Origin of the sequence: Pseudomonas sp. RtIB026, from assembly GCF_016861355.2 — a bacterium.
GTDB lineage: Bacteria > Pseudomonadota > Gammaproteobacteria > Pseudomonadales > Pseudomonadaceae > Aquipseudomonas > Aquipseudomonas peradeniyensis.
Genome location: NZ_AP023348.2, coordinates 4752567 through 4808542, shown reverse-complemented (window position 1 = coordinate 4808542; position 55976 = coordinate 4752567). Strand labels below are relative to the sequence as shown.

The following is a 55976-nucleotide window of genomic DNA, read 5'->3' as shown; positions in this document are numbered from 1 at the left end:
CTCACCGGCCAACAGATCTTCGAACAGTTCGCCCCGTCCTGAGCCGACCCGCCTTGCCAAACTCAAGCATTCCTGAGAAAAGGGCGCCCACCAAAACCGTCTCGAGGAACCTGCCATGAGCAGTGAGCTGCAAGTCATCGATCTACACGAAGGCGACGGCAAGTCCGTGGTCAAGGGCGCGCTGATCACCACCCAGTACCGCGGCACCCTGGCCGACGGCAGCGAGTTCGATTCGTCCTGGTCGCGCGGCAAGCCGTTCCAGTGCGTGATCGGCACCGGCCGGGTGATCAAGGGCTGGGACCAGGGCCTGATGGGCATGCGCGTGGGCGGCAAACGCAAGTTGCTGGTGCCGGCGCACCTGGGCTATGGCGAGCGCTCGGTCGGTTCTATTCCACCGAATTCGGACCTCACCTTCGAGATCGAGTTGCTGGAAGTACTGACCCGCGACGATTGAGGCGCGCGATGGCAGGGAACCGGGTGATGGAGACCTTGCGCTGTAGTATTAGCTGCTTGATCTGGGAAATTTCCTACCTGTTTGTCAGGTGTTGGCTGGCATATGGAGCGGTATTTCCACAGGTATCGTCCCAGGTTCTCCTGGCTCTTTGTCCAGAGCCTTACTGCCCGAGAGCCACTGATGTACGAGGATCCTGTTCAGATCGCCCTGTCGCTGTTCATAGGCTTTGCCATTGATCGCTGGTTGAGGTCACCCCGGCTGCGTACCTGGCTTGGCGTGAGTCTTCTCACTATTGGGGGGCTCGGTATGCTGTTCTTGCACCGTGAAACGCTCAATGGTGCTGATGTGGTGCTGTGGAAGTCTTTCGCTATCGTGCTGGGTGTATGCCTGATTGTATTCAGAGATCGCTACGAGGATGCGACGTGACGTTGCTCTCTCAACGCTTTGACTCAAGCCTTTGGGGCTCACCGGTCTTGCGATAGACCGGAACTGTGCTGACCCGCGACGATTGAGCCGCGAGCAATAATTCAGCAACACACATGCGTTAACGTGGCCTTTGTCCATGGAACGGCATGTGCGCCCAGGGAGGAACCAAACGGGTCGAAGGCACTCTGAGCCTCACTCGCTGCCACGGATGGCATTCACGACAGGGACGACCAGCAGCCAAGGCTGCCGGACCATGTGGCGGGGCAACCCAGTACCCCTTGCCACAAGAGTCCGTCCCAGATGAAGCTGCCCACCTTCCTTCGCCGTCGTCGTCACCTGTTGTTGAGCCTGACGCTCGCCGCTGCGGCTGTGCCGCTGGCCCTGGATGTGGTCGAAAGCCGCGCGCAACCCGTGGATGGCACCCAGACCCTGGTCTTCCTGCGCCACGCCGAGAAGCCCGGCGAGGGGCTGGGGCAGTTGAACTGCCAGGGGCTCAACCGCGCCCTGGACCTGGCCACCTTGCTGCCCGAGCGTTTCGGCAAGGCTGACTACGTATTCGCCGCCAACCCTTCGCGGGGTGTCGAGGAAGGTAGCCAGGATGAGCGCTACAGCTATATCCGCCCGCTGATGACCATCAGCCCCAGCGCCATCCGCCTCGGCTTGCCGGTGAACATCGACTATGGCGCCAACGACACCGAGGATCTGGCGGACGAGCTGCTTAGTAGCAAATACCGCAATGCGACGGTCTACACCGCCTGGTCCCGCGGTTATCTCCCGGAACTGATCAACACCGTGGCCGGCAAGGCCCTGGGCGAAGAGCGGGTGCTCACCGAAGACTGGCATCGCGACGACTTCGATACCTTGTACGTGCTCACGCTGACCTGGCGCGATGGCAAGGCGACCCTGCTCAGCCGTAACCTGCGCCAGGGGCTCGATCACGGCGAGTCTGGCTGTCCGACCTGACCTGCTGTTACTGTCTGGCCATCAGGCCTGGACGGGAACGGATGCATGAACCAGCGGGTGACAGTGATCGGCGGCGGGGTGGTCGGCCTGGCGACGGCTTATGCGCTGGTGCGCGACGGCTGGCAGGTCGACCTGGTCGAGGCCCGCGACAGCCTGGCCAGCGCCACAAGTTTTGCCAACGGCGGGCAGCTTTCGTACCGCTACGTGGCGCCACTGGCCGATGCCGGTGTGCCGTGGCAGGCGCTTGGCTGGTTGTTGCAGGGGGACTCGCCGTTGCGCCTTCGGTTGCGTCTGGACCCAGCGCAGTGGCGTTGGCTGGCGGCTTTCGTCATGGCCTGCCGTACCTCCGTCAATCGCCGTAATGCCGCTCGGCTGCTGAGTCTGGCGCTCGAAAGCCAGGCGGCTTTGCAGCGCTGGCGCGAGCAGGACGGCCTCGATGATTTCGCCTGGCGGCGCAATGGCAAGCTGGTCGCATTCCGTACCCAGCGTGCATTCGACCACGGGCGCCAAAACTTGCTTGATCCCCACAGCCAGCGAACACTGGATGCCGCCGAACTGCGCGAACTCGACCCGGCGCTTTTCGATGCACCGTTCGTTGGCGGCGTGTTCACCCCGGACGAAGAGGTCGCCGATTGCCACCGTTTTTGCCTGCGTCTGGCCGAGCGCCTGGAGGCGTCGGGACAATGCAGGTTGCTGTTGGGGCGACCGGTGACACGGCTGATAGCGCACGATGATCAGGTGCTGGCCCTTGAGCTGGGCAACGAACGGCTGGAAGTGCAGCACCTGGTGCTCTGCGCCGGGCACCGTAGCGCCGGCCTGGCATTGCCGGGCTTGAATTTGCCGGTCTATCCCTTGAAAGGCTACAGCCTGACCGCGCCGATTGGCGCCGCGCATCGGGCGCCCGATGTGAGTATCACCGACTACGAGCGCAAGATCGTCTATGCCCGGCTGGAGGATCAGCTGCGTGTGGCGGCGATGGTGGACATCGTCGGTTACGACGAGTCGGTGGATGCCGGCAGGCTCGCGAGCATGCGACGGCTGGCGCGCGAGACCCTGCCGGAGGCCGCTGATTACAAGCAGGCGGTGGAGTGGGCTGGGATGCGGCCGGCGACGCCGACCGGAGTGCCGATCATCGAGGCCACACGGTATCGCAACCTGTGGCTGAACCTGGGGCATGGTGCGCTGGGGTTCACCTTGGCGTGTGGCAGTGGCGAGCGGCTGGCGAGGCTGTTGCGCTGACCTTGTTGGCCTCATCGCAGGGCAAGTCGGGTCGCCGCATCGCCGCTCCCACGGGTTGCTTTTGACGCCAGGGGAGTGGGCTTGCCCTGCTACGGGCGCGCTGCTGGTAGATCAGTGCCCGAAGCGCATCGGCCAGCCCACCACCTTCTTCGCCCGCGGCGTGGCGTAGGTGCGCACCTTGGAGGTGCTCAACCCCAGCCTCACCAGTGATTCGGCAATGGTCACCGCCGCGCTCACACCGTCCACCACCGGCACCCCGGTGCGCTGGCGGATCTGCTCGTCGAGTCCGGCCATGCCGCCGCAACCCAGGCAGATCACTTCGGCCTTGTCCTCGCGCACGGCGCGCTCGGCCTGCTCGACGATGGCTTCCACCGCGCGCCGTGGGTCGCTTTCCAGCTCGAGCACCGCCAGGCCGCTGGCGCGCACCGAGGCGCAGCGCTCATACAGTCCGGAGAGCTTGAGGCGGTCCTCGATCAGCGGTACGGTGCGGTCCAGCGTGGTCACCACCGAGTAGGCGTGGCCCAGGTACATGGCAGTGCTGGCGGCGGCATCGGTGATGTCCACCACCGGCACGTCCAACAGCTCCTGCAGGCCTTCGCGGCCATGCTCGCCGTAGCCGGCCTGGATCACGGCATCGAAGGGTTGATCGTAGGCCAGCACCCGGTCCATCACCGCGATGGCGGCCAGGTAGCTCTCGAAGTTGCCCTCCACCGACTCGGCGCCGAACCACGGGGTCAGGCCGACGATCTCGGTACCGGGCGCGGCCACGCTGCGCGCTTGCTCGGCAATGGCTTCGGTGATGGCTTCGGTGGTGTTGACGTTGGCGATCAGAATACGCATGACGGATCTCCCTGAAATCAGTGGCTGCTGTGGTCGACGGCGATGCATTCGCCGCTGACATCGAGGTATTGGCGGTTGCGTGGCGCGATCAGCAGGTAGACGGCGGCGGCGATACCGGCACCGATCAGCCAGGAGAACGGCGCGATGCCGTGGAAGTTGGGCACCAGGGCCAGGACGATGGCCAGCAGCGCGGCCGGGATGAACGCGGCCAGGGCGCGCAGGTTGATGCCGCGGGTGTAGTGGTAGGCGCCGGCGGGGTTCTCGCTGTACAGCTCGGGCACGTTGATGCGGCCCTTACGCAGCAGCCAGTAGTCGGCCATGATCACGCCGTATAGCGGGCCGAGCAGGGCACCCAGGCCCGAGAGGAAGTACACGATCACCAGCGGGCTGTTGTACAGGTTCCAGGGCAGGATCAGCACCGCCAGGGTGGCGCTGATCAGCCCGGCGCGGCGGAAGTTCAGGTGGCGCGGCGCCAGGTTGCTGAGCACGAAGGCCGGGGCGACGAAGTTGGCCATGATGTTCACCGCCACGGTGACGATCAGGAAGGCCAGGCAGCCCAGTACCAGGAATGCGGTGCTGGGGATGCTGGCGACGATCTGCGTCGGGCTGTCGATGACCTGGCCGTTGATCTGGAACTGCGCGCCGCACAGCACCACGGTGATCGCCGCGAACACCAGGATGTTCACCGGCAGGCCCCAGAAGTTGCCGACGCGTATGGTCCTGCGGCACGGCGAGGAACGGGCGAAGTCGCAGAAGTTGAGCACCAGGGTGCCGTAGATCGCCAGCCACAGCGCGCCGCCAGCGAAGATGTTGCGCCACATCTCGTAGCCGCTCAGGGGCTCGGCGACCGACCAGGCGATGCGCGCATCGGCCTTGAAGTACATGAACACCGCCAGGCTGGCCACGGTCAGCAGGATTACCGGCCCGGCGAAGGCCTCGTAGCGGCGCACCATCTCCATGCCGTAGGCGAGGATCACCAGCTGCACTAGCCAGATCGCCACGAAGCACACCCAGCCCAGGCTCGACAGACCGAGGATGCTGTCGTGGTCATAGGCGGCCACCTGCGGCCACACGGCGGTCAACAGCACCCGCAGCACCACCGAGGCCAGGTAGGTCTGGATACCGAACCAGGCGATGGCGATCACCGCGCGGATCAGCGCCGGGATCTGCGCGCCATGGATGCCGAAGGCGATGCGGCTGATCACTGGGAACGGCACGCCGGTCTTCTGCCCCATGTAGCCGGACAGGTTCATGAAGAAGTACACCAGCGCCGCGCCGATCGCCAGCGACAGCAGGATTTGCCAGCCGCCCAGGCCGAGGGCGAACAGCCCCATGGCGAAGGAGTAGTTGGCGATGTTGTGCACGTCGTTGGTCCACAACGCGAAGATGCTGTAGCCGCCCCAGCGGCGGCCTGCCAGTTTGGTCGGGGCGAGGTCGCGGTTATGCAGGCGCGGGCTCAGTTCGAGATCGGCCGGAAGGCCTTCGAGGGCGGTGGTCGAGGGATGGGTGCTGGCAACGGAAAGTTCAGGGGCAAGGGGGAGGCTGCTACTCATTCCGGCGGCTCCTGATGCGTGTGACTGCGATGAGCGGGCGCTGGCGCACGGGCTCGCCATCTCGTCGGTGCAGGCGTTGGCATCACTGGGTTCTGGGCGCAACGGTCACCGGAGGGGTGACGCTGCGGGTTCTTGTGTATTTATGTTTCGTCAAACTTGTATACAAAACGCAAACACATAAAAGCCAGTTCCATGCCAGCGATCAACTCGCTTTCAGGTTGCTACTATTTTGAATCTATCTATTTGAAAGATAAGTGGATGAAATAAAGGAAATATAAGCTGACCAAATGAACAGGTAATATTTTTGCTCGACATTTTAGTTGATCGAATGGTCAGATTTAGTTGATTGGAGTATGTAACTTAATGGGGCGTTACCGGTCAAAAGTGCACACAAAAATGGCACTTATGGTGACATTCATGTGTACAAGTTTTGGCCGGGCCGACTGCGTGGGAGCGGGCTTGCCCCGCGATAAGGCCTGCAACTGCAAAACCTCCCTCACGCCATCGGCGGCAACCGCCGCTTCACCGGCGTCTTCTTGATGATCGCCGTATTGGTCTCGGCCAGCACGTTGAGGCGGTCGAGCAGCGTGTCCAGCTGCTCCATCGAGCGCACATGCAGGCGGGCGATGAAACAATCCTCGCCGGTGACCTTGTCGCACTCGGTGAACTCGGGAATGGCGATGATCTGCCGCTCCACCTCCTGCAACTGCCCCGGCAGCGGGCGAATGCGCACGATCGCCTGCAACTGGTAGCCGAAACAGCGCGGGTCCACCTCCACCGTATAGCCGCGCAGTACGCCGCGCTCTTCCAGGCGGCGCAGGCGCTCGCTGACGCTGGGCGCCGACAATCCGCTGATCTGCGCCAGGGCCTTGAGCGAGCGGCGCGAGTCTTCCATCAGGGCGTTGATCAGCAACTGGTCGATGGCATCAGTCATGGCAGCCTCGTTAGGTGATTTTCAAGATATGCCTTGATAGTAAAGGCGCAAGCACAGATATGCCTTGGTTATCCGCTGGAAGGTCGCCCTCGACCCTCCGCATACTGTGCCCATCGTCGACAGGAGGTGTGAGATGGACAATTCGCTGCGCCGTGGCTCGCTGGAAATGATCGCCGCCATGCTGATCTCCGGGACCATCGGCTGGTTCGTGCTGGTATCCGGGCAGCCGGTGCTGGAAGTGGTGTTCTGGCGCTGCGTGTTCGGCGCCGGCACCTTGCTGCTGATCTGCGCGGCCATGGGCTTTCTCAAACCGGGTGTGCTGACCCGCGCCACCTTCCTGCTGGCGGTGGCCAGCGGCGTGGCGATCGTCGGCAACTGGGTGCTGCTGTTCGCCTCCTACTCGCGGGCTTCGATCGCCATCGGCACCGCGGTGTACAACGTCCAGCCGTTCATGCTGGTGGGGCTGGCCGCGCTGTTCCTCGGCGAGAAGATCACCCCGGCCAAGCTGACCTGGTTGAGCGTGGCGTTCCTCGGCATGCTGGCCATCGTCAGCGCCCATGGCGCGGGGCAGGCCAGTGGCGACGAGTACCTGCTGGGCATTGTCCTGGCATTGGGCGCGGCGTTCCTGTACGCCGTGGCGGCGTTGATCATCAAGCGCCTGACCGGCACGCCACCGCACTTGATCGCGCTGATCCAGGTGAGCACCGGCGTATTACTGCTGGCGCCCTGGGTGAAGCTCGGTGGACTGCCGGGTGAACTGCCGGCGCTCGGCAGCCTGGTGACGCTGGGGATCGTGCATACCGGTTTGATGTACGTGCTGCTGTACAGCGCCATCCAGCGCCTGCCCACGGCGTTGACCGGGGCGCTGTCGTTCATCTACCCGATCGCGGCGATCCTGGTCGACTGGGTGGCCTTCGACCATCGCCTGGCGGCGGTGCAGTGGCTGGGGGTGGGGCTGATCCTGCTGGCGGCGGCGGGCATGCAGCAGGGCTGGTGGTTCCGGCCGGCCAGCGGCCGCGGCGTGGCAAGGCCTGAATGAGGTTCAGTTTGTAAGATCGGCGTGGTCTTGGCGTGTAACAGCCTCAAGGTGTTGAAGTCGTCCGGAGTCGGTATTCGGCTTCAACCGCCGGGGCTGCGAGGCAGCCCTTTCGCGGCACAAGGCCGCTCCTACAGGGGGATGCGCTTCCTGTAGGAGCGGCCTTGTGCCGCGAAAAGACCGCAAACGCCGACTGCTCAGTTCAACCAGCTCAACGCCGGCCCCTGGGGCACGATCCGGGTCGGGTTGATGTGGTTGTGCGAGTAGTAGTAGTGCAGCTTGATATGCGCCATGTCGATGGTGCGGTAGATCGCCGGGATCTGCGTCAGGCGTACCAGGTACTGGTACAGCGCCGGGTACTCGGCCAGGGTCTTGTGGTTGGTCTTGAAGTGCACGTAGTACACCGCCTCGTAGCGGATCAGCGTGGGCAGCAGGAACAGGTCCGACAGGCTCAGCTTGCCGCCCACCAGGTACGGCTGCTTGCGCAGCCGGTGCTCAAGGGTGTCCATGGCCGCGAAGAATTGCTGGAAGGCCTGGTCGTAGCTCTCCTGGTCCGGGGCGAAGCCCATGTGGTAGACCATGCGGTTGATGTTGGTGTGCAGCCACTGGTTGAGCTCGACGATGTCGCAGCTGGAGCGGTCGGGCACCAGGTCGATCGGGGTCTTGGCCAGGGGCAGCAGGCGGGTCGCCATCTGCAGCGCCAGCTCCGCCGAATCGTTGTGCACGATACGGTTCTGCTGACGATCCCAGAGCACCGGCACCGACTGGTTGCCGGTGAAGCCCGGGCGCGAACGCTCGTACAGGCTCGACAGCAGGGTGACGTCCTTGTGCAGCGGGTCCTGGTCGTGCTCGTCGAACTCCCAGCCCTGGTCGTGGCGGCGGGCCGCCACCGAGGTGACGTCCAGCGCGTCTTCCAGGCCCAGCAGGCTCTGCACCAGGTGCACCCGGTGCGAGAACGGGCAGGCGTGGGAGATGTACAGGTGGTAGCGATTGGGCTCGGCCACCAGTTCGCTGAGGAACAGTTCCTGGACCGACGGGTTGTCTTGGCTGCGGGTCATCTTACCTCCCTACGGCGGTGGCCAGGCTTGGGCATGGGCGCTCGCCGAGGGCGGCGATGCTGTGCTGGATCTTCAGGTTGGCGGCGGCCAGGCCCGCGGCCAGGCTCTCTTCGCCCATGCCCAGGCCTTCGGCGTAGATGAACTCGACGCTGTTCAGGCCGACGAAGCCCAGGGTCTGCGACAGCCAGCCGGCCAGGGTGTCGGTGCCCTGGCTGTAGACGCCGCCGCTGGCGTTGAGCACGTGCACTGGCTTGTCATCCAGCAGGCCGACCGGGGCGCCGTCGACGTAGGTGAAGGTAACGCCGCCGCGCACGATGTAGTCGACCCAGGTGTGCAGGATCGACGGTGCGCCGAAGTTGTAGCGTGGCAGGCCGATCACCACGCGGTCGGCTTCCTGGATCTCTTCGATCAGCTCGTTGGACAGCTTCAGCGCCGCGGCCGCCTCGATGCTGCTGGCGTCACCGCCGAACAGGGCGTCCATGGTCACCGCATTGAGGTGCGGGATGGGCTGGGCGTGCAGGTCGCGTACCGCCACCGAAGCTTCGGGGTTGACCTCTTTGAGCTGCTTGAGGAAGTTGTCCACCAGTTGGCCGGAGAAGCCGCCATCGGACTTGATCGAGGAGCGGATGACCAGGACCTTGTGATTCATTGCGAGAATCCTTTCAGTGATGTGTGTGACAGCCAGTCTTGAGCAATCGGGCGGGAGTGAAAAGCGCAGATAATCAGGGTATTACCCTTAAGGTTGTCATGTATCGCCAGGGGCTCTGTGCTGAAACGATCGCAGGGCAAGTCCGCCCCCACATATCACGTGGGAGCGGGCTTGCCCCGCGAAGAAGGTGATGGGTGATTACGCCGTCACCACTCCCGCTTGAGCCTGAACTTGCTCAGCTGCGCGCTGGCGATGCGCGTCTGGCTGCCGTCGGCGTTGACCCGCCAGGCCTCGGCCTGGGTGAACATCAGGTTGCGTCCATCACGGATCACCTTGGCGTGGAACAGCACCTCGGTGTCCCGCGGTGTGGCCGACAGCAGCAGGGTGTTGAAACTGTTGGTCAGGGCGTACTCGTCCGGCCCCAGCAAGGGCAGGGTGGCGAGCATGCTGGTGACGTCGAGCATCGAGTAGATCACCCCGCCGTGCAGGGTCTGGCTGAGGTTGTCGATGGCATCGGTGACGGTCAGCCGGCAGGTGCATTGGCCGGGGGACTGTTCCAGCATCTCCAGCCCGCAGTAGCGCTGGTAGGCGTGTTCGAGCAGCGCGCGCGAGTGCGCGGCGGCGTGGTCGCTGATGGTGCTCATGGTGTGATCCTTCACAGGTGCCGGGCAATGATTTCCAGCATGATTTCGTGGGTGCCGCCGCCGATGGCCAGCAGGCGGGCGTCGCGGTGGATGCGTTCGACCAGCGAGGGCTCGACGCAGCCGTGGGCGCCATGCAGCTGCACGGCGTCGCGGGCCAGGGTTTCCAGGGTCTGTACGGCGCTGTTCTTGGCGATGGCCACCTGGTGTGGGTCCAGGGTGCCTTCGGCCTGGCGGGCCACGCAGGTGTCGACGAACTGGCGGCTGACCGTCAGCTGCGCGTAGTGCTCGGCCAGGCGCTGGCGGATCACCGACTTGTCGAACAGCGCCTTGCCGCCGACCTGGCGGCTCTTGCACCAGTCGATGGCGGCCTGCAGGGCCATGTCGGCGCTGGTGATGGCCATCACCGCCAGGTTCAGCCGCTCCTGCTGCAGGCTGGCCTGCAGCAGACGGCCGACACCGCCCTTGCCGGTCAGGCGCAGCGCTGGCACGTCCACAAGCTCCAGGTCGGCCAGCGGCAGGCAGCGCCAGCCCAGGGCCTGGCGCGGGGTGTGGCGGATGCCGGCGGCGGAACCCTCGACCAGGAACAGCGCCAGGCCGTCCTCGCAGTGGCCGACCATCAGCAGCCAGTCGGCACGGGTGGCGTTGCAGATGAACGCCTTGTGCCCGTTCAGCCGGTAGCCGTCGGCCTGACGCGTGGCCCGGCACTCCAGGGCGCGCAGGTCGGAACCGGCCTGGCGCTCGGTGATCGCCAGGGCGATGCTCTGGCGGCCATCGAGCACTGCCGGCACCAGATCATGGACGATCGGGTGGCCGGTGGCTTGCACCGCCTTGAGGCTGACGAAGTGCGAGCCCAGGCCCATGGTGATGCCCTGGGCGCCGCTGCGGGTCAGTTCCTCGATCATCACCGCCACGGCTCGCGGGTCGTCCGGCAACTGGCGGTGGTCGTGGCCCAGGCCGAGCAGGCCGGCGGCGCCGGCCTCGCGGTTGAGCGTGGCCGGGTAGGCGCCGAGCTGCTCCCAGGCCGCCACGTTCGGCGTGATGCGCTCGCTGACGAAGGCCTGCAGGCGCTGGCGGTATGCGTCACTCATGGCGATCTCCTCAGAACACCGTGGTCAGGGCCAGGTCGTGGAAGCGCTCGACGATCGGCCGGATCCGCGAGGAGGTCATGGCGCTGTCCTCCTCGAAGTAGTACAGGTCGGTCATGTCGCGCATCACTTCCAGCATCACCCGCGAACGCTCGGCGGCGCGGATCTCGTAGCGCTGCAGGGCGCTGTCGAGGCGCTCGTCGCAGCAGCCGACCAGGGCCTGGGCGAGCATGAAGGCGTTCTCCAGGCCCAGGGTCAGGCCGTAGCCGAGGGTCGGCAGCATGGCGTGGATGCTGTCGCCGAGCATCACCACGCAGCCGTTCTGCCAGCAACCGGCGCCGGTCAGCGCCATCATCTTGTGGGTGAGGATCTGCTCGTGCTCGGTGGCTTGCATCATCCGCACCACGTCCGGCGGCAGGTCGGCAAACAGCTGTACCAGGCCGTCACGGTCGAGCAGCGGCTGGTTGCGGTGCTGGTAGGCGGCGAACCAGTAGCGGTACGGGCGGTCGGCGGCCAGCGGGTAGGTGACCACCCGCGAGAACTCCGAGGCGAAGATCTGGCAACGGTCGGGCAGCAGCAGCGGCGAGTCGAACTCGACCATGCCGCGGCTGGCCACCAGGCCCGTGTCGTAGGGCGTCAGGCCCGGCTCCAGGCACTGGCGCACGGTGGAGCCGACGCCGTCGCTGCCGATCACCAGGTCGAAGTCTTCCTGTTCGCCGTTGCTGAAGGTGACCCGCGCCTGTTCGCCGACCTTCTCCACCTTCTCGCAACCCATCTGGTAGCGGATCTGCCCGGGGGCCAGGCGTTCGCGCAGCAGGCCGAACAGCTCGGGACGCGGGAACATCACCGCCGGCGCCGGGATCCCCAGGCCGTCCGGGCGCACCGGCTGGCTGTGGATCAGGCGACCGTCGCGGCCATGGGTGTCGAGGAACTCGATGGCCTTGCCGCGGCCGATGAAGCCGGTGTCGTTGAACAGGAAGCGCAGCACCTGCACGCCTTGGGGCCAGACGTAGATGCCGGTGCCCGAGTCGCGCGGGCCATGGGCCCGCTCGTACACCGTGGCCTCGAGGCCGAAGCGCTTGAGAATCAGGGCGCAGGCCAGGCCATTGAGGCCGGCGCCGATGATCGCGATCTTCATGCGGCCACCTCGCTCAAGGTGTTCCAGCTCTGGCCGCTCATGCGGTAGCGGCGCTGCAGCAGGCACAGGCTGGTCAGCTCCATCAGCATCGGGTCGAGCAGGCCCTGTTCCTGGGCGCTGAGGGTCGGCAGCTGCTTGAGCAGGGTGCGTACCTTGGCCGCGTCGAAGAACGGCAGGGCGTCCAGGTCACGGCTGTGCAGGGTGTCCTGCACCAGCTGCCACAGGCGGCCTTGCTGCTGCAGGGTGGCCGGCGGGGCGCGGAAGTAGTGCTTCTTGCGCTCGTACAGGGCCTTGGGCAGGTAAGGGCGCATGGCTTCGCGGAACACGTACTTCTCGGTGGCGCCGCGCACCTTCATCCACACCGGCAGCTGGCAGGCCAGTTCGACCACGTGGTGGTCGAGCAGCGGCACGCGGCCTTCGATGCTGTTGGCCATCTCCATGCGGTCGCCCAGGGTGGTGAGGACGAAGTTCGGCAGGTACGACTTGGCCCACAGGTACATGGAGTTGTGCACCGGGTCGCGGTCGGCGAGCTTGCCATGGTCGAGGCGGTCGAAGAACTGGCGGTACGGGTCGACACCGGCGAAGTGATCGCGGAAGTCGCCGCGGTACAGGCTCTCCAGGGCCTTGAACCAGCCGGCCTGGTTGTCCAGCCACGACACGCCGTGCTTGAGTTGATCGACCATCCAGTGGATGTCGTGGGGCATGTGCGCGTTGGTGTAGCCCTGTTCGTTGGCCTGGATGCGCTGGCGCAGCAGGTCGATGACTTTCGGGTCCTGCTGCTCGTTGTTGTACAGCAGCATGTCGCGGCGGAAGTGCGGGTAGCCGGCGAACACTTCGTCGGCGCCTTCGCCGGTCAGCACCACTTTCAGGCCGGCCTTGCGCACTTCCTTGCTGAGGATGTACTTGGCCACGCCGTGGGCGTTGAAGAATGGCGTCTCGTTGTGCCACACCGCCTGCTCGAAGTTGTCCGCCAGGTCGTCCTGGGTGATCTCGATGGTGTGGAAGCGCGCGCCATTGTGCTCGGCGGCCATGCGCGCGAAACGGTTCTCGTCGTAGTCGTCCATGTCGGTGAACGACAGGTTGAAGGCGTCCAGCGGCTCGCCCTTGAGGGCGGTGGCCATGCCCAGCATCGCCGAGGAGTCGATGCCGCCGCTCAGGTAAACGCCCATCGGCACGTCGGCGCGCAGGCGCAGGCGCACCGCTTCCTCGATGGCGGCGCGCACGGATTCGATCATGCCGGCCTCGTCGCTCGGCGCCGGGGTGTCGCGGCGGGCGAATTCCATGTCCCAGTAGCGGCCGCTGTGCAGGCCGCCGTGGTCGACCATCACCCAGCAGCCCGGCTGCACGCTGCGCACGCCTTCGAACAGGGTGTGGTCGCGCAGGTAGAAGGCGCGGCTGGCGTAGGCGTTCTCGTCCCAGGTCGGGTTGACGCCGGCGGCCAGCAGGGCCTTGATCTCGGAGGCGAAGTACCAGTTGCCTTCATGCTGGGTGTAGAACAGCGGCTTGATGCCCAGGCGGTCGCGTACCGCCAGCATCAGGCGACGACGGCGGTCGAACAGGACCATGGCGAACTCGCCGCGCAGCTCCTTGAGCCCGGCCATGCCGGAGCGGCGGTACAGGTGCAGGGCGATCTCGCTGTCCGAGGCGGTCTTGAAGATCGCGCCTTCGGCCTGCAGTTCGGTACGGATGCGTTCGTGGTCGTAGAACTCGCCGTTGACGATCACCGCCAGGTCGCCTTCATCGGCGACGATCGGCTGCATGCCGTTGTCCAGGCCGATGATGCTCAGGCGGGTGTGGCCGAGCACGGCGCGCTCGCCCGGGTCACGCCACAGGCTGTGCTCGTCGGGGCCGCGGTGATTGATGGCGGCCAGGGCGTCGAGGATCGACTGGTCGCTGATGCTGTTGCGTTTGGACTGGTAGACACCGATGAAACCACACATGGCAAAATCCTTTTCTCATAGGTCGGGCGTCGTCGGCGACGCCGGAACGGCGCGGGCTTCGTGGTCCGCGCACCCAGGGTTCATTGCGCCCAGTCGGGGCGGCTGCGTTCGAAGAAGGCGGCAAGACCGTGCTGGCCCTCGCTGGAGGTGCGCAGGCGGGCGATCAGCTGCAGGTTGCAACCCTGCTCGTCGAGCAGGTGGTCGCGGCCTGCCAGGCGCGCCAGCATCTGCTTGATCTCGCGACTGGCCTGGGGGCCGGTCTGCAGCAGGGTGGCCAGCCAGCGGTCGCGGGCCTGCTCCAGCTCGGCGGCGGGCACCAGGCGGTGGACCAGCTGCAGGCGCAGCGCATCCTCGGTGCCGAACACCTCGGCCGAGAGCATGTAGCGCCGTGCCTGGCGCACGCCCATGGCGCGCACCACGTAGGGGCTGATCAAGGCCGGGGCCAGGCCCAGGCGCGCCTCGCTGAAGCAGAAGCGCGCATCCTCGGCGGCCAGCACGTGGTCGGCGCAGCACAGCAGGCCCAGGGCCCCGCCGAACACCGCGCCGCGGGCCAGCATCAACACCGGCACCGGGAAGTCGTCCAGGCGCTGCAGGACGTTGGCCAGCAGGCTGGCGTCCTCCAGGTTGCGCGCATGGTCGAAGTCGCGGCTGCGGCGCATCCACTCCAGGTCCGCCCCGGTGCACAGGTGCTCGCCGGCGCCGTCGAGCACCAGGGCGCGCAGCCCCGGGTGCTCGGCGAGGGCCTGCAGCTGCTCGTGCAAGGCCCCGAGCAGGGCCTCGTCGAGGGCGTTGCCGGCATGCGGACGGTTCAGGGTCAGGCAGGCGACCGCGGGTTGCGGCCAGCTCAGCAGCACGTCGCTCATGGTCGTCAGCTCGCCATCTTCAGGGACAGGGCGGTGCTCTCGTACTGACGGCGATAGCCCTCGCAACCGCCGTAGCGGAACGCGCCGCCGGTGACGTACGGCGTGCTGTAGTCGGCCACGGCCGGGTGGTTGTCGCCATAGAACCAGCTGCTGTACTGCTCATGGCCCAGGCGGGTGCGGCTGGCCAGCATGCGCGCATGCGCCTTGCGCCGCGAATGGGCCTGGTAGCCCGGCACCACGGTGGCGCTGAAGAACTCGCCGACGCTGCCCGAACCGTAGCTGAACAGGCCGATGTTGCGGCCGGTCAGGTCCTCGTCGCTGTTGTCCAGCAGCGACAGCAGGGCGATGTACAGCGAGGCGGTGTAGCAGTTGCCGATGGCCTTGCCGTACAGCTGGCTGGTGGAATAGGCCTTCTCGCCCAGGGCCTTGGCTGCTTCAGGCTCGATCGCCTCGAACACCGAGAAGGCTTTCTTCGCCATCTTGGTGAACGGCTGGTGGAAGCACAGGAAGCTCATGTCTTCCAGGCCCAGGCCGCCGTCGGCGCGGTAGCTCTGCCAGGCGTTGCGCAGCGACTCCAGGTAGACCTCGATCGACAGCTTGCCGTCGACCAGCGCGGTGCTGCGCAGGTTCGGCCGCCAGAAGTCCGAGACGTCCAGACTGTAGCGGCCCTGGTGCGGGTGCAGCTCCAGCAGGCGCGGGTTCTCGGCCACGATCATGGCCACGGCGCCGGCGCCCTGGGTGCATTCGCCCTCGGAGTTCTGCTCGTAGCGGGCGATGTCGGTGGCGATCACCAGCACCTTCTCGTGAGGGCGCTGGGCGACCAGTGCGCGGGCCATCTGCAAGCCGGCGGTGGCGCCGTAGCAGGCCTGCTTGAACTCCACCACGCGGCAGTCGGCGCGCAGGCCGAGCAGGCTGTGGACGAACAGGCCGGCGGCCTTGGACTGGTCGATGCCGCTCTCGGTGGCGAGGATCACCGTGGCGATCGAGGCGCGGGTGGCGTCATCGAGCAGTGGCAGGGCAGCGTTGGCCGCCAGGGTCACGATGTCTTCGTCCGGTGCCGGCACGGCCATGAACTCCTGGCCGATGCCGACCAGGTATTTCTGCGGATCGATACCATGCCGTTCGGCAAGCTCTTCCAGTGCGAAAAAGTGTTGCGGTACAGACAGCCCAATATCATCAATGCCGATTTTCATGTGTATGCCCAATTATTTTTCACTGTTGAAAAAATCCCAAAATACACAACCGGTCTTGTTGTTCCGGTGCCAGGCCCTGCTGGCCATTTAATTATTGCGGCTGAAGCTTTTGGCAAAAAAAGCGAATAATTCCGATGGGATTGATGACGCCAGTTCATGGTTTTTTGAGGGTGGAAAGTTCGGCGTTTATTTATCGCGCACAGGCGTGCGCCCCGTGATTCCACGCGGCTTGTGCAAAGGGGGGATGAGCGGATTGTCGAACAATTGGGCAATTAAAATTTTCAATTGTTTTAATATGAAAATTTTATGGCGGTGTTATCGCCTGATTGACCTGTTGTTTTGGCTATATATTTATGCCGTATCGCTTGTGCATATCTGCATGGTCGGGACTTCCTTGTCCATTATTCATCCATTAGTGCCGGGCACCGTGAGGGAGGTTGTTGTCGCACGAACCGCGCCGGGCGAATAGTGACAAAAAGTGCGTGCATCGCGGCATGGTCTTCATGTGTCGTACGCAGCTGTGGTACAACGCCGCAGGACAAAGGATTCGTCGCCCGGCTTTCGGGTACACAAGGAGGTAGTGGTGTTTTCCAAGATCAGTCTCGATCAGTGGCGCGCGTTCGTCTGCACGGTCGAGTGCGGCGGTTTCCAGCAGGCCGGCGAGCACATGTACAAGTCGCAGTCGGCCATCAGCCACTCGGTCAACCGCATGGAAATGCTCCTGGGCCAGGAGCTGTTCATCATCGAAGGCCGCAAGGCCGTGCTCACCTCCCTGGGCAAGGCCCTGCTGCCCCAGGCCAAGCACCTGCTGGGGGCGGCGCAGAAGCTCGAGCACCTGGCCAACCAGTACCAGCCCGGGCTGTTCACCGAGCAGGCGCTGGCGGTGGATGTGCTGTTCCCCATCGAATTGCTGCAGCAGGCGTTGCAGGAGTTTGCCCTGGAGTACAAGGATCACCGTATCCGCCTGTACGAAACGGCGTTGTCCGGGGCCCGCGAGCTGCTCGAAGACGGCAAGGTCGAGCTGGGTATCGCCAGCAGCCTGCCTTCCGGTTACCTGCAGGAGTTCCTGCTCAATGTCTCGCTGGTCTGCGTGGTGGGGGCCAGCCACCCGCTGAGCGAGGCGCAGGGGGAGTTGAGCCTGGACGACATGAAGAACCACCGGCAGGTGGTGATCCGCGATTCCGGCACGCGCAATTCGCAGAACAGTGGCTGGCTGGGGACCTCGCAGCGCTGGACGGTGAGCAGCCTGGCGGCGGCCGAGAGCTTCGTCGAACGGGGGATGGGCTTTGCCTGGTTGCCGGAGCATCGGGTGCAGCAGGGGTTGGCGCAAGGGCGGCTGGTGCGGGTCAACCTGCAGCATCAGCGGGAGCGGGAGGTGCCGATGTACATGGGGTATCCCGAGGAGTACCGGCACAGTCCCGAGGTGCGGTTGCTGGCGCAGATATTGCGGGAGCGGTGTCGGGAGTATCGGCCGGGGTGATTGTTGGGGCGTTAGCCGGGGCTGCTGCGCAGCCCTTTCGCGGCACAAGGCCGCTCCTACAGGATATGCGCCAGTTTTGCCATTCCCTGTAGGAGCGGCCTTGTGCCGCGAAAGGGCCGCGCAGCGGCCCCAGCTATTTCAAAGACTGTCAGATCTTTCCGAACCTGAAACCAAATGCTTCAGCCAGCAAGGCTTGGGAACTATCCTACGCGCTTGCCGGAAGCCGCCGTGTTGTCGGGGAAATACCCCACGGATAACTTCACTGGGTCGCCACACCAGGTGACCGGGCGTGAGAACCCGAGGCGTAAAGTATCGGCAATCCAGTTATGGCAGCCGTGCCCGGGCAGACTTCGGTCTGGCCGAGTTTCTCTTGCGCCTCGGTTTCTCACCCCGTGCACGGCTGCCACCCTTTGTCCCGTGAGAAAGGCGCCGGAGGGCAGCATTCTTGAACTGCGCAGGAGTGTTGACCATGAAAAAGATCGTCCCAGACCCACCCCGTCTAGCCCCCTTCATCGCTATCCGCCCGACCCTCACCCACGAAGAAGCCATGACCGCCGCCGTCGAAGTGGCCACGGCCATTTCCGATGTCCTCGATATCTACTTCAAGACCGGCCCCGGCGAAGCCCAGGACCGCCTGTTCACCGCCAGTGACTACCTCGGCCAGCTGGCCTGTGCCTTGCTCGAACACAAGCCAGGGGTGCAGCCATGACCAACGCACGTACCGCAGGCCGGACCCGTTGCATGGACCTGTTCAAGGTCGAGCCGGGCATTCCCTTCGCGGATGCCTTCAGCGAATTGTCGGTGCTGCTTGGCTGCATTCGCCACCTCACCTGTGAGGCCGAGATGGAAGGCGACCTGATGGCGGGCAGCGCAGCGCGCATGTTGAGCGCCATGGCCAAGGCGTTGATCGATGACATGGAGCTGGGATTGAACCGGTGCGGTTGATCCGATGGCCCTTTCGCGGCACAAGGCCGCTCCTACAGGTGACCGCGCGCCCCTGTAGGAGCGGCCTTGTGCCGCGAAAGGGCTGCAAAGCAGCCCCGGCAGGCCCAAGCCGGATGCCAATTCTCAATACCTTGAAAGGGATGGCGCTGAACACGCTGTCGTGTGAGCGGCCCCCGCGATTGCCAATACCTTACCCCCGCAGATCACTCGGCAAGAAATCCCGCTCCGGCTCGTAATCCAGCTTCAGATACCCCGCCAGCTCGCGCAGGTCATCCGGGCTCAGGCTGCCGGCCTGCTGCTTGAGCCGCAGGCTGTCGACGATGTACGCATAGCGCGAGACGTTGTAGTCGCGCACCGCGTTGTACAGGTCGCGCTGCGCATCGAGGATATCGACGATGTTGCGGCTGCCCACCTCATACCCCGCCTCGGTCGCCCGCAAGGAGCCCTGGCTGGAGATGATGCTCTGGCGCCGCGCGCGCACCTGCTCGACATCACTGACCACCGCGCGGAAGGCGTTGCGCGAACCTTCCAGCACCTCGCGCTCGAGGCTGGTGCGACCGTACTCGGTGCGCGCCAGCTCATGGGTGGCCTGGCGCACCCGCGCGCTGGTGCCGCCGCCGCTGAACAGCGGCAGCTTCATCTGCACCATCACCGAGCTGTCGCGCTGGTTGCCGGGGCGCTGGCCGAAGTGCGCGCTGGAGTCCATCAGGTCGCTGTCGCCCTCGGCGTAGCCCATGGCCAGGTTGAAGGTCGGCAGGTGATCGGCCTTGCTGCTGCGCAGGGTCTGGCCGGCCTGGCTGACGGCGGCCTGGCTGGCGCGCAGGCGCAGGTTCTGCGCCATGGCCTGCTCGACCCAGGCGTCGGCGCGCTCGGGCACCGGCGCCTGCACCGGCAGGCTGTGGCGGATCCCGGCCAATGCCGGTTGCGCCTGGCCGGTCAGGCGCATCAGCGCCTGGTAGGCGTCTTCGCTGCGGCGCTGGCTGTCGATCAGGTTGGCGCTGGCGCGGTCGAAGCTGGCCTGGGCCGAGAGCATGTCGTTCTGATCCGACAGGCCGGCGTCGTAGCTCAGCCGGGTCTGCTGCAACTGGCGGTCGAAGGCGCGCAGCTCGGCCTTGGCGGTGGCCAGGTTGTCCTCGGCCAGCAGGGTGTCGAAGTAGCTGCTGGCGGTGTCGAGGATCAGCTGTTGCTGGAACGCCGAGAAGTCCAGTTCGGCCTGTTCGTTCTCGGACTGCGCGGCCTTGAAGTCGAACCAGCGGCTGAGGTCGAACAACGGCTGGTCGAGGCTCAGGCGGTACAGGCTGCCGCTGCGCTGCTCGACCTGGCGGCGGTCGCTGCGCACGTCGCCGGCCTCGGCATCCAGGGCCACCTGCGGCAGCAGGCGGGCGCGGGCCAGGGGCACAGCCTCACGGCGGGCCAGGTAGTTCTCGCGGGCGGCGGCCATGTCGCTGTTGTGCTCGACCACCTGGGCGTACACCGACATCAGCGTCGCACGCTCGGCGGCAACGGCCTGGGCCAGGGGCGCCAGGAGCAGCAGGGGCAGAAGGGTCTTACGTAGCATGTCGTTTCTCTTAATTCGGGCCGGCCGCTCCCAGGGGCAGCCGATCACGGCTGCCACAGAGGAGGGCGGGCGAAGGGGTCAGGCCGGCTGGGTGTAGGCGGCCAGTTCCTGCAGGCGTGGGTCTTCGCTGGCGCGGTGGTCCTTGGCCAGCAGCGAGTACACGGTGGGCAGGATGAACAGGGTGAACAGCGTGCCGACCAGCATGCCGATGACGATCACCAGGCCCAGGCTGAAGCGGCTGTGGGCACCGGCGCCGCTGGCCAGCAGCAGCGGGACCAGGCCCACCACCATGGCCGCGGTGGTCATCAGGATCGGCCGCAGGCGAATCTGCGCGGCGCGTTCGATGGCCGTGCGGCGGTCGAGCTGGTCGGCCTGCTGCAGTTCGTTGGCGAACTCGACCATGAGGATGCCGTGCTTGCTGATCAGGCCGACCAGGGTCACCAGGCCGATCTGCGTGTAGATGTTCACCGTGGCGTAGCCCAGGTACAGCGGGATCAGCGCGCCGCACACCGACATCGGCACGCTGACCAGGATCACCAGCGGGTCGCGCAGGCTTTCGAACTGCGCCGCCAGCACCAGGTAGATGACCAGGATGGCGAAGATGAACGTCACCACCAGGGCGCTGCCTTCCTGGACGAACTGGCGGGCATCGGACAGCCAGTCATGGCTGAAGCCGGTGGGCAGGGCATTGGCCTGGGCGGCGAGGAACTGCACCGCGTCGCCGATGCTCACGCCCGGTGCCGGCACCGCCTGCAGGGTGGCGGAGTTGAGCTGGTTGAACTGGGTCAGCTTGTTGGGCTCGATCGACATGTCGAAGCTAACCAGGGTCGACAGCGGCACCTGGGCGCCGTTGGCGGCCTTGACGTACTGGCCGACCAACATTTCCGCCGACAGGCGCTGGGCCCGTGCCACCTGCGGGATCACATCGTAGGAACGGCCGTCGAGGGCGAAGCGGTTGACGTAGTTCTCGCCCACCAGCACCGCCAGGGCGTCGCCGATGGCCTGCATGCTGATGCCCAGGTCGTTGGCCTTGCTGCGGTCGATGTTGATGTTGACCAGCGGGCTGTTGAAGTCCAGGTCGGAGTCGACCACGGCGAACAGGCCGCTGGCCATGGCCGCTTGCTTGATCTTGTCCATGGCGTCGAACACCACGCGGTGGTCCTGGGAGCTCTGGATCACCATCTGCACCGGCAGGCCGCCGGTGGAGCCGGGCAGCGGCGGCAGCTGGAAGGCGAAGATGGCCACGCCCTCGATCTCGCCGACGGCTTTCTGGATCTCGGCCTGCAGTTGGTCGGCGCTGCGCTGGCGCTTTTCCCAGGTGCTCAGGTTGGCGCCGCCGAACGCGGTGCGCGGGCCGTCGTTGCCGTTGACCACCCAGGTGATGTCGGTTTCCGGGAAGGTGGCGAACAGGCGGTCCATGCGGTGCGCGTACATCTCGGTGTAGTCGATGTTGGCGTACTGCGGTGCCTTGGCCACTGCCAGCACCTGGGCCTGGTCCTCGACCGGCGCCAGTTCGCGCTGGGCGCCGAGGTAGAGGATCGGCAGGCTGACGAACACCGCCGCGGCAATCGCCAGGGTCAACCAGCGGTGGTGCAGGGACACGTCCAGCACACGCCCGTAACCCTTGCCCAGCCACTGGAAGAAGCGCTCGGCGCCACGGGCCATCGGCCCTTCGCTGGCCTGGCGGTTGAGCAGGAAGGCGCTCATCACCGGCGACAGGGTCAGCGCCACCACGCCGGACACCACCACGGCGCCGGCGAGGGTGAAGGCGAACTCCTTGAACAGCGCGCCGGTGAGCCCGCCCATCAGGCCGATGGGTGCGTACACCGCGGCCAGGGTCAGGGTCATGGCGATCACTGGGCCGGCGATCTCGCGGGCGCCGACCAGCGCCGCCTGCAAGGGCGACTTGCCTTCCTCGATATGGCGGTGGACGTTCTCCACCACGACGATGGCGTCGTCCACCACCAGGCCGATGGCCAGGACCATCGACAGCAAGGTCAGCAGGTTGATACTGAAACCGAACAGACTCATGATCGCCGCCGCGCCGATCAGCGACAGCGGGATGGTCACCAGCGGGATCAGCACGCTGCGCAGCGAGCCGAGGAACAGGAAGATCACCACGGCGACGATCACCACGGCCTCGACCAGGGTCTTGACCACCTCGTCGATGGACGCCTGGATGAAGCGCGCCACTTCGAACACGATGTTGGCGGTCATGCCCGGCGGCATGGTCTCGCGGATCTGCGGCATCATCTCCTGCACCGCGCCGACGATGGTCAGCGGGTTGCCGGCGGGGGTGGCGTGCAGGCCGATGAACACCGCCGGCTCGCCGTCCATGATGCCGCTGGTGTCGTAGGAGGTGGCGCCGAGCTCGGCGGTGCCGATGTCGCTCAGGCGGATCAGCGTGTCGCCGTCGCGGCGCACCACCATCTGGCGGAACTGGTCGACGCTGGTCAGGTCGGTGTTGATGTTGATGTTGGCCGAGACGTACTGGCCCTTGGTCTGCCCGGGGGCGGCCTGGAAGTTGTTCTGGCGTATGGCCTCGGCCACGTCGCTGGCCGACAGGTTGCGCGCGGCCATGCGCGCCGGGTCCAGCCACAGGCGCATGGCCAGTTTCTGGCCGCCGAGGATCTGCGCCTCGGCGACGCCGTCGATGGCCGCCACGCGTGGCTGCACCACCCGCGAGATGTAGTCGGTGATCGCCGGCAGGCCGATGTCCTTGCTCGAGAAGCCGATGTAGATCACCGCCGTGCCTTCACCGGAGGACTTGGCCACCACCGAGTCGTAGGCGCCTTCGGGCAGGCGGTACTTGACCTGGTTGACGGCGGCCATGATCTCGGTGAGGGCCTTGTTGGAGTCGGCGTTGAGCTTCAGGCGCACGCTGATGACGCTCTTGCCCTGGGTCGAGGTCGAGCTCAGGTAGTCGACACCGTCGACCGAGGCCACGGCTTGCGAGATGGGCTGGGTGACGAAGCCCTGCATCAGCTGCGAGCGGGCGCCGGGGTATTCGGTGGTGATGGTGATGGTCGCGCTTTCCAGCTGCGGGTACTGGCGGATCGGCAGGTTCAGCAGCGCCAGCAGGCCAAGCATGACGATCATCGCGCAGACCACCAGGGTCAGTACCGGGCGGCGGATGAACAGGTCGGTGAATTTCATGGTGCTACAGGTCCTTTTCAGTGGCACGCAAACCCATTACTGCTGGGCCAGGTCCGGCTTGCGCGTGGTGCTGGCGGCCAGGGTGTCGTCGGTGACCCGCACCGGCATGCCATTGCTCAGGCGGATCTGCCCGGACACCACCACGCGGTCGCCCGGTGTCAGCGCATCGAGCACCACCACGCGGTCGTCGCGGCGGGCGCCGAGCTTGACGAACACCTGCTCCACGCGCAGCGCGCCGTCCTTCTCGCGCAGCACGTACAGCGAGTTGCCGTAGGCGCTGTAGCTGATCGCCGTTTCCGGCACGCTGAGCACGTCGGCGTGGCTCGGCAGCTCGATGCTGACGTTGGCGAACATGCCCGGCTTGAGTTGCTGGCCGGGGTTGTCGAGGGTCGCCTGCACCAGCATGGAGCGGGCGCCCGGGTCGATCTGCGGCTCCAGGGTGGTGACCGCGGCGACAAAGCGCTGCTGCGGCCAGGCATCGACCTTGAGGGTGATGGCCTGGCCGGCCTGCAGGGCGGCGGCGGACTGCTCGGGCAGCGGGAAGTTGACGTGCAGGCGCGACAGCTCGGTGAGGGTCACCAGACTGTCGCCGGGGCTGACGTACTGGCCGAGGTTGACCTTGCGGATGCCCAGCACGCCGGCGAACGGGGCGCGGATGGTCTTCTGCGCGATCTGCGCCTGGACCTGGGCGATCTCGCCAAGCAGTTGGTCGTAGTTGGCCTGGGCCTGATCCAGCTGGGCCTGGGTGGAGGCCAGCGGCAGCACCTTGCGCGTGCGCTCCAGGGCCAGCTTGGCGTTCTTGGCCTGGGCCTGCAGCTTGGCCAGCTCGCCGCGCTCGGGCGCGTCGTTGAGCTTGACCAGCACTTGGCCGGCGGCCACGGCCTTGCCGGCGGTGAACTCCAGCGCGGTGATGCGCCCGCCGACTTCCGGCGAGACATTGACCTGGTGCACCGCCTCCAGGGTGCCGACGGCGCTAAGCACCTGCGGCATGGGGCCGGACTGCACCCGGGCGACCGCCACCGGGGTGGCGTTGGCCTGGGCGGCGGGGGCGTCGTTGGCCATCACCGCCGGGGCGGGCAGCAGGGCCATGGCCAGTAGCGACAGCGAGGTGCCGGCGGCGATCCAGTAGCGATTGTTCATTGTGCGGCTCCTTGTGCCTGGTTCTGGTTGGCACGGACCTGGATGAAGGTCTGGCGCAGTTGCTCGAGGCTCAGGGCGCCGGGGACCAGGTAGCGGCCATCGATCACCAGGCTGGGTACCGAGCTGATGCCCAGGCGGCGGCCCAGGGCCAGTTCTTCATCGAGCATCTGCGGGGCCTGTTGGTCGAATGCCGTGGCGAAGGCCTGCGGGTCGAAGCCGGCCTCGGTGGCGACCGCCAGCACGGTGGCGCGGTCGCCAATGTTGCGGGCCTGCACCAGGTGGGCTTCCTGCAGGCGGTCGAACATGCGCTCGTGGCCTTCGTTGCCGCCCAGCGCCTTGGCGGTCTGGCAGGCGAGGCCGGCGAGCAGGCCGGTGGGGTATTCGAAGTCCTGCTGGCGCATGGCTTCGATGTTGATGCGCTTGACGTCCTCGGCGCGCGAGCACGACAGCCAGTGGCTGAGGATGGTTTCCTTGGCCTTGGGCATCGAGCCGAAGCGCTCGACCATCGCCTCGCGGCTGGTCTGCAGGATGAAGCTGCGGTGCTGGATGTCCAGGTTGAGTTCGTCCTGCAGCTGCTTGAGGCGCGGGGCGAGGACGAAGCACCAGCCGCAGACGACATCGTGGAAGAATTCGACTTTCAGGGGTGACATGGCAGTGATCCGGTTTCAGGGAGGGATGGCCGCACTATCCACAGCGCCCCGGCAAGAAAAAAGCGACAAAAGTGCCGCAAACCCTCTCATCCCCTTCATCGATGGCCGCCCGGCCCGGCCGCGAGCAGGTAGAATGGCGCTTTTGCCTGACCGTAGCCGACATGAGCCCAGCCATCGCCACCCTTGAGCAGCACCTGCTCGCCGCCCTCGATCCCGCCCCCCTGGAGACCCGCCGCCTGTTCCATGGCCGTGGCCGTTGCTGGCCGGGGCTCGAGCAGATCACCGTCGACTGGCTCGATGGCGTGCTGCTGGTGGCGCTGTTCCGCGAGCCGCCCGAGGGCCAGCTGGCAGAGCTTGAAGCCATGCTGATGGCGCTGGCCGAACGCCCGCAGTGGACCGGCCAGGCCATCCTGCTGCAGCACCGCTACCTGCCGGACAGCCCCGGCCAGTGGCTGTGGGGCGAGCCGTGCCAGCAGCGCGAGGTGGTCGAGGATGGCTTGAAGTACCTGCTCGACCTGGGCGTGCGCCAGAACAACGGCCTGTTCCTCGACATGCGCTATGGCCGACGCTGGGTGCGCGAGCAGGCGGCCGGCAAGCGCGTGCTCAACCTGTTCGCCTACACCTGCGGTTTTTCGGTGGCGGCGATCGCTGGCGGCGCCGAGCAGGTGGTCAACCTGGACATGGCCAAGTCGGCGCTGTCCCGGGGCCGCGACAATCACCGGCTCAACGGTCATGACGCCTCGCGGGTGGCGTACCTGGGGCATGAGCTGTTCAAGTCGTGGGGCAAGGTGCGCAAGTACGGGCCGTACGACCTGATCATCATCGACCCGCCGACCTTCCAGCGCGGCAGCTTCGTGCTGACCCAGGACTACGCCAAGATCCTCCGGCGTTTGCCGGAGTTGTTGAATGAAGGCGGCACGGTGCTGGCCTGTGTCAATGACCCGGGGATCGGGCCGCAGTTTCTCATCGAGGGGATGGCCGAGCAGGCGCCGGGGCTGGCGTTCGTCGAGCGGCTGGAGAATCCGCCGGAGTTTCCGGATGCGGATCCGGAGGGTGGCCTGAAGGCGCTGGTGTTCCGCCAGCAGGCCTGACCCTTATTGATACTGGAAGGTGCGTGGGAGCGGGCTTGCCCCGCGATGGGGCCAGCCCAGACAACACTTTCGTTGCCACTATCGATATCGCGGGGCAAGCCCGCTCCCACGAGCCGCTCCCACAGAACCGCTCTCTTAGGGCTGCCCCTGCTGAGAGCGGTTACTTGTTGGTATAGATCTGGTCGAACACGCCACCATCATTGAAGTGGGTCTTCTGCACGGTGCGCCAGTCGCCGAAGGTCTTCTCCACCGACAGGAAGTCGACTTTCGGGAAGCGGTCGGTGTACTTGGCCAGCACCGCCGGGTCACGCGGGCGCAGGTAGTTGTTCGCGGCGATCTCCTGGGCCTCGGGCGACCACAGGTACTTCAGGTATTCCTCAGCCACAGCACGGGTCTTTTTCTTCTCCACCACCTTGTCCACCACGCTCACCGGCGGCTCGGCCTCGGCGGACACGCTCGGGTAGATCACCTCGAACTGGTCGCGACCGAACTCGCGGGCGATCATCTCGGCCTCGTTCTCGAAGGTCACCAGCACGTCGCCGATCTGGTTGGTCATGAAGGTGGTGGTGGCGGCGCGGCCTCCGGTGTCCAGTACCGGTGCCTGCTTGAACAGCTTGCCGACGAAGTCGCGGGCCTTGGTTTCGTCACCGCCCTGCTTGAGCACGTAGCCCCAGGCCGAAAGGTAGGTGTAGCGGCCGTTACCCGAGGTCTTGGGGTTGGGCACGATCACTTGCACGCCGTCCTTGAGCAGGTCCGGCCAGTCCTTCAGCGCCTTGGGGTTGCCCTTGCGCACGATGAACACGGTGGCCGAGGTGAACGGCGCGCTGTTGTTCGGCAGGCGGCTCACCCAGTTGTCCGGCACCAGCTTGCCGTTGTCGGCCAGGGCGTTGATGTCGGTGGCCATGTTCATGGTGATCACGTCGGCCGGCAGGCCATCGATCACCGCGCGCGCCTGCTTGCTCGAGCCGCCGAAGGACATCTGCAGGTTGACCTTCTCGTTGTGCTCTTTCTCCCAGTGCTTCTGGAACGCCGGGTTGTAGTCCTTGTAGAAGTCGCGCATCACGTCGTAGGAGACGTTGAGCAGGGTCGGGGCGGCCTGGGCGAGGTTACCCAGGGCCAGGCCCGCGGCGAGCAGCGAGGCGCTGAAGAGTTTTTTCACTGGGGGCATTCCTTGTTCTGGTTCAAAGGGTTGGCGCTTTGCCAGCGACTATAGCGGGTGGCTTTGCGTGGGTTAAAGAACAAAACGGTCTTTGGTTATGTCGTTGTCAGTGCCGGCCTCTTCGCGGGTAAACCCGCGAAAGGGCCAGCACAGTCAGCCTCACTGCTTGGGAAACAACGCATTGCCACACCGCGAACAAAACGCCGCGCCATGCTCGTGGTGATGCTTGGCGCAGGTCGGGCAGTCATGCTGCAACTGCTCGCCGCGCAGGGCATTGGCCAGTTCGGCGGTGAAGATGCCGGTGGGCACGGCGATGATCGAGTAACCGGTGATCATCACCAGCGACGACAGCACCTGCCCCAGCGGCGTCTTCGGCACGATATCGCCGAAGCCTACCGTGGTCAGGGTGACGATGGCCCAGTAGATGCCCTTGGGAATGCTGGTAAAGCCGTGCTCCGGCCCTTCGATCACATACATCAGCGTGCCGAACACCGTGACCAGGGTCGACACGCTGACCAGGAACACGATGATCTTCTGCTTGCTGCCCTGCAGCGCCGCCAGCAGGTAGTGGGCCTGCTTCAGGTAGGGGCTGAGCTTGAGCACGCGGAAGATCCGCAGCATGCGGATCACCCGGATCATCAGCAGGTACTGGGCGTCGCTGTAGTACAGGGCGATGATCCCGGGCACGATCGCCAGCAGGTCGACCAGCCCGTAGAAGCTGAAGGCATAGCGCAGCGGCTTGGGCGAGCAGTACAGGCGGGTGATGTATTCGGCGAGGAAGATCGCCGTGAAGCCCCACTCGATACCGGCCAGCAGCCCGGCGTAGTTCTGGTGAACATCGTCGATGCTGTCGAGGATCACCGTGACCAGGCTGGCGAGGATGATCAGCAGGAGGATCTTGTCGAAGCGTCTTCCAGCGACCGTGTCGGTCTGGAAGACGATGACGTAGAGCCGCTCGCGCAGGCTCGAAGGGTTGTCCATGGGCGCGTTCCATTGTGCGAATGGGCAGAGCCTAGGGGCTGTGTTTCAGCTGTGCAAGCGAGGCGCGTTACGGCGCTGGTTGACCTGGGCCAGGTGGTTGCCCAGGTGCATCAGCCAGCAGGCGGTGACGAACGGCGCGGTCAGCCCGGCGATCGGCAGCAGGTTGAACAGAGGTTGCAGCACCAGGGCGCAGGCGATGGCGAGCAAGGTCACCCAAGGCTTCTCACCCTGGCGGCTGAAGGCCAGCGCGGCCAGTGCCGCATTGAAACCGTACAGCCCCAGCCAGGCCCCTTGTGCCTCGCCCGCCAGCAGCGCGACACCGCCACCGATGGCCGAGCCGATCAGCGCCCAGGTGGCGGCATAGGGGTTGGCGAAGTACATGCCGATGACGATCAGCAGGCCGGCCATGGGCTTGTCGAGCAGGAAAATCTGCCCCACGCCGCGCAGCAGGGCATATACAGGGTCTGCCTCGACAAAGCTGCTGATCGAGGGCTCGGCCAGCAGCAGGGTGGCCCAACCCAGCAGCACGAAGGGCGCGGTATAGGCGACCAGCAGCTTGCCGCCACGCTTGCGCCACTGGTGGGTGAGCATGCTCGACAGGCCGCCGGCGGCAATGATCAGTGGCGGCAGGATCGCCGACCAGGGCAGCACGGCGCTGATCAGGATGCCGATCAGCACGCCGTTGTAGCAGTACAGCCCGGCCTGGCGATCGGCGCGGTCGTAGCCGCGGCGCTGGGCGGTGAGCAGGCCGGCGAGGGCGCCGAGCAGGGCGCCGCCGACCAGGTCCGGCGCGGTCAGCAGGATGGCCAGCAGGCAACACAGGCCGCACAGGGGATTGCGCAGCAGCAGCACCTGGCTGAAGCCGTTGAGCAAGGCCGTGGCCCAGTCGGGGCACGGGTTGACGAAGTTCTTGGTGTACATGGGCAGTCGGCAAGGTGAGTGGGGGAGCGGTGGGCCTCTTTGGGCCTCGGTTTTCCGCGGGTTCGGTGCATCGGGAGGGCTTTGCCCTCCTTTCGCGGCACAAGGCCGCTCCTACAAGGGATCGCGGTCTCCTGTAGGAGCGGCCTTGTGCCGCGAAAGGGGCGCAGGGCGCCCCAGGCGATCTCAAACCAAGGTCTCGATCCGCAAGGTGTTAGTCGAACCCGGCTTGCCGAAAGGCACACCGGCGGTGATCAGCAGCGTGTCGCCACGGCTGGCCATGCCTTGCGCCTGGGCGATTTCCAGCGCCGTGGAGATCACCTCGTCGACCTGGCGCAGGCGGTCGTTGACCACCGAATGCACGCCCCAGGCCACGCTCAGGCGGCGTGCGGTGTTGAGGTTCGGCGTCAGGTTGAGGATCGGCGCCCGTGGCCGCTCGCGGGCGGCGCGCAGGGTCGAGGCCCCCGACTCGCTGTAGTTGACCAGCACCGCCACCGGCAGGATGCCGCTGATGCGACGGATCGCGCAGCTGATGGCGTCCGACACCGTGGCCTCGGCCTTGGGCCGGCCGACGTCGAGCTGGGCCTGGTAGTCCGGGCCGTTTTCCACCTGGCGGATGATCTTGCTCATCATCTGCACCGCTTCCAGCGGGTAGTCGCCCGAGGCGGTCTCGGCCGACAGCATCACAGCATCCGCGCCTTCGGCCACGGCGTTGGCCACGTCGGTGACTTCGGCGCGGGTCGGGGCCGGGGAGAAGCGCATCGATTCGAGCATCTGGGTTGCCACCACCACTGGCTTGCCCAGCTGGCGGCAGGTGCCGATGATGCCTTTCTGGATCTGCGGCACGCTTTCGGCCGGCACTTCCACGCCCAGGTCGCCACGGGCGACCATGATCGCGTCGGACAGCTCGGCGATGGCCTGCAACTGCTCGACCGCCGAGGGCTTCTCGATCTTGGCCATCAGGTAGGCGCGGTCACCGATCAGCTGGCGCGCCTCGACGATGTCTTCGGGGCGCTGGACGAACGACAGCGCCACCCAGTCCACGCCAAGCTCCAGGCCGAAGGCCAGGTCGCGGCGGTCCTTCTCGGTCAGCGGGGAGAGGTCAAGCACCGCCTGGGGCACGTTGACGCCCTTGCGGTCGGACAGCTCGCCACCGGCCAGCACTTCGGTGTCGATGGCGTCGCCGTGCTTGGCGGTGACGCGCAGGCGCAGCTTGCCGTCGTCCAGCAGCAGGTCCATGCCCGGCTCCAGCGCGGCGATGATTTCCGGGTGCGGCAGGTTGACCCGGCGGCTGTCGCCCGGGGTTTTGTCCAGGTCCAGGCGCAGGGCCTGGCCGCGTTGCAGTTGGACCTTGCCGTCGGCGAAACGGCCGACGCGCAGCTTCGGCCCCTGCAGGTCCATGAGGATGCCCAGCGGATAGTTGAGCTGCTGCTCGACTTCGCGGATCCACTGGTAGCGCAGGGCGTGGTCGGCGTGTTCGCCGTGGCTGAAGTTGAGGCGGAAGATATTTACCCCGGCCTCGACCAGCTGGCGTATGTCATCGATGCCTTTGATCGCAGGCCCGAGGGTGGCGAGGATTTTGACTTTTTTATCAGGCGTCATGATTGCGGAGTCTCGAGGATCAGGATGGCACGGAAGTCGTTGACGTTGGTGCGGGTCGGCTCGGTGACGATCAGCGCGTCGAGGGTGGCGAAGTAGCCATAGCCGTTGTTGTTGTCCAGCTCATCGCTGGCCGACAGGCCCAGGGCCTCGGCGCGAGCGAAGCTGTCCGGGGTCATGAAGGCGCCGGCGTTGTCCTCGGAGCCATCGATGCCGTCGGTGTCGCCGGCCAGGGCGTACACGCCGGGCAGGCCCTTGAGGCTTTCGGTGAGGCTGAGCAGGAACTCGGCGTTGCGCCCGCCACGGCCGTTGCCGCGCACGGTGACGGTGGTCTCGCCGCCGGAGAGGATCACGCAGGGTGCCTTGAGCGGCTGGCCGTGCAGGACGATCTGCCGGGCGATGCCGGCATGCACCTTGGCCACTTCGCGCGACTCGCCCTCCAGGTCGCCGAGGATCAACGGGCTGAATCCGGCCTGGCGGGCTTTCACCGCGGCGGCCTCCAGCGACTGCTGGGGCCTGGCGATCAGCTGGAAGTGGCTGCGGGCCAGGGCCGGGTCATCGGCCTTGACGGTCTCGGAGGCCGGGTTGTTGAGCCAGTCGATGACGGCCTTGGGCGCGTCGATGTTGTAGCGCTTGATGATCGCCAGGGCGTCGGCCGAGGTGCTCGGATCGGCCACGGTGGGGCCGGAGGCGATGACCGTGGCGAGGTCGCCGGGCACATCGGAAATCGCGTAGGTGTAGACGGTGGCCGGCCAGCAGGCCTTGGCCAGGCGGCCGCCCTTGATCGCCGAGAGGTGCTTGCGCACGCAGTTCATCTCGCCGATGGTGGCGCCGGATTTCAGCAGGGCCTTGTTGATCTGCTGTTTGTCGGCCAGGGTCAGGCCTTCGGCGGGCAGGGCCAGCAGGGCCGAGCCGCCGCCGGACAGCAGGAAGATGACGCGGTCGTCTTCGCTCAGGTTGCTGACCAGGTCGAGCACCCGCTTGGCCACGGCCAGGCCGGCGGCATCGGGGACCGGGTGGGCGGCTTCGACCACCTCGATTTTCTGGCAGCTGGCGCCATGGCCATAGCGGGTGACCACCAGGCCGGAGACTTCGCCGTGCCAGCTTTTCTCGACCACTTCGGCCATGGCCGCGGCGGCCTTGCCGGCGCCGATGACGATGACCCGGCCGCTGCGGTCGGCGGGCAGGTGAGGTTCGAGGACCTGGCGGGGGTGGGCGGCGGCGATGGCTGTGTCGAACAGTTCGCGCAGGAGTTTTTGTGGATCGACCGACATGGCAGGCTCCCAGATTCTTGTTGTTCTGCAAAATCGAAAACGCCCCTGGAACTGCCTCCGTGCAGGCCGAACCAGGGGCGGGTGTTGCTCGGTTTCACCTGATGGGCCTGGGGTTGCAGGTTCATCGGTGTTGGCTTCTTCGCGGGGCAAGCCCGCTCCTACACGGACCACGCATTTCTGTAGGAGCGGGCTTGCCCCGCGAAGAGGCCGGTACAGGCTTACTTGTCGTCGCGGATCGAGAAGTTGGCCATGTGCTCCAGGCCCTTGATCAGCGCCGAGTGGTCCCAGTTGCCGCCGCCCAGCGCCACGCAGGTGCTGAACACTTGCTGGGCGTTGGAGGTGTTGGGCAGGTTGATGCCCAGCTCCTTGGCGCCTTGCAGGGCCAGGTTCAGGTCCTTCTGGTGCAGGTTGATGCGGAAGCCCGGATCGAAGGTGCCCTTGATCATGCGCTCGGCGTGCACTTCAAGGATCTTCGACGAGGCGAAGCCGCCCATCAGCGCTTCACGCACCTTGGCCGGGTCGGCGCCGTTCTTGGCGGCGAACAGCAGCGCTTCGCCAACGGCCTGGATGTTCAGGGCGACGATGATCTGGTTGGCCACCTTGGCGGTCTGGCCGTCGCCGTTGCCGCCGACGCGGGTGATGTTCTTGCCCATGGCTTCGAACAGCGGCAGGGCGCGCTCGAAGGCTTTCGGGCAGCCGCCGACCATGATGCTCAGGGTCGCGGCCTTGGCGCCGACTTCGCCGCCGGACACCGGGGCGTCCAGGTAGGCGGCGCCGGTGGCCTTGATCTTCTCGGCGAAGGCCTTGGTGGCGGTGGGGGAGATCGAGCTCATGTCGATCACCACCTTGTTCGGACCGACGCCTTCGACGACGCCGTTCTCACCGAACAGCACGCTCTCGACCTGCGGGGTGTCCGGGACCATGACGATGATGAACTCGGCTTCCTGGGCCACTTCCTTCGGGTTGGCCAGGGCCACGGCGCCGGCGGCGATCAGGTCGGCCGGTGCGGCGTCGTGGTGGGTGGAAACGAAGATGCTGTGACCTGCCTTTTGCAGGTTCTGGGCCATGGGCTTGCCCATGATGCCGGTGCCGAGGAAACCGATTTTAGCCATGAGAGTTCTGCCTCTTTGTATTTGTATGAACAGGCGACCAGGCCCCTGTAGGAGCGGCCTTGTGTCGCGAAAGGGGCGCGTAGCGGCCCCACGATCTCAATCACGCCGGTAGATTGCCGGGGCTGCTGCGCAGCCCTTTCGCGGCACAAGGCCGCTCCTACAAGGGGCCGGCGTGTGTCTCAAATTGCGTTGTGGGTCTTCAGCCAGCCCAGACCGGCTTCAGTGGTGGTCTTGGGCTTGTACTCCGCGCCCACCCAGCCCTGGTAGCCGATGCGGTCCAGGTGCTCGAACAGGAAGCGGTAGTTGATCTCGCCGGTGCCCGGCTCGTGGCGGCCCGGGTTGTCGGCCAGCTGCACGTGGTTGATCAGCTTCAGGTTGGTTTCCAGGGTGCGGGCCAGGTCACCTTCCATGATCTGCATGTGATAGATGTCGTACTGCAGGAACAGGTTGTCGCTGCCCACCTCGGCCTGGATTTCCAGGGCCTGCTTCGTGGTGTTCAGGTAGAAGCCCGGGATATCGCGGGTGTTGATCATTTCCATGACCAGGCGGATCCCGGCGCCCTTGAGCTTGTCGGCGGCGTAGCGCAGGTTGTCGACGAAGGTCTTGCGCACGGTGGCGCAGTCCAGGCCTTCGGGGCGAATGCCGGCCAAGGCATTGACCTGGGTGTTGCCCAGCACCTTGGCGTACTCGATGGCCTTGTCGACGCCAGCGCGGAATTCTTCGACGCGGTCGGGGTGGCAGGTGATGCCGCGCTCACCCTTGGCCCAATCGCCGGCCGGCAGGTTGAACAGCACCTGGGTCAGGCCGTGGGCGTCAAGCTGCTGCTTGATCTCGGCGGCGCTGAAATCGTACGGGAAGAGGTATTCGACACCGCTGAAACCAGCGTCGGCGGCGGCCTTGAAGCGGGCCAGGAAGTCCTGTTCGGTGAACAGCATGGACAGGTTGGCGGCGAAGCGAGGCATAAGTCGTCTCCTTGCGTTGAAGACCCCCGCGCAATGCGCGGGGGCGTCAGGCGATCAGTCCAGCAGCGAGATGGCGGTTGGCGCGTCGTTGCCGACCAGGGCGAGGTCTTCAAATTCGTTGACCGCGTTGATCTCGGTGCCCATGGAAATGTTGGTCACGCGCTCGAGAATCACTTCGACCACCACCGGCACGCGGAACTCTTCGGCCATCTTCTGCGCCTTGAGCAGGGCAGGGGCGATGTCGGCCGGTTCGAACACGCGAAGGGCCTTGCAGCCCAGGCCTTCGACCACGGCGACGTGATCGACACCATAGGTGGCGGCGTCGGTGGAATTGATGTTCTCGAAGGCCAGTTGTACACAGTAATCCATGTCGAAGCCACGCTGGGCCTGGCGGATCAGGCCGAGGTAGGCGTTGTTCACCAGCACGTGGACGTACGGCAGGTTGAACTGCGCGCCTACCGCCAGCTCTTCGATCATGAACTGGAAGTCGTAGTCACCGGACAGCGCGACGACCTTGCGTTTCGGGTCGGCCTTGACCACGCCGAGGGCGGCAGGGATGGTCCAGCCCAGCGGGCCGGCCTGGCCGCAGTTGATCCAGTGGCGTGGCTTGTACACGTGCAGGAACTGTGCGCCGGCGATCTGCGAAAGACCAATGGTGCTGACGTAGCAGGTGTCCTTGCCGAATACCTGGTTCATCTCTTCGTACACGCGCTGCGGCTTGACCGGCACATTGTCGAAGTGGGTCTTGCGCTGCAGGGTGGCCTTGCGCTGCTGGCAGTCTTCCAGCCAGGCTTTGCGGCACTTGAGTTTGCCGGCGGCTTTCCACTCGCGGGCCACTTCCAGGAACACATCCAGCGCCTTGCCGGCATCGGAAACGATACCCAGGTCAGGGGTGAATACGCGGCCGATCTGGGTTGGCTCGATGTCCACGTGGACGAACTTGCGGCCTTCGGTGTAGACGTCGACGGAGCCGGTGTGGCGGTTGGCCCAGCGGTTGCCGATACCGAACACCAGGTCGGACTTGAGCATGGTCGCGTTGCCGTAGCGGTGCGAGGTCTGCAGACCGACCATGCCGACCATCAATTCGTGATCGTCCGGAATGGTGCCCCAGCCCATCAGGGTTGGCACTACCGGCACGCCGGTCAGTTCGGCGAACTCGACCAGTTTGTCGCTGGCGTCGGCGTTGATGATGCCACCGCCGGCTACCAGCAGCGGGCGCTCGGCGTCATTGAGCAGGGCGAGGGCTTTCTCGGCCTGGACGCGGGTGGCGGCTGGCTTGTTGATCGCCAGTGGCTCGTAGGCGGCGATGTCGAACTCGATCTCGGCCATCTGCACGTCGAACGGCAGGTCGATCAGCACCGGGCCTGGGCGGCCGGTACGCATTTCGTAGAAGGCCTTCTGGAAGGCGTAGGGCACCTGGCCCGGCTCCAGGACGGTGGTCGCCCACTTGGTCACCGGCTTGACGATACTGGTGATGTCGACGGCCTGGAAGTCTTCCTTGTGCAGGCGCGCGCGCGGGGCTTGGCCGGTGATGCAGAGGATCGGGATGGAGTCGGCCGAGGCGCTGTACAGGCCGGTGACCATGTCGGTGCCGGCAGGGCCGGAGGTGCCGATGCATACACCGATGTTGCCCGGGTTGGCGCGGGTGTAGCCCTCGGCCATGTGCGAGGCACCTTCGACGTGGCGAGCGAGGACGTGATCGATGCCACCGACTTTCTTCAGGGCCGAATACAGCGGGTTGATGGCAGCCCCCGGAATGCCGAACGCGGTATCTACACCTTCACGGCGCATGACCAGAACGGCTGCATCGATTGCTCTCATTTTGCTCATGGTTTGTGCCTCATCGATTTTGTAATTGTATACAACTTGTGTTGCGGCAGAGTGTATTCATGCTCGGCGCAAAAGGTCAATCCATTTTCGTCGGCGGCGTTGACTGAGCGGTCATTGGGCGATGAGGCGGCATTTCGTCGCACTTGGCAAGATTGATTCAAATAATTGTATACAAAGCGTGTCTTCGTTGTGTTCTATTCTGTCTACTGGTTTTCAACTGCCCTCAGGGCTTCTCACAACAAGAAGAGGACCTTTTCATGAACGCATTGACCCTCAAAGATGCTGTCGGCGTGGTGAACGCCGCGCTGGCCGCGGGCCGCAAGATCAACGCCGCGCCGCTGACCGTGGCGGTGCTGGATGCCGGCGGGCACCTGCTGGCGCTGCAGCGCGAGGATGGCGCCACCCTGCTGCGTCCGCAGGTGGCCATCGGCAAGGCCTGGGGTGCGGTGGCCCTGGGCAAGGGCTCGCGCCTGCTGGCGCTGGATTCGCAGCAGCGGCCGGCGTTCTATGCCGCGCTGAACGGGCTGGGCGAGCGGCCGGTGGTGCCGGTACCGGGCGGGGTGCTGATCCGTGATCGGGACGGCAAGGTGCTGGGGGCTGTCGGGATCAGCGGGGATACGTCGGATATCGACGAGCAGTGCGCGATCAGTGCGATCGAAGAGGTGGGGCTGACGGCGGATGCTGGAGTGGCAGCTTAAGGCTCAAGGTGTCGGGGCCGCCTTGCGGCCCATTCGCGGCACAAGGCCGCTCCTACAAGGGATAGCGGTCTCCTGTAGGAGCGGCCTTGTGCCGCGATGGGCTGCGTAGCAGCCCCGTTGGCTCGGTCAGGCCGCCTCGGGCTCGCAGCCCTTCAATACCAGGCGGATGATGGTCTCCGCCGCCGCGTCGTAATCGCTGTCGGCCAGCTTGGCCTTGCCGGTGACCACGGCGATCTGCCAGTCGAAATCCGCGTAGGTCTGCGTCGCCGCCCAGATGCTGAACATCAGGTGGTGCGGATCGACGTGGGCGATCTGGCCGCGCTCGATCCAGCGCTGGATGCACTCGATATTGTGCCGGGCCTGCTCGTTGAGCTGCTCGACCTGGCGCGGCGACAGGTGCGGCGCGCCATGCATGATCTCGCTGGCGAACACCTTGGAGGCGTGGGGCAGGTCGCGGGAGATGCGGATCTTCGAGCGGATGTACGAACTGAGCACCTCTTTCGGATCACCGTCGGCGTTGAACGGCGTCGAGGCCTGCATGATTGGCGCGATGATGCTCTCGAGCACCTCGCGGTAGAGGTTTTCCTTCGACTTGAAGTAGTAATACACGTTCGGCTTGGGCAGGCCGGCCTTGGCCGCGATATCGCTGGTCTTGGTGGCGGCGAAGCCCTTGTCGGCGAATTCTTCACTGGCCGCGCGCAGGATCAGTTCCTTGTTGCGCTCGCGAATGGTGCTCATTGTCGGGGATCGTCCTCGTGTCTGGCCGCCTCAAAGAGGGATCGGGCATGGTAGCACCGGCGCAGATGAGCGCTCAAGGCAGCCGCTTTCGGCTAGAATCGCAGCCTTTGAACCCCTCTGGATAAAGAACATGGCAGGAAGCAGTCTACTGGTACTGATCGACGACATCGCCACGGTGCTCGACGATGTCTCGGTGATGACCAAGGTCGCGGCAAAGAAGACTGCGGGGGTGCTGGGCGACGACCTGGCGCTCAACGCCCAGCAGGTCACCGGGGTACGCGCCGAGCGCGAGATCCCGGTGGTGTGGGCGGTGGCCAAGGGCTCGCTGGTGAACAAGGCGATCCTGGTGCCGGCGGCGCTGTTGATCAGTGCCTTCATTCCCTGGGCGGTGATTCCGCTGCTGATGGTCGGCGGCGCATACCTGTGCTTCGAGGGCTTCGAGAAGCTGGCGCACAAGTTCCTGCACAGCAAGTCCGAGGACGACGCGCAGCACGAGGCGCGCAAGGCGGCCGTGGCCGACGAGCAGGTCGACCTGGTGGCGTTCGAGAAGAGCAAGATCAAGGGCGCGGTGCGCACCGATTTCATCCTGTCTGCTGAGATCATCGCCATCACCCTGGGCACCGTGGCCGATGCGCCGCTGAGCCAGCAGATCATCGTGCTGTCGGGCATCGCGCTGGTCATGACCATTGGCGTCTATGGCCTGGTGGCAGGCATCGTCAAGCTCGATGACCTGGGGCTGTGGATGACCAAGAAAGCCTCGGCGCTGAGCCAGGCGGTGGGCAACGGCATCCTGCGCGCCGCACCGTACATGATGAAGAGCCTGTCGGTGATCGGCACCGCGGCGATGTTCCTGGTCGGCGGCGGCATCCTGGTGCACGGCATCGCGCCGCTGCATCACGCCATCGAGGCGTTCAGCGAAGGGCGGGGCGGGGCGTTGACCGGGGCATTGCTCAATGGTGTGGCGGGGGTGATTGCGGGGGCGGTGGTGCTGCTGGTGGTGAGCGTCGTTGGCAAGCTGTGGCAGGCGGTAAAACCGGCAAACTGAGGCGCTTACCTGTAGGAGCGGCCTTGTGCCGCGAAAGGGCCGCGAAGCGGCCCCAGGTTCTCGGCATCATGCAAAATCGCCGGGGCCGCTGCGCAGCCCTTTCGCGGCACAAGGCCGCTCCTACAGGTTATGCACTGACCTCAGATCAGAAGTGCACTTTCACCAGGAAACTCATGGTGTTCTGATCGGTGGTAAAGGCATCGCTGTCCTTGATACCGTACTTGTTCTTCCAGTAGTCGTACTCGATACCCACGTACAACTGCTTCTCGCCCAGGTGCAGCGCCTTGCCCAGGTCGTACTTGACCTGCGGGTTGAAGTGCAGGTTCGCCTGGTAGGTGCCGCGACGGTTCTCGTCGTTGTCGACCACCCAATCCATGAAACCGTCGATCAGGATGTCGGACGAGCCCACAGGGATGGTGTACGACCAGACCGGGGTGATCTGCCAGACATTGTCGCCCGGACGGCTGCCGTCGGTGGTGCGCTGGTAGAAGTTCAGCTGGAAGTAGTCGAAGCCGGGGATGGCCAGGTCGAAGCCGGGGCCGATCAGGTAGGACTCGGTGTCACCCTCGCCGAACTCGTAGGTCATGGCCAGGAGCACGTCTTTCACCGGGCCGAACTCGAGCTTCTGGTCGAAGATCTTGCCGAACGACAGGCGCGGGCTGAACTCGCCGTAGTAGGTGTTGGGGCCGTTGCTGGCGTCCTTCTTGCCCTGGTAGAAGATCTTGTCGAAGAAGAAGAAGTTGTCGCCGTACTTCCACGCATCGGCGTGCTCGAAGGTCACGGTCTGCTGGATCTCGGGGTTGACCTTGAAGTTCTTGCCCCACAGGTAGGTCAGGCTGTTGTTCTGCCATTGCAGCAGGTCGCCGGCTTGGCTGGCGCCGCAGGCCAGCAGGCCACCGGCGAGGATCAGGCTATTGATGGTACGCATTGCGAGTGTCGCTCCCTTGATTGGATCTGTTGTCAGCGCTCGGGCGCTGTTCTTGTCTTTTGGGTCAGCTTTTTTCAATTGGCCACAGCTGTTTGGCAAGAGCTGCGCCAACTTTTCCACGTTGGGCACAACTATCCTGCTCGACGTCTTTCTGAACGGATGAAATGGGTATTTCACGCTGGCAACACGTTGGCCAACCGCCCGGAAACATTGACTGAGCGGTCAGCAAACGCGGGCGGGATCCTTCCCGCCCCGATCGAGGGGGCGCGCAGATTACTCACTTGCGCGCCGGGCCTCAAGTGCTCCGTCCTGGAGCACAGTGGTGCAAATTTGGGCGTTCGGTCAGTTTTTCAGAAATGCACCTTCACCAGGGCGCTGGCCACGCTCTGGTTGCTGTCGACGTTGCCGCGGCTGTCGATGCCGTACTTGTCCTTCCAGTAGCTGTATTCGAAGCCGACATAGAGCTGCTTGGCGCCCAGGTTCAGGGCCTTGCCCAGGTCGTACTTGACCTGCGGGTTGAACTGCAGGTTGGCGTGGTAGGTGCCGCGACGGGTCTGGTCGTTGTCGACCACCCAGTCGATGTAGCCGTCGATCAGGATGTCGGACTTACCCACCGGGATGGTGTACGACCAGGCCGGGGTGATCTGCCAGACGTTGTCGCCGGGGCGGCTGCCTTCGGTGTTGCGCAGGTAGAAGTTCAGGGTGAAGTAGTTGAAGCCGGGCACGTTCAGGTCGAAGCCGGGGCCGATCAGGTAGGCCTCGTTGTCGCCCTCGCCACGTTCGTAGGTCATGGCCAGCAGCACGTCCTTGATCGGCCCGAAGGCCAGGTTGCGCTCGAAGATCTTGCCGAATGACAGGCGCGGGCTGAACTCGCCGTAGTAGGTGGTCACGCCTTTGCCGGGGTCGGCCTTGCCGTTGTAGAAGATCTTGTCGACGAACAGGAAGGTGTCGCCGTACTTCCACTTGTTGGCATGTTCGAAGGTGATGGTCTGCTGGATGTCGGGGTTGACCTTGAAGTCCTTGCCGTACAGGTAGGACAGGCTTTCGCCGTGCCATTGCAGCCATTCGCCGGCGTGGGCGGGGAGGGTGGCCAGCAGGCTGCTGCCCAGCAGGACGGACGTGGTGATGCGCTTCATGTTGTGATTCCCGGACTTATTGTTTTTATGTGGGTGTTGCCTTCTCGCGGGGCAAGCCCGCTCCCACGTGCGGGCGTGTATCCAGCGTGGGAGCGGGCTTGCCCCGCGATAGGGGACTTCAGTGCTGATGACAGGCGTCGTTATGCGCGGCGCGGTCGGCGCCGCCGAGGATGTTGAACAGCAGGTTCAGCACCAGGGCGCTGAGGGTGGCCATGGCGATGCCACTGTGGGTGATGGGTTCCATCCACTGTGGCATCTGTGCGAAGAACTCCGGCCGCACCACCGGGATCAGGCCGAAGCCGACGCTGACCGCGACCAGCAGCTGGTTGCGCCGGTCGGCGATGTCCGCTTCCTGGAGGATCTTGATCCCGGTGGCGGTGACCATGCCGAACATGGCGATGGACGCGCCGCCCAGTACCGCGGGCGGGATCGAGGCGATCAGGAAGGCCGCCTTGGGCAGCAGGCTGAGCAGGATCAGCAGCGCGCCGGCCATCACCGTGACGTAGCGGCAGCGAACCCCGGTCATCTGCACCAGGCCGATGTTCTGGGCGAACGAGGAGTGGGTGAAGGTGTTGAAGAAACCGGCGATGAACGACGCGCCGGCATCGCACAGCAGGCCGCGACGCAGCATGCCGGGCGTGACTTCGCGGTCGGTCACCTTGCCCAGGGCGAGGAACATCCCCGTGGACTCGACGAAGATGATCACCACCACCAGGCACATCGACAGGATCGGCGCCAGGCTGAAGGTCGGCATGCCGAAGTGCAGGGGGGTGACCACCTGCAGCCACGGCGCCTCGCTCAGGCCCGACAGGTCGACCATGCCGATGGAGCCGGCGAGCACGTAGCCCAGGCCCATGCCCACCAGTACCGACACATTGACCCAGAAACCGCGCATGAAGCGGTTGATCAGCAGGATCACCGCCAGCACCAGGCCGGCGACCATCAGGTAGATCGGCGCGCCGAAGGCTTGCGCCTCATGGCCGCCGCCGGCCCAGTTGACCGCCACCGGGAACAGCGACAGGCCGATGGAGGTGATGACCGTGCCGGTCACCAGCGGCGGGAAGAAACGCACGACCTTGGACATGAACGGCGCGATCAGCATGCCGAAGAAGCCGGCGGCGATGGTCGCGCCGAAGATCCCCTGCAGGCCGACGCCAGGCATGCCGGCCATGGCCACCATGCTGCCGACCGCGGCGAAGCTGGCGCCCATCATGACAGGCATGCGGATGCCCACGGGGCCGATACCGAAGGATTGGATGATGGTGGCAACGCCGGCGACCAGCAGGTCGGCGTTGATCAGGAAGGCGACTTCTTCGCGGGACAGGCCCGCCGCCTGGCCGATGATCAGCGGCACCGCGATGGCGCCCCCGTACATCAGCAGAACGTGTTGCAGACCCACCAGGATCAGCTGGAACAAGGGCAGGGGCTGTCGTGGCGGCGCAACAGGGATGTACGCCTTGGGTGACTCGGACATGCAGCACCTCGAGTTTTGTTTTTATTCTCGGATCCAAGCGGGCGGCTTCAGGCGGAAGATTCCCGCCTGAAGTCGAACGCTCGATGCTTGCTTGTTGCGTAAACCTTGAAACAGAGGCCGGGTCTGCCGGCCTCTTCGCGGCGCAAGGCCGCTCCTACAGTCTTTGCACGCCGTGTCGGTCAGTTGACCTGCGCGCCTTTGGCGATCCAGTCGCCGACCAGCTTGCGTTCTTCAACGGTCATTTGGGTGATGTTGCCCAGCGGCATGATCTGGCTGGCGACGGCCTGCGCCTGGATGCGCGCGGCCTGGGCCTGGATCTGCTGCGGGGTGTCGAACATCACGCCGCCAGGGGCGGCGCTGAACAGCGGGCTGGTCGGCTTGGCCGAGTGGCACACAGTGCAGCGTTCCTGGATGACGGTGTGGATCTTGTCGAAGCTGCCGGTGGCCGCCTGGGCCGTGGCCTGGGCAGGCTCTGCGGCCGGTGCCTGGGCAGGCTTGGCGGCCTCCTCGGCGCGCAGCTCGGCGGCGGTCTTGCCACCCACGGCAGTGGCCGGCAACGGCTGGTACTCGACCTTGGCGGCGGCTTGTTCCGGGGCGGTCGGCAGCGGCTTGGGACCGGTCACGTAGGCCAGGCAGATCATCGCCAGGGCGCCGACGGGCAGGGTCCAGGCGTACTTGTTGCTGTCGTGGCGGGTGTTGAAGTAGTGACGGATCAGTACCGCGGCCACCGCGATCCCGGCCAGGATCAGCCAGTTGTACTGGCTGCCGTAGGTGCTCGGGAAGTGGTTGCTGATCATGATGAACAGCACCGGCAGGGTGAAGTAGTTGTTGTGACGCGAGCGCAGCAGGCCCTTGGCCGGCAGTACCGGGTCGGGGGTCTGGTTGTTCTCGATCGCCGCCACCAGCTGGCGCTGGGCCGGCATGATGATGCGGAACACGTTGCCGACCATGATGGTGCCGATGATCGCACCGGTGTGCAGGTAGGCGCCACGGCCGCTGAACACCAGGCTGAAGCCCCAGCAGGCGGCGATGATCAGCACGAACAGCACGCCGCCCAGCAGGGCCGGTTGCTTGCCCAGGGGCGAGTCGCACAGGAAGTCGTAGATGAACCAGCCGGCAACCAGCGAACCGATCCCGATGGCCACGCCTTCGGCACCGCTCAGGGTGCTGCCGGGCGCCAGCAGGTAGAGGCTCGGGTTCCAGTAGAACACCACGCACAGCAAGGCGATCCCGGACATCCAGGTGAAGTAGGCTTCCCATTTGAACCAGTGCAGGTTCTCGGGCATTTTCGGCGGCGCGAGCTTGTATTTCTCCAGGTGGTAGATACCACCACCGTGAATGGCCCAGAGGTCACCCGACAACCCATCGCGCGGGTTGCTTCGATTCAGGTGGTTCTCCAGCCAGACAAAGTAGAACGATGCACCGATCCAGGCGACACCGGTGATCATGTGAACCCAGCGAATGCTCAGGTTCAGCCATTCGTGAAGGTGTGCTTCCACAGTATGTACCTCTCGCCAGTCACCACATCGATGACCGACCCTTTCTTATTGGTGGGGATTGAGGATCAACATCTGTTCCTCGGGGAAGTAATGCTCATCGCAGTTGTTGCCAGAACCACTGCGATCAACCACCAGGAAGTCATCCCGCTTTTCGATCGTCAGCACCGGGTGGTGCCAGACGCCGCGATGGTAATTGACGCCCTGCCTGCCATTGCTGCGGAAGGCTCGGACCAAGCCTGATACAGGTGCATCGCCAACCGGCGCGACCACGATCAGAAAGGGGTTGCCGAGCAGCGGGATGAAAGCCTGGCTGCCCAGCGGATGGCGTTCCAGCATGCGTACGGTCAGCGGCATGTCCAGCGCGTCGGCGCGGAAGATGCTGATGATCGCCTTGTCCTCGGGCTCGGCGGTCTCGACCGTGGCGAGCTTGTGGAAGCGCATGGTCGAGCCATTGTTGATCATGAAGTGGTCGCTGCCGTCGGTTTCGATCACGTCACCGAAGGGGGCGAAGGCTTCTTTGCTCAGGGGCTCGATCATCAGGGTGCGCATGCGGGTCTCTCTTATATGTTCGTTGTACTGAAAAGTTCGGCTGTCGCTTACAGCTGCAGCAGGCGGAACAGGGCGATCAGGTTGATCTGCGCCAGGGCTTCCTTGAACTCGGCATCCTGGTCGTTGTGGATGCGTTTTTCGAAGGCGGCGAGGATCTGGTGCCGGTTGCTGCCCTTGACCGCCATGATGAACGGGAACTGGAACTTGGCCTTGTAGGCGTCGTTCAGCTCGGTGAACCGGGCGAACTCCTCGGCGGTGCACTGGTGGATGCCGGCGCCGGCCTGTTCATTGGTGCTCGATTCGGTCAGCTCGCCCTGGATGGCGGCCTTGCCGGCCAAGTCCGGGTGAGCGTTGATCAGGGCCAGTTGCTCTGCGTGGCTGGCGCTGAGCAGGATGTCGCTCATGCGCTGATGCAGCGCCTCGATCTCGTCCAGCTCGGCCAGCTGGCCCAGGTCGTAGGCTTTCTCGGCGACCCACGGCGAGTGCTCGTAGATGTCGGCGAAGGCGGCGACGAAGGCGGCGCGCTCGAGGGTGGAAGGCTTGAGGGTCTTGAAGGCGGTCATCAGGCGTTCTCTTTCTTGTACGGGTGGGTGGCGTGCCAGTGGCGGGCGATGTCCACGCGACGGGCGAACCAGACCTGCTCGTGGCTCTTGGCGTAGTCGACGAAGCGCTTGAGCGCGGCCAGGCGTGCCGGGCGGCCGACCAGGCGGCAGTGCAGGCCGATCGAGAGCATCTTCGGTGCCTCGGCACCCTCGGCGTAGAGCACGTCGAAGGCGTCCTTCAGGTACTGGAAGAACTGCTCGCCGCAGTTGAAGCCCTGCACCTGGGTGAAGCGCATGTCGTTGGTGTCCAGGGTGTAGGGGATCACCAGGTGCGGCTTGTCGGTGGGGTTGTTCGGCTCCCAGTAGGGCAGGTCGTCGTCGTAGGTGTCGCTGTCGTAGAGGAAACCGCCTTCCTCCATCACCAGGCGCCGGGTGTTCGGGCCGGTGCGGCCGGTGTACCAGCCCACGGGGCGCTCGCCGGTAATCTCGGTGAGGATGCGGATGGCCTCGAGCATGTGCTCGCGCTCTTGCGCTTCATCCATGTACTGGTAGTCGATCCAGCGGTAGCCGTGGCTGCAGATCTCGTGGCCGGCCTCGGCCATGGCACGGATCACGTCGGGGTGGCGCTGGGCGGCCATGGCCACGGCGAAGATGGTCAGCGGCACGCCGCTGTCCTTGAACAGCTTGAGCAGGCGCCAGACGCCGGCGCGGCTGCCGTATTCGTAGAGCGACTCCATGCTCATGTTGCGCGCGCCCTGCAGCGGCTGGGCGGCGACCATTTCGGAGAGGAACGCTTCGGACTCTTTGTCGCCATGCAGGATGTTGCGCTCGCCACCTTCTTCGTAGTTGAGCACGAAGGACAGCGCAATGCGGGCATTCCCCGGCCATTGCGGGTGAGGTGGGTTGTTGCCGTAACCGATCAGGTCGCGAGGGTAGTCAGCGCTCACTGCAGTCTTCCTTCTTGTACGTTAATGCGGGTGGTGGGCGGGCCGCGTCGGGATGTCGCACCACCGGATGGGCTGATTGTATACAACTTCTGAAATCTTTTGTAAGCCTGTTTTTCCGCATTTCTTCCCATTTGTCGCGTAAGAATGACTTGCAAGAAACCTGCCTGATTGGTCAGGTAATGCCAAGGATGGCTGCATGGCGCGTGTCTTTGCGACTGGCGGCCTGTTCTGTGGAGGTTGCGCGGGAGGGGATAAAAAATTGTGTACAATTTATCGGTAAACTGTCTTAATGGCTTCATTCCCGCACGCCGCAGGCCTCGTGCCCGGTGATTGCCGTGTATTTTTTGCCCACGCATACGACAAGAGGCGACAAGCAAATGGGACGTTTGACCACACATGTACTGGACGCCGCGCATGGCTGCCCGGGCAGCTCGATCAAGGTCGAGCTGTACCGCGTCGAAGGCCAGCAGCTGGAGCTGGTGAACACCGCACTGACCAACAGCGACGGCCGCGTCGATGCGCCGCTGCTGCAGGGCGACGACTACCGCACCGGCGTCTATCAACTGCAGTTCAGCGCCGGTGACTACTACCGCGCCAAAGGCGTGAAGCTGCCGGACACCGCGTTTCTTGACGTGGTCGTGCTGCGCTTCGGTATCGACGAGCAGCAGGAGCACTACCACGTGCCGCTGCTGATCTCGCCGTACAGCTATTCGACCTATCGTGGAAGCTAGTTGGTCGCTAGAAGAATCTTCGTAGGTCCTTGGCCCGCTCTCACACTGGCGGGCTTTTTTTCGTCTGTTGTTTTTACACTTCGGGCGCGACCTGCCCTGTAGGAGCGGCCTTGCGCCGCGAATGGGCTGCGTAGCAGCCCCTGGATCTCAGCGTCTACGCATGGATTGCCGGGGCCGCTGCGCGGCCCATTCGCGGCGCAAGGCCGCTCCTACAGGGGGATCGTCATGAGCAGGCAAAAAGAAAGGGCGCCGAGGCGCCCTTGGTTGTTGCAGCCGGGTCAGAGGAATACAAACTTGGCAATGAAGATCAGGCACAGCACCCACAGGCTCGCCGAGATCTCCTTGTACTTGCCAGTCCCGGCCTTGAGTGCCACATAGCTGATGAAGCCCAGGGCAATGCCGTCCGCCACCGAGAAGGTCAGCGGCATCATGATCACCGTGACGATCGCCGGAATGCTGTCGGTGGCTTCGTCCCACTCGATATGCGCCATGCTGCCCATCATCAGCATCGCCACATAGATGAGTGCACCGGCGGTGGCATAGGCCGGGATCATCCCGGCCAGCGGGGCGAAGAACATCGCGGCAATGAACAGCACGCCCACCACCACGGCCGTCAGGCCGGTACGCCCACCCGCCGCCACACCCGCGGCACTTTCCACATAGCTGGTCACTGGCGGCACGCCGACCACCGCGCCGAACACGCTGGAGGTACTGTCGGCCTTCAGCGCCCGCGACAGGTTCTCGATGCGTCCGTCAGGCGCCACCAGGTTGGCGCGCTGGGCCACGCCCATCAGCGTGCCGGCGGTGTCGAACATGTGCACGAACAGGAACGCCAGCACCACGCTGATCATGCTGACGTTGAACACCCCGGCCACGTCCATGGCCATCCAGGTCGGCGCCAGGCTCGGTGGCATCGACATCACCCCGCCGAACTTGACCAGGCCCAGGCCCCAGCCGGCCAGGGTGACGCCGATGATGCTGATCAGGATCGCGCCGAACACCCGCTTGTAGCTGAGGATAGCGATCGACAGGAAGCACACGGCCGCCAGCAGTGGGCCGGGCTCATGCAGCGAGCCCAGCTTGACCAGGGTGGCCGGGCTGTCGACGATGATGCCGGCGGTCTTCAGGCCGATCAGCCCGAGAAACAATCCGACGCCGGCCCCCATGGCATGGCGCAGGCTTACCGGGATGCTGTTGAGCAGCCACTCGCGCACCCGCGAAACGGTCAGGAACATGAACAGCACGCCCGAGACGAATACCGCCCCCAGCGCCGTTTCCCAGTTGTAGCCCATGGTGCCGACCACGGTGTAGGTGAAGAAGGCATTGAGGCCCATGCCCGGCGCCAGGCCCACCGGCCAGTTGGCGTACAGGCCCATCAGCAGGCAGCCGAGGGCGGCGGCGATGCAGGTGGCGACGAATGCCGCACCGTGGTCGATGCCGGCGTCGGCCATGATGTTGGGGTTGACGAAGATGATGTAGGCCATGGTGATAAAGGTGGTCACCCCGGCGATCAGTTCGGTCCTGACGGTAGTGCCATGTCGCTTGAGTTTGAAAATCCGCTCCAGCCAGCCCGTTTCGAGCGGTGGGGCGAGATCCAGCGTAGGTGCTTCGGATTTGCGGCTTTCCACAGCGAGTACTCCTCAAGTCTTTCTTGTTGTTCGAAGCCTGGTCCTGAGCTGATGCACTTGGGGGCTTCGCGAGGGAGGGTGTGGCAGACGTCCGACCATTTTGTTGACTTCTGGGTCAGGAAGTTGCTCGCAGGATTATGCTTTTGTGTACAAATAAAGCAAATAATGTTTTATCTTTTGTGCGTACAAACGGTCGTACAACGGCTATATAGGTAAAAGGCCACCTGCAGAATCGGGTCAGCCTGTGTACAATGGCGCCATACCTTGGCCCTTCATCTTCATTTCCGGACTTGCCATCCCCCCGTCGACAGGCAGTACAGTCACGGTCCGACTGGCAGATCCCCTGTGCTCGAGCGCCCATGAACGAACAGCTGCAACCTCTGAAAAAACCTGTGCGCACTGGCAAGGCCGGCCGCAGCGGTACCCAGGACGACATCGTCTACGCGCACATCTTCGAGGCGATCCTCGAGCAGCGCCTGGCTCCGGGGACCAAGTTGAGCGAGGAAGCACTGGGCGAGATCTTCGGCGTCAGCCGCACCATCATCCGCCGCGCGCTGTCGCGCCTGGCCCACGAAAGCGTGGTGCTGCTGCGGCCCAACCGCGGCGCGGTGGTGGCCAGCCCGACGGTGGAAGAGGCGCGCCAGGTGTTCTTCTCCCGGCGCATGGTCGAGCGCGCCATCACCGAACTGGCCGTGCAGCACGCTACCGTCGAGCAGCTCAACGAACTGCGCCAGATGGTCCGCGAGGAGCGCGACAGCTTCTCCCGTGGTGACCGTGGCGCCGGCATCCGCCTGTCCGGCGAGTTCCACCTCAAGCTGGCCGAGGCGGCGGGCAACGCGCCGCTGGTGAGCTTCCAGCGCAGCCTGGTGTCGCAGACCTCGCTGATCATTGCCCAGTACGAGAGCGGCAACCGCTCGCACTGCTCGTACGACGAGCACATGCAACTGATCGACGCCATCGAGGCGCGTGACGCCGAACAGGCGGTGAGCCTGATGATGCACCACATGGACCATATCGACAGCAAGCTCAACCTCGATGAGGAGAGCGCCTCGGACGATCTGCACGCGGTGTTCTCGCACCTGCTGAAAAAGCCCAAGGCCACCGCCAAGGGTTGAACGTTTGCCTGCCTGACTCAGGGCCCTTTCGCGGGCAAACCCGCTCCCACAGGAAATGCGTTGCCATCAAGCAGGGCATTGTCCCTGTGGGAGCGGGTCTACCCGCGAAAAGGGCCTTTGTCGTTTCTGGCCACTTGTCAAAGCTCTGCTAGATTTCTCCTCAGCAAACCTTCATCAAGCAGTTGGGCTTGCGCAGTCGTTGCGTCCAATTACTTGAGGAATGCTCCATGAGTTCGTCCCTGGGTGTACGCATGGGTGCCGAGTTGGTCGGCACGTTCTGGTTGGTCCTTGGCGGGTGTGGCAGCGCGGTGCTGGCGGCCAGCTCCCCGGTCGGCATCGGGGTCCTCGGTGTCGCCTTCGCCTTTGGCCTGACGGTCCTGACCATGGCCTTCGCCATCGGTCATATCTCCGGTTGTCACCTCAACCCCGCCGTGTCGTTCGGCTTGGTGGTGGGCGGGCGCTTCCCGGCCAAGGAATTGCTGCCCTATGTGATCGCCCAGGTGATCGGCGCGATCCTCGCCGCGGCGGTGATCTACTTCATCGCCAGCGGCAAGGCCGGTTTCGAGCTGGCCAACGGCTTGGCCTCGAACGGCTACGGCGAGCACTCGCCCGGTGGCTACAGCTTGGCGGCAGGCTTCACCAGCGAAGTGGTGATGACCGCGATGTTCCTGGTGATCATCATGGGCGCCACGGATGCCCGGGCGCCGGCGGGGTTCGCGCCGATCGCCATCGGCCTGGCGCTGACCCTGATCCACCTGATCTCGATCCCGGTGACCAACACCTCGGTGAACCCGGCGCGCAGCACGGGGCCGGCGTTGTTCGTCGGTGGCTGGGCCGTGCAGCAGCTGTGGCTGTTCTGGCTGGCACCGCTGATCGGCGCGGCGATCGGCGGGGCTTTGTACCGCGGGTTGGCGAAGCAGCCCTAGCTGCCTATCGCGGGGCAAGCCCGCTCCCACGGAGCCCCGCGATCTTGTCAGCGCTGGTGCACGCAGCGCCCGGCGGCGTAGGTTTCGCGCACGGTGCGGTCGTCGCCCAGGGTGGTGAGCACGAACAGGGTCTCCTCGATGTTCTTCGACTGCTGCAGGCGGTAATCCAGCAGCGGGGTGGCCTTGTAGTCGAGCACCACGAAGTCGGCGTCATTGCCCGGGCGCAGGCTGCCGATGCGGTCGTCCAGGCGCAGGGCGCGGGCGCCGCCGAGGGTGGCCAGGTACAGCGACTTGTAAGGGTGCAGGCGTGCGCCTTGCAGCTGCATCACCTTGTACGCCTCGTTCAGGGTGTTGAGCAGCGAGAAGCTGGTGCCCGCGCCGACGTCGGTGCCCAGGCCCACATTGACCTTGAAGCGCTCGGCCTGAGGCAGGTTGAACAGGCCGCTGCCGAGGAACAGGTTGGAGGTCGGGCAGAAGGCGATGGCCGAGCCGGTCTCGGCCAGGCGCTGGCACTCGTCGTCGCACAGGTGCACGCCGTGGGCGAACACCGAGCGCTCGCCGAGCAGCTCGAAGTGGTCGTAGACGTCCAGGTAGCCTTTCTGCTCGGGGAACAGCGACTTGACCCAGTCGATTTCCTTGAGGTTCTCCGACAGGTGGGTATGCATGTACACGCCCGGGTGCTCCTTGAGCAACTGGCCGGCCACGCTCAATTGCTCCGGCGTGCTGGTCGGCGCGAAGCGCGGGGTGACCGCGTAGTGCAGGCGGCCCTTGCCGTGCCAGCGCTCGATCAGCGCCTTGCTGTCGCGGTAGCTGGATTCGGCGGTGTCGGTCAGGTAGTCGGGGGCGTTGCGGTCCATCATCACCTTGCCGGCGATCATGCGCAGGTCGAGGCGCTCGGCCTCCTCGAACAGGGCGTTGACCGACTCCGGATGCACGCTGCCGAACACCAGGGCAGTGGTGGTGCCGTTGCGCAGCAGTTCCTTGAGGAAGATTTTCGCCACCTGGTCGGCGTGGCCCTTGTCGGCAAACTGCTTCTCACAGGGGAAGGTGTAGGTGTTCAGCCAGTCCAGCAGTTGCTCGCCGTAGGAGCCGATCATGCCGGTCTGCGGGAAGTGGATGTGGGTGTCGATGAAGCCCGGGGTGATCAGGGCGTCCTGGTAGTGTTGCACCGGGATGTCGGCGTCGAGGGTCGGCAGCAGCTCGCTGGCATGGCCCAGTGCACTGATGCGGCCGTTGTCGACCACCAGCAGGCCGTCTTCATAGTATTCGCAGGACGCCTCAAGGCCGACCTCGGCGGGGTCGGCGATGCTGTGCAGGATGGCGGCTCGGTAGGCTTTGCGGGTTGCGCTCATGGGGCTCTCGTCAAAGGGTCTGGCTGCGTCGCGAGGACGGCAGCAACTGGGCGATGGGGCCTGAATTGGCGGCAGCGTCGTGCTGGCCGAAGCAGGCGTTGTAGGTGGCAATGATCTCGGCGGCGATGGACACGGCGATCTCGATCGGCAGCTTGCCCTTGACCTCGGCCAGGCCCATCGGGCAGCGCATCCGCGCCATCAGCGTGTCGTCGAAACCGCGCTCGCGCAGACGGTGCTCGAACTTGACCCGCTTGGTCTTCGAACCGATCAGGCCGAACCAGGTGAAATCGTTGCGCTTGAGGATCGCGGCGGTCAGTTCCAGATCCAGCTGGTGGTTGTGGGTCATGACGATGCAGTAGCTGCCGGCGGGCAGGTCGGCGACTTCGTCGACCGGCTCTTCGCTGACGATCTTGCTCACCCCGTTGGGGATGGCGTCGGGGAACTCCTGCTCGCGCGAGTCGATCCAGCGCACCCGACAGGGCAGCGCGGCGAGCAAGGGTACCAGAGCGCGCCCGACATGGCCCGCGCCGAACACGGCGATCTCGGCCTGCACGCCGGTCATCGGCTCGAACAGCAGCACGGTGGCGCCGCCGCAGCACTGGCCCAGGCTGGCGCCGAGGCTGAAGCGCTCCAGGTGCGGGGTGTTGCGGTGTTCCTCGAGCATCTGCCGGGCGATGTGCAGGGCCTTGAACTCCAGGTGGCCGCCGCCGATGGTGTCGTACAGCGCGCTGGCGCTGACCACCATTTTCGAGCCGGCGTTGCGTGGCGTGGAGCCGCGTTCCTCGATGATGGTCACCAGGACGCAGGGTTCGCCGCGGGCTTGATGGTCGGCGAGGGCGTTGATCCATTGGTGCATGTCTTCAATCCTCCTCGATCCCTTGTGTAGGAGCGGCCTTGTGCCGCGAAAGGGCTGCGCAGCAGCCCACAAATCTTCATTGCGGCACAGATCCAGGGGCCGCTGCGCGACCCTTTCGCGGCGCAAGGCCGCTCCTACAGAGGGGCGCGCTGTCAGTGCGTCACCGGTTCCAGTTCCTGTTCCACAGGCTGCTGCGCAGCCACCGCCTTGCGCATCTGCTCGCACCCCCACAACACCCGCTCCGGCGTCGACGGCGCGTCGATCTCGGGCTGCACACGGTAGTCGGCGATGCTCGCCACCGCGTCCTTGATCGCGCACCAGGCGGCGATACCGAGCATGAACGGCGGCTCGCCCACGGCCTTGGAATGGAACACCGTGTCCTCGGGGTTCTTGCGGTTTTCGACCAGCTTCACACGCATGTCGATCGGCATGTCGGCCACCGCCGGGATCTTGTAGCTGGCCGGGCCGTTGGTCATCAGCTTGCCCTTGGCATTCCACACCAGCTCCTCGGTGGTCAGCCAGCCCATGCCCTGGACGAAGCCGCCCTCGACCTGGCCAATGTCGATGGCCGGGTTCAGCGAGTCGCCGACGTCGTGCAGGATGTCGGCGCGCAGCATCTTGTACTCGCCGGTCAGGGTGTCGACGATCACCTCCACGCACGCCGCGCCGAAGGCGAAGTAGTAGAACGGCCGGCCACGGGCCTGGGAGCGGTCGTAGAAGATCTTCGGCGTGCGGTAGAAACCGGTGGTCGACAGCGACACCTGGGCGAAGTAGGCCTGCTGCACCAGTTGCTCGAAGCTGACGATCTGGTCGCGCACGCGCACATGGCCGTTGCGGAACTCGACGTCCTCCTCGGTGACGTTGTAGTGCCGGGCGGCGAACTCGGTCAGGCGCTTCTTGAGGATCTCGGCGGCGTTCTGCGCTGCCTTGCCATTCAGGTCGGCGCCGCTGGAGGCCGCGGTCGGCGAAGTGTTGGGCACCTTGTCGGTGTTGGTGGCGGTGATCTGGATGCGGTCGAAGTCGACCTGAAACACCTGGGCCACCACCTGCGCAACCTTGGTGTTCAGGCCCTGGCCCATCTCGGTGCCGCCGTGGTTGAGGTGGATGCTGCCGTCGGTGTAGATGTGGATCAAGGCACCGGCCTGGTTGAGGAAGGTGGCGGTGAACGAGATACCGAACTTCACCGGGGTCAGCGCCAGGCCCTTTTTCAGTACCGGACTGTTGGCGTTGAAGCGGCGGATCGATTCGCGGCGCTCATGGTAATCGCTGCTCGCCTCGATCTCGGCGGTCATCTCCTCGAGCATGTTGTGCTCGACGGTCTGGTAGTAGTGGGTGACGTTGCGCTCGGTCTTGCCGTAGTAGTTGGCCTTGCGCACCGCCAGCGGGTCCAGCGCCAGGTGGCGGGCGATATGGTCCATCACCTGCTCGATGGCGACCATGCCTTGCGGGCCACCGAAGCCGCGGTAGGCGGTGTTGGAGGCGGTGTTGGTCTTGCAGCGGTGGCCGTGCACCGTGGCGTCGCCCAGGTAGTAGGCGTTGTCGGAGTGGAACATGGCGCGGTCGACGATCGAGCCGGAAAGGTCGGGCGAGTAGCCGCAGTTGCCGGCCAGGTCGAAGTTGATGCCGTGCAGGCGGCCGCTGTCGTCGAAGCCGACGTCGTACTCGACGTAGAACGGATGGCGCTTGCCGGTCATCATCATGTCTTCGACGCGGGGCAGGCGCATCTTGGTCGGCTGGCCGGTCAGGCGCGCGATCACCGCGCACAGGCAGGCCGGGCTTGCGGCCTGGGTTTCCTTGCCGCCGAAGCCACCACCCATGCGGCGCATGTCGACGACGATCTTGTGCATCGGCACGTCGAGCACCTCGGCGACCAGCTTCTGCACCTCGGTGGGGTTCTGCGTGGAGCAGTAGACGATCATGCCGCCGTCTTCGCTGGGCATCACCGAGCTGATCTGGGTCTCCAGGTAGAAATGCTCCTGGCCGCCGATGTGCAGGCTGCCCTGGATGCGGTGCGGGGCGCTGGCCAGGGCCGTGTCCGAATCACCGCGCTTGTGGGTGTGGCTGTCGAGCACGAAGTGCTTCTTGCGCAGCGCCTCGACCACGTCGAGCACCGGTTCCAGGTCTTCGTACTCGACGATCGCCGCCATCGCCGCGCGGCGCGCGGTGTCCAGGTCGCGGGCGGCCACGGCGAGCACCGGCTGGCCGAAGAACTCGACCTTGTCGATGGCCAGCAGCGGGTCGCCGGCCACCACCGGACCGATATCCTTGAGCCCCGGGATGTCCTCGTGGGTGATGGCGATGCGCACGCCTTCGAACTGATAGCAGGGCGTGGTGTCGATGCGCAGGATGCGCGCATGGGCGCGGTCCGCGGTGCGCGCATAGACGTGCAGCTGGTTGGGGAATTCCAGGCGGTCGTCGATGTACACCGCCTCGCCCGCCACGTGCTTGTCGGCGCTGTCGTGCTTGAGGCTGCGGCCGACCCCGGTGGTCAGGTCCTGGCTGAACAATGCGGCCATCTCGGCCTGGCTCTTGACGGCGTGATGATTAGACATAGGCGGTCACCCGGGTTTCGATGTGCGGCGTTTGCAGTTCGATGAAGTACTTGCGCAGCAGGTTCTGCGCGGTCAGCAGGCGGTACTCGCGGCTGGCGCGGAAGTCGCTGAGCGGGGTGAAGTCCTCGGCCAGGGCCTGGCAGGCACGCTCGATGTTGGCCTGGTTCCACGGCTTGCCGCGCAACGCGGCTTCGCAGGCGCGGGCGCGTTTCGGAATCGCCGCCATGCCGCCGAAGGCGATGCGCACGCCGCTGACCACGCCGTTCTCGATGCTCAGGTTGAACGCCGCGCACACGGCGGAGATGTCGTCGTCCAGGCGCTTGGACACCTTGTAGGCGCGGAACGCCCAGTCGTTGCTGGCGCGCGGCACGATGATCTTCTCGATGAACTCGCTGTCCTGGCGCGCGGTGATGCGGTAGTCGATGAAGTAGTCTTCCAGGGCCAGGGTGCGCTGGCGCTCGCCCTGACGCAGGACGATCTGCGCGTCGAGGGCGATCAGCAGGGGCGGCGAGTCGCCGATCGGCGAGGCGTTGCCGATGTTGCCGCCCAGGGTGCCCTGGTTGCGGATCTGCAGCGAGGCGAAGCGGTGCAGCAGGTCGCCGAAGTCGGGGTATTCCTCGTTGAGCGCGGTGTAGCAGTCGGTCAGCGGGGTGGCGGCGCCGATCTCCAGGTGGGTGGCGGTCTTGTCGATGCGCTTGAGCTCGGCGACATGGCCGACGTAGATCATCACCGGCAGGGTGCGGTGGAACTGGGTGACCTCCAGCGCCAGGTCGGTGCCGCCGGCCAGCAGGCGCGCCTCGGGGTGCGAGCTGTACAGGTCGGCCAGGTCGGCCACGGTCAGCGGCACCAGGCAGCGCTTGTCGCCGCTGTTGAGTTCGCCGGTCTGTTGCGGGGCGATGGCCTTGAGGCGGGCGATGGTCTGCGCCTGCTGGGCGTCGAACTGGTCGCGGCAGGGGCGGGCGCAGCTCTGCTCGGCGGCTTCGAGGATCGGCCGGTAGCCGGTGCAGCGGCACAGGTTGCCGGCCAGGGCCTCCTGGGCCTGGTGCAGGTCGTGGCCCTCGCTGTTCTTCTGCAGGGCGAACAGCGACATGACGAAACCGGGGGTGCAGAAGCCGCACTGCGAACCATGGCAGTCGGCCATGGCTTTCTGCACGCTGTGCAGTTCGCCCTGGTGCTTGAGGCCCTCGACGCTGATCAGCTGCTTACCGTGCAGGGAGGACACGAACGTCAGGCACGAGTTGAGGCTGCGGTAGCGGATGGCGTCGCCGCCCTGGTCGTTCTGGACGAGTTCGCCGACGACCACGGTGCAGGCGCCGCAGTCGCCGCTGGCGCAACCTTCCTTGGTGCCGGGTTTGCCCAGGTGCTCGCGCAGGTATTGCAGCACCGTCAT

51 protein-coding genes (2 of these 51 cut by a window edge) are annotated in these 55976 nt (G+C 65.2%); 15 read left to right on the top strand and 36 right to left on the bottom strand.

Annotation, left to right across the window (positions count from 1 at the left end):
• From PRtIB026_RS21500 to PRtIB026_RS21480, 5 genes are all read left to right on the top strand, one after another.
• On the top strand, nucleotides 1-42 hold the 3' portion of the coding sequence (locus PRtIB026_RS21500) for a GFA family protein (RefSeq protein ID WP_203651704.1). The gene continues 372 nt to the left of window position 1, outside the view; the window shows 42 of its 414 coding nt (coding positions 373-414); its start codon lies beyond the left edge, outside the window; the stop codon is at nucleotides 40-42.
• Nucleotides 43-115: 73 nt separating this feature from the next.
• Nucleotides 116-454, top strand: a complete 339-nt coding sequence (locus PRtIB026_RS21495; RefSeq protein ID WP_203651705.1) for an FKBP-type peptidyl-prolyl cis-trans isomerase — start codon at nucleotides 116-118, stop codon at nucleotides 452-454.
• A gap of 180 nt (nucleotides 455-634) precedes the next feature.
• Complete coding sequence (locus PRtIB026_RS21490; protein WP_203651706.1) at nucleotides 635-880, top strand: hypothetical protein; 246 nt, start codon at nucleotides 635-637, stop codon at nucleotides 878-880.
• Nucleotides 881-1180: 300 nt separating this feature from the next.
• Nucleotides 1181-1843, top strand: a complete 663-nt coding sequence (locus PRtIB026_RS21485; protein WP_203651707.1) for a histidine phosphatase family protein — start codon at nucleotides 1181-1183, stop codon at nucleotides 1841-1843.
• A gap of 45 nt (nucleotides 1844-1888) precedes the next feature.
• A complete protein-coding gene (locus PRtIB026_RS21480) occupies nucleotides 1889-3082 on the top strand; it encodes a D-amino acid dehydrogenase (protein ID WP_203651709.1) in 1194 nt (397 codons plus the stop codon).
• 111 nt (nucleotides 3083-3193) lie between these two features.
• On the opposite strand, the gene PRtIB026_RS21475 is transcribed toward PRtIB026_RS21480, so the two are convergent.
• From PRtIB026_RS21475 to PRtIB026_RS21465, 3 genes are all read right to left on the bottom strand, one after another.
• Complete coding sequence (locus tag PRtIB026_RS21475; RefSeq protein ID WP_203651710.1) at nucleotides 3194-3922, bottom strand: aspartate/glutamate racemase family protein; 729 nt, start codon at nucleotides 3920-3922, stop codon at nucleotides 3194-3196.
• Between the two features lie 17 nt (nucleotides 3923-3939).
• Nucleotides 3940-5475 (bottom strand): NCS1 family nucleobase:cation symporter-1, encoded by a 1536-nt coding sequence (locus tag PRtIB026_RS21470; protein ID WP_203651711.1) that lies wholly within the window; start codon nucleotides 5473-5475, stop codon nucleotides 3940-3942.
• 496 nt (nucleotides 5476-5971) lie between these two features.
• Entirely contained in the window at nucleotides 5972-6409 is a 438-nt protein-coding gene (locus PRtIB026_RS21465) for an Lrp/AsnC family transcriptional regulator (RefSeq protein WP_050706624.1), read from the bottom strand.
• Nucleotides 6410-6542: 133 nt separating this feature from the next.
• Between PRtIB026_RS21465 and PRtIB026_RS21460 the strand changes: the two genes are divergently transcribed.
• Nucleotides 6543-7448 (top strand): DMT family transporter, encoded by a 906-nt coding sequence (locus tag PRtIB026_RS21460; RefSeq protein WP_203651712.1) that lies wholly within the window; start codon nucleotides 6543-6545, stop codon nucleotides 7446-7448.
• Nucleotides 7449-7642: 194 nt separating this feature from the next.
• Here PRtIB026_RS21460 and PRtIB026_RS21455 read toward each other — a convergent pair whose 3' ends face one another.
• The 8 genes from PRtIB026_RS21455 to PRtIB026_RS21420 all read right to left on the bottom strand — a co-directional run bounded on the left by PRtIB026_RS21455 (nucleotide 7643) and on the right by PRtIB026_RS21420 (nucleotide 16015).
• Entirely contained in the window at nucleotides 7643-8503 is an 861-nt protein-coding gene (locus PRtIB026_RS21455) for a glutathione S-transferase C-terminal domain-containing protein (RefSeq protein WP_051555768.1), read from the bottom strand.
• Between the two features lies 1 nt (nucleotide 8504).
• Entirely contained in the window at nucleotides 8505-9152 is a 648-nt protein-coding gene (locus PRtIB026_RS21450) for an FMN-dependent NADH-azoreductase (protein ID WP_023629104.1), read from the bottom strand.
• Between the two features lie 206 nt (nucleotides 9153-9358).
• On the bottom strand, nucleotides 9359-9796 hold the full coding sequence (locus tag PRtIB026_RS21445) for a PaaI family thioesterase (protein WP_028692820.1): 438 nt from the start codon (nucleotides 9794-9796) through the stop codon (nucleotides 9359-9361).
• A gap of 11 nt (nucleotides 9797-9807) precedes the next feature.
• Nucleotides 9808-10884, bottom strand: a complete 1077-nt coding sequence (locus tag PRtIB026_RS21440; protein ID WP_203651713.1) for an acyl-CoA dehydrogenase family protein — start codon at nucleotides 10882-10884, stop codon at nucleotides 9808-9810.
• A gap of 10 nt (nucleotides 10885-10894) precedes the next feature.
• Complete coding sequence (locus PRtIB026_RS21435) at nucleotides 10895-12019, bottom strand: FAD-dependent oxidoreductase (protein WP_203651714.1); 1125 nt, start codon at nucleotides 12017-12019, stop codon at nucleotides 10895-10897.
• Nucleotides 12016-13959, bottom strand: coding sequence for an asparagine synthase (glutamine-hydrolyzing) (asnB, locus tag PRtIB026_RS21430; RefSeq protein ID WP_203651715.1), 1944 nt, complete (start codon nucleotides 13957-13959; stop codon nucleotides 12016-12018). The genes PRtIB026_RS21435 and asnB overlap by 4 nt, the downstream gene beginning before the upstream one ends.
• Nucleotides 13960-14039: 80 nt before the next feature.
• A complete protein-coding gene (locus PRtIB026_RS21425; protein WP_110739294.1) occupies nucleotides 14040-14822 on the bottom strand; it encodes an enoyl-CoA hydratase-related protein in 783 nt (260 codons plus the stop codon).
• 5 nt (nucleotides 14823-14827) lie between these two features.
• Entirely contained in the window at nucleotides 14828-16015 is a 1188-nt protein-coding gene (locus tag PRtIB026_RS21420) for a hydroxymethylglutaryl-CoA synthase (protein WP_062360730.1), read from the bottom strand.
• Between the two features lie 583 nt (nucleotides 16016-16598).
• Here PRtIB026_RS21420 and PRtIB026_RS21415 point away from each other — a divergent pair.
• The 3 genes from PRtIB026_RS21415 to PRtIB026_RS21405 all read left to right on the top strand — a co-directional run bounded on the left by PRtIB026_RS21415 (nucleotide 16599) and on the right by PRtIB026_RS21405 (nucleotide 18440).
• Complete coding sequence (locus PRtIB026_RS21415; protein WP_203651719.1) at nucleotides 16599-17495, top strand: LysR family transcriptional regulator; 897 nt, start codon at nucleotides 16599-16601, stop codon at nucleotides 17493-17495.
• A gap of 469 nt (nucleotides 17496-17964) precedes the next feature.
• Nucleotides 17965-18204, top strand: a complete 240-nt coding sequence (locus tag PRtIB026_RS21410) for a hypothetical protein (RefSeq protein ID WP_267812893.1) — start codon at nucleotides 17965-17967, stop codon at nucleotides 18202-18204.
• A 32-nt stretch (nucleotides 18205-18236) separates the two neighbouring features.
• Nucleotides 18237-18440: a DUF3077 domain-containing protein gene (locus tag PRtIB026_RS21405; RefSeq protein ID WP_186732919.1), complete on the top strand. Its 204-nt coding sequence runs from the start codon at nucleotides 18237-18239 to the stop codon at nucleotides 18438-18440.
• A gap of 190 nt (nucleotides 18441-18630) precedes the next feature.
• Here PRtIB026_RS21405 and PRtIB026_RS21400 read toward each other — a convergent pair whose 3' ends face one another.
• The 4 genes from PRtIB026_RS21400 to PRtIB026_RS21385 all read right to left on the bottom strand — a co-directional run bounded on the left by PRtIB026_RS21400 (nucleotide 18631) and on the right by PRtIB026_RS21385 (nucleotide 24944).
• Nucleotides 18631-19998: a TolC family outer membrane protein gene (locus tag PRtIB026_RS21400; protein ID WP_232856565.1), complete on the bottom strand. Its 1368-nt coding sequence runs from the start codon at nucleotides 19996-19998 to the stop codon at nucleotides 18631-18633.
• A 78-nt stretch (nucleotides 19999-20076) separates the two neighbouring features.
• Nucleotides 20077-23154 carry a MexW/MexI family multidrug efflux RND transporter permease subunit gene (locus tag PRtIB026_RS21395; protein WP_203651721.1) on the bottom strand — a complete coding sequence of 1026 codons (3078 nt, stop codon included), beginning with the start codon at nucleotides 23152-23154 and terminating at the stop codon, nucleotides 20077-20079.
• Nucleotides 23155-23190: 36 nt separating this feature from the next.
• Nucleotides 23191-24294 (bottom strand): efflux RND transporter periplasmic adaptor subunit, encoded by a 1104-nt coding sequence (locus PRtIB026_RS21390; protein WP_203651722.1) that lies wholly within the window; start codon nucleotides 24292-24294, stop codon nucleotides 23191-23193.
• Nucleotides 24291-24944, bottom strand: coding sequence for a DsbA family oxidoreductase (locus PRtIB026_RS21385; RefSeq protein ID WP_203651723.1), 654 nt, complete (start codon nucleotides 24942-24944; stop codon nucleotides 24291-24293). Before PRtIB026_RS21385 ends, PRtIB026_RS21390 begins: the two co-directional genes overlap by 4 nt.
• Nucleotides 24945-25105: 161 nt before the next feature.
• Here PRtIB026_RS21385 and PRtIB026_RS21380 point away from each other — a divergent pair, with 161 nt between their 5' ends.
• Nucleotides 25106-26035, top strand: a complete 930-nt coding sequence (locus PRtIB026_RS21380) for a class I SAM-dependent methyltransferase (RefSeq protein WP_203651725.1) — start codon at nucleotides 25106-25108, stop codon at nucleotides 26033-26035.
• A 160-nt stretch (nucleotides 26036-26195) separates the two neighbouring features.
• Here PRtIB026_RS21380 and PRtIB026_RS21375 read toward each other — a convergent pair whose 3' ends face one another.
• The 8 genes from PRtIB026_RS21375 to gcl all read right to left on the bottom strand — a co-directional run bounded on the left by PRtIB026_RS21375 (nucleotide 26196) and on the right by gcl (nucleotide 35870).
• A complete protein-coding gene (locus PRtIB026_RS21375) occupies nucleotides 26196-27194 on the bottom strand; it encodes a sulfate ABC transporter substrate-binding protein (protein WP_203651727.1) in 999 nt (332 codons plus the stop codon).
• Between the two features lie 159 nt (nucleotides 27195-27353).
• Nucleotides 27354-28175, bottom strand: coding sequence for an ion transporter (locus PRtIB026_RS21370; protein ID WP_203651729.1), 822 nt, complete (start codon nucleotides 28173-28175; stop codon nucleotides 27354-27356).
• 45 nt (nucleotides 28176-28220) lie between these two features.
• Nucleotides 28221-29096 carry an urea transporter gene (locus PRtIB026_RS21365; RefSeq protein ID WP_203651731.1) on the bottom strand — a complete coding sequence of 292 codons (876 nt, stop codon included), beginning with the start codon at nucleotides 29094-29096 and terminating at the stop codon, nucleotides 28221-28223.
• 183 nt (nucleotides 29097-29279) lie between these two features.
• Nucleotides 29280-30695 carry a pyruvate kinase gene (pyk, locus tag PRtIB026_RS21360; RefSeq protein WP_203651733.1) on the bottom strand — a complete coding sequence of 472 codons (1416 nt, stop codon included), beginning with the start codon at nucleotides 30693-30695 and terminating at the stop codon, nucleotides 29280-29282.
• The gene (locus PRtIB026_RS21355) at nucleotides 30692-31966 is read right to left on the bottom strand and encodes a glycerate kinase type-2 family protein (RefSeq protein WP_203651734.1); all 1275 of its coding nucleotides are present in this window, start codon (nucleotides 31964-31966) and stop codon (nucleotides 30692-30694) included. The genes pyk and PRtIB026_RS21355 overlap by 4 nt, the downstream gene beginning before the upstream one ends.
• Before the next feature lie 218 nt (nucleotides 31967-32184).
• Nucleotides 32185-33078 carry a 2-hydroxy-3-oxopropionate reductase gene (locus tag PRtIB026_RS21350; protein WP_011532931.1) on the bottom strand — a complete coding sequence of 298 codons (894 nt, stop codon included), beginning with the start codon at nucleotides 33076-33078 and terminating at the stop codon, nucleotides 32185-32187.
• Nucleotides 33079-33257: 179 nt separating this feature from the next.
• Complete coding sequence (hyi, locus tag PRtIB026_RS21345; RefSeq protein ID WP_186732911.1) at nucleotides 33258-34040, bottom strand: hydroxypyruvate isomerase; 783 nt, start codon at nucleotides 34038-34040, stop codon at nucleotides 33258-33260.
• A gap of 54 nt (nucleotides 34041-34094) precedes the next feature.
• Nucleotides 34095-35870, bottom strand: coding sequence for a glyoxylate carboligase (gcl, locus tag PRtIB026_RS21340; RefSeq protein ID WP_203651735.1), 1776 nt, complete (start codon nucleotides 35868-35870; stop codon nucleotides 34095-34097).
• Between the two features lie 257 nt (nucleotides 35871-36127).
• Between gcl and PRtIB026_RS21335 the strand changes: the two genes are divergently transcribed.
• On the top strand, nucleotides 36128-36568 hold the full coding sequence (locus PRtIB026_RS21335) for a GlcG/HbpS family heme-binding protein (protein WP_028692837.1): 441 nt from the start codon (nucleotides 36128-36130) through the stop codon (nucleotides 36566-36568).
• Nucleotides 36569-36694: 126 nt separating this feature from the next.
• Here PRtIB026_RS21335 and PRtIB026_RS21330 read toward each other — a convergent pair whose 3' ends face one another.
• Nucleotides 36695-37306, bottom strand: a complete 612-nt coding sequence (locus PRtIB026_RS21330; protein WP_102684647.1) for a TetR/AcrR family transcriptional regulator — start codon at nucleotides 37304-37306, stop codon at nucleotides 36695-36697.
• A gap of 130 nt (nucleotides 37307-37436) precedes the next feature.
• Here PRtIB026_RS21330 and PRtIB026_RS21325 point away from each other — a divergent pair, with 130 nt between their 5' ends.
• Nucleotides 37437-38351, top strand: coding sequence for a DUF808 domain-containing protein (locus tag PRtIB026_RS21325; RefSeq protein WP_203651736.1), 915 nt, complete (start codon nucleotides 37437-37439; stop codon nucleotides 38349-38351).
• Between the two features lie 145 nt (nucleotides 38352-38496).
• Here PRtIB026_RS21325 and PRtIB026_RS21320 read toward each other — a convergent pair whose 3' ends face one another.
• The 7 genes from PRtIB026_RS21320 to puuE all read right to left on the bottom strand — a co-directional run bounded on the left by PRtIB026_RS21320 (nucleotide 38497) and on the right by puuE (nucleotide 45426).
• A complete protein-coding gene (locus PRtIB026_RS21320; RefSeq protein WP_046856491.1) occupies nucleotides 38497-39279 on the bottom strand; it encodes an outer membrane protein OmpK in 783 nt (260 codons plus the stop codon).
• Nucleotides 39280-39629: 350 nt separating this feature from the next.
• The gene (locus PRtIB026_RS21315; protein WP_186715585.1) at nucleotides 39630-40415 is read right to left on the bottom strand and encodes an outer membrane protein OmpK; all 786 of its coding nucleotides are present in this window, start codon (nucleotides 40413-40415) and stop codon (nucleotides 39630-39632) included.
• A 118-nt stretch (nucleotides 40416-40533) separates the two neighbouring features.
• On the bottom strand, nucleotides 40534-41889 hold the full coding sequence (locus PRtIB026_RS21310; RefSeq protein ID WP_028692843.1) for a nucleobase:cation symporter-2 family protein: 1356 nt from the start codon (nucleotides 41887-41889) through the stop codon (nucleotides 40534-40536).
• Nucleotides 41890-42068: 179 nt separating this feature from the next.
• Nucleotides 42069-43388 (bottom strand): urate hydroxylase PuuD, encoded by a 1320-nt coding sequence (locus PRtIB026_RS21305; protein ID WP_186715589.1) that lies wholly within the window; start codon nucleotides 43386-43388, stop codon nucleotides 42069-42071.
• Nucleotides 43389-43433: 45 nt separating this feature from the next.
• Entirely contained in the window at nucleotides 43434-43937 is a 504-nt protein-coding gene (locus PRtIB026_RS21300; RefSeq protein WP_050706598.1) for an ureidoglycolate lyase, read from the bottom strand.
• A gap of 47 nt (nucleotides 43938-43984) precedes the next feature.
• Entirely contained in the window at nucleotides 43985-44500 is a 516-nt protein-coding gene (uraD, locus tag PRtIB026_RS21295) for a 2-oxo-4-hydroxy-4-carboxy-5-ureidoimidazoline decarboxylase (RefSeq protein WP_028692845.1), read from the bottom strand.
• Nucleotides 44500-45426: an allantoinase PuuE gene (gene puuE / locus PRtIB026_RS21290; protein WP_203651738.1), complete on the bottom strand. Its 927-nt coding sequence runs from the start codon at nucleotides 45424-45426 to the stop codon at nucleotides 44500-44502. The genes uraD and puuE overlap by 1 nt, the downstream gene beginning before the upstream one ends.
• 377 nt (nucleotides 45427-45803) lie before the next feature.
• Between puuE and uraH the strand changes: the two genes are divergently transcribed.
• Entirely contained in the window at nucleotides 45804-46157 is a 354-nt protein-coding gene (uraH, locus tag PRtIB026_RS21285) for a hydroxyisourate hydrolase (protein WP_028692847.1), read from the top strand.
• 278 nt (nucleotides 46158-46435) lie between these two features.
• Here the strand turns inward: uraH and PRtIB026_RS21280 are convergent, their stop codons facing one another.
• Nucleotides 46436-47785, bottom strand: coding sequence for an NCS2 family permease (locus PRtIB026_RS21280; RefSeq protein WP_203651739.1), 1350 nt, complete (start codon nucleotides 47783-47785; stop codon nucleotides 46436-46438).
• Nucleotides 47786-48144: 359 nt separating this feature from the next.
• Between PRtIB026_RS21280 and PRtIB026_RS21275 the strand changes: the two genes are divergently transcribed.
• Entirely contained in the window at nucleotides 48145-48900 is a 756-nt protein-coding gene (locus tag PRtIB026_RS21275) for a GntR family transcriptional regulator (RefSeq protein ID WP_203651740.1), read from the top strand.
• Between the two features lie 227 nt (nucleotides 48901-49127).
• Nucleotides 49128-49826, top strand: a complete 699-nt coding sequence (aqpZ, locus tag PRtIB026_RS21270; protein ID WP_203651742.1) for an aquaporin Z — start codon at nucleotides 49128-49130, stop codon at nucleotides 49824-49826.
• Between the two features lie 47 nt (nucleotides 49827-49873).
• Here the strand turns inward: aqpZ and guaD are convergent, their stop codons facing one another.
• From guaD to xdhA, 4 genes are all read right to left on the bottom strand, one after another.
• Complete coding sequence (gene guaD / locus PRtIB026_RS21265) at nucleotides 49874-51178, bottom strand: guanine deaminase (RefSeq protein ID WP_203651744.1); 1305 nt, start codon at nucleotides 51176-51178, stop codon at nucleotides 49874-49876.
• Between the two features lie 10 nt (nucleotides 51179-51188).
• Entirely contained in the window at nucleotides 51189-52034 is an 846-nt protein-coding gene (xdhC, locus tag PRtIB026_RS21260; protein ID WP_203651747.1) for a xanthine dehydrogenase accessory protein XdhC, read from the bottom strand.
• 152 nt (nucleotides 52035-52186) lie between these two features.
• Nucleotides 52187-54586: a xanthine dehydrogenase molybdopterin binding subunit gene (gene xdhB, locus PRtIB026_RS21255; protein WP_254463803.1), complete on the bottom strand. Its 2400-nt coding sequence runs from the start codon at nucleotides 54584-54586 to the stop codon at nucleotides 52187-52189.
• Nucleotides 54579-55976, bottom strand: partial view of a xanthine dehydrogenase small subunit gene (xdhA, locus tag PRtIB026_RS21250; RefSeq protein WP_203651749.1) — the 3' portion only. 57 nt of this gene lie beyond the right edge of the window; the window shows 1398 of its 1455 coding nt (coding positions 58-1455); its start codon lies beyond the right edge, outside the window; it ends in the stop codon at nucleotides 54579-54581. Before xdhA ends, xdhB begins: the two co-directional genes overlap by 8 nt.

Excerpts from the sequence above, each read along its gene's own strand:
- PRtIB026_RS21495 (WP_203651705.1), top strand. The coding sequence starts at position 116 with ATGAGCAGTGAGCTGCAAGTCATCGATCTACACGAAGGCGACGGCAAG.
- PRtIB026_RS21490 (WP_203651706.1), top strand. The coding sequence starts at position 635 with ATGTACGAGGATCCTGTTCAGATCGCCCTGTCGCTGTTCATAGGCTTT.
- PRtIB026_RS21485 (WP_203651707.1), top strand. The coding sequence starts at position 1,181 with ATGAAGCTGCCCACCTTCCTTCGCCGTCGTCGTCACCTGTTGTTGAGC.
- PRtIB026_RS21480 (WP_203651709.1), top strand. The coding sequence starts at position 1,889 with ATGAACCAGCGGGTGACAGTGATCGGCGGCGGGGTGGTCGGCCTGGCG.
- PRtIB026_RS21475 (WP_203651710.1), bottom strand. The coding sequence starts at position 3,922 with ATGCGTATTCTGATCGCCAACGTCAACACCACCGAAGCCATCACCGAA.
- PRtIB026_RS21470 (WP_203651711.1), bottom strand. The coding sequence starts at position 5,475 with ATGAGTAGCAGCCTCCCCCTTGCCCCTGAACTTTCCGTTGCCAGCACC.
- PRtIB026_RS21465 (WP_050706624.1), bottom strand. The coding sequence starts at position 6,409 with ATGACTGATGCCATCGACCAGTTGCTGATCAACGCCCTGATGGAAGAC.
- PRtIB026_RS21460 (WP_203651712.1), top strand. The coding sequence starts at position 6,543 with ATGGACAATTCGCTGCGCCGTGGCTCGCTGGAAATGATCGCCGCCATG.
- PRtIB026_RS21455 (WP_051555768.1), bottom strand. The coding sequence starts at position 8,503 with ATGACCCGCAGCCAAGACAACCCGTCGGTCCAGGAACTGTTCCTCAGC.
- PRtIB026_RS21450 (WP_023629104.1), bottom strand. The coding sequence starts at position 9,152 with ATGAATCACAAGGTCCTGGTCATCCGCTCCTCGATCAAGTCCGATGGC.
- PRtIB026_RS21445 (WP_028692820.1), bottom strand. The coding sequence starts at position 9,796 with ATGAGCACCATCAGCGACCACGCCGCCGCGCACTCGCGCGCGCTGCTC.
- PRtIB026_RS21440 (WP_203651713.1), bottom strand. The coding sequence starts at position 10,884 with ATGAGTGACGCATACCGCCAGCGCCTGCAGGCCTTCGTCAGCGAGCGC.
- PRtIB026_RS21435 (WP_203651714.1), bottom strand. The coding sequence starts at position 12,019 with ATGAAGATCGCGATCATCGGCGCCGGCCTCAATGGCCTGGCCTGCGCC.
- asnB (WP_203651715.1), bottom strand. The coding sequence starts at position 13,959 with ATGTGTGGTTTCATCGGTGTCTACCAGTCCAAACGCAACAGCATCAGC.
- PRtIB026_RS21425 (WP_110739294.1), bottom strand. The coding sequence starts at position 14,822 with ATGAGCGACGTGCTGCTGAGCTGGCCGCAACCCGCGGTCGCCTGCCTG.
- PRtIB026_RS21420 (WP_062360730.1), bottom strand. The coding sequence starts at position 16,015 with ATGAAAATCGGCATTGATGATATTGGGCTGTCTGTACCGCAACACTTT.
- PRtIB026_RS21410 (WP_267812893.1), top strand. The coding sequence starts at position 17,965 with ATGAAAAAGATCGTCCCAGACCCACCCCGTCTAGCCCCCTTCATCGCT.
- PRtIB026_RS21405 (WP_186732919.1), top strand. The coding sequence starts at position 18,237 with ATGGACCTGTTCAAGGTCGAGCCGGGCATTCCCTTCGCGGATGCCTTC.
- PRtIB026_RS21400 (WP_232856565.1), bottom strand. The coding sequence starts at position 19,998 with ATGCTACGTAAGACCCTTCTGCCCCTGCTGCTCCTGGCGCCCCTGGCC.
- PRtIB026_RS21395 (WP_203651721.1), bottom strand. The coding sequence starts at position 23,154 with ATGAAATTCACCGACCTGTTCATCCGCCGCCCGGTACTGACCCTGGTG.
- PRtIB026_RS21390 (WP_203651722.1), bottom strand. The coding sequence starts at position 24,294 with ATGAACAATCGCTACTGGATCGCCGCCGGCACCTCGCTGTCGCTACTG.
- PRtIB026_RS21385 (WP_203651723.1), bottom strand. The coding sequence starts at position 24,944 with ATGTCACCCCTGAAAGTCGAATTCTTCCACGATGTCGTCTGCGGCTGG.
- PRtIB026_RS21380 (WP_203651725.1), top strand. The coding sequence starts at position 25,106 with ATGAGCCCAGCCATCGCCACCCTTGAGCAGCACCTGCTCGCCGCCCTC.
- PRtIB026_RS21370 (WP_203651729.1), bottom strand. The coding sequence starts at position 28,175 with ATGGACAACCCTTCGAGCCTGCGCGAGCGGCTCTACGTCATCGTCTTC.
- PRtIB026_RS21365 (WP_203651731.1), bottom strand. The coding sequence starts at position 29,096 with ATGTACACCAAGAACTTCGTCAACCCGTGCCCCGACTGGGCCACGGCC.
- pyk (WP_203651733.1), bottom strand. The coding sequence starts at position 30,695 with ATGACGCCTGATAAAAAAGTCAAAATCCTCGCCACCCTCGGGCCTGCG.
- PRtIB026_RS21355 (WP_203651734.1), bottom strand. The coding sequence starts at position 31,966 with ATGTCGGTCGATCCACAAAAACTCCTGCGCGAACTGTTCGACACAGCC.
- PRtIB026_RS21350 (WP_011532931.1), bottom strand. The coding sequence starts at position 33,078 with ATGGCTAAAATCGGTTTCCTCGGCACCGGCATCATGGGCAAGCCCATG.
- hyi (WP_186732911.1), bottom strand. The coding sequence starts at position 34,040 with ATGCCTCGCTTCGCCGCCAACCTGTCCATGCTGTTCACCGAACAGGAC.
- gcl (WP_203651735.1), bottom strand. The coding sequence starts at position 35,870 with ATGAGCAAAATGAGAGCAATCGATGCAGCCGTTCTGGTCATGCGCCGT.
- PRtIB026_RS21335 (WP_028692837.1), top strand. The coding sequence starts at position 36,128 with ATGAACGCATTGACCCTCAAAGATGCTGTCGGCGTGGTGAACGCCGCG.
- PRtIB026_RS21330 (WP_102684647.1), bottom strand. The coding sequence starts at position 37,306 with ATGAGCACCATTCGCGAGCGCAACAAGGAACTGATCCTGCGCGCGGCC.
- PRtIB026_RS21325 (WP_203651736.1), top strand. The coding sequence starts at position 37,437 with ATGGCAGGAAGCAGTCTACTGGTACTGATCGACGACATCGCCACGGTG.
- PRtIB026_RS21320 (WP_046856491.1), bottom strand. The coding sequence starts at position 39,279 with ATGCGTACCATCAATAGCCTGATCCTCGCCGGTGGCCTGCTGGCCTGC.
- PRtIB026_RS21315 (WP_186715585.1), bottom strand. The coding sequence starts at position 40,415 with ATGAAGCGCATCACCACGTCCGTCCTGCTGGGCAGCAGCCTGCTGGCC.
- PRtIB026_RS21310 (WP_028692843.1), bottom strand. The coding sequence starts at position 41,889 with ATGTCCGAGTCACCCAAGGCGTACATCCCTGTTGCGCCGCCACGACAG.
- PRtIB026_RS21300 (WP_050706598.1), bottom strand. The coding sequence starts at position 43,937 with ATGCGCACCCTGATGATCGAGCCCCTGAGCAAAGAAGCCTTCGCCCCC.
- uraD (WP_028692845.1), bottom strand. The coding sequence starts at position 44,500 with ATGACCGCCTTCAAGACCCTCAAGCCTTCCACCCTCGAGCGCGCCGCC.
- uraH (WP_028692847.1), top strand. The coding sequence starts at position 45,804 with ATGGGACGTTTGACCACACATGTACTGGACGCCGCGCATGGCTGCCCG.
- PRtIB026_RS21275 (WP_203651740.1), top strand. The coding sequence starts at position 48,145 with ATGAACGAACAGCTGCAACCTCTGAAAAAACCTGTGCGCACTGGCAAG.
- aqpZ (WP_203651742.1), top strand. The coding sequence starts at position 49,128 with ATGAGTTCGTCCCTGGGTGTACGCATGGGTGCCGAGTTGGTCGGCACG.
- guaD (WP_203651744.1), bottom strand. The coding sequence starts at position 51,178 with ATGAGCGCAACCCGCAAAGCCTACCGAGCCGCCATCCTGCACAGCATC.
- xdhC (WP_203651747.1), bottom strand. The coding sequence starts at position 52,034 with ATGCACCAATGGATCAACGCCCTCGCCGACCATCAAGCCCGCGGCGAA.
- xdhB (WP_254463803.1), bottom strand. The coding sequence starts at position 54,586 with ATGTCTAATCATCACGCCGTCAAGAGCCAGGCCGAGATGGCCGCATTG.